This is a genomic window from Neorhizobium alkalisoli (assembly GCF_002968635.1).
GTDB lineage: Bacteria > Pseudomonadota > Alphaproteobacteria > Rhizobiales > Rhizobiaceae > Neorhizobium > Neorhizobium alkalisoli.
The window spans coordinates 1-57,671 of the sequence record NZ_PVBN01000006.1; the positions used below are offsets into that span (position 1 = coordinate 1).

Sequence of the window (57,671 nt, forward strand, 5' to 3'; positions counted from 1 at the left end):
TCAGATGTGTATAAGTGACAGAGCTTGTAATACTGGCCACCGTTCGGACGGCAATTCCTGACCTTCGCCTCGAGCAGGTTCGGCGTGCCGAAGAAAGCGGCGACCTGCCGGTTCTCCGGCCGCCGATAAATGTCCTCCGGTGCGCCGACCTGCAGTATCTTGCCGCCATGCATGACGACGACCCGATCGGAAAGAGCCATGGCCTCCGACTGATCGTGGGTCACGTAGAGAGCCGTAATCTTGAGCCGCTGCTGAAGTTGGCGGAATTCGTCGCCCATCTGCGTGCGCAGCCGCGCATCGAGGTTCGACAGCGGCTCGTCGAGCAGCAGCACCTCCGGTTCGAAAACCAGCGCGCGGGCGATCGCCACGCGCTGCTGCTGACCGCCGGACAGCGCCGGCGACGGACGTTCGGCATATTGTTCCATCTCGACGAGGCGCAACGCGTTCATCACCCGGTCCTGGATCTCCTTGTCGGTCCGGCGGCGGATACGCAAGGGATAGGCGACATTGTCGAACACCGTCATATGCGGCCAGATCGCATAGGACTGGAAAACCATGCCGAGCCTGCGCCGTTCGGAGGGGACGAAATAGCCCTTGTCCGCATCCGAAACCACATTGTCTCCGATGCTGATGCGCCCGCCGGTGTTCTTCTCCAGTCCCGCCACCATGCGCAGCGTCGTCGTCTTGCCGCAGCCGGACGGTCCGAGCAACGTGACGAATTCGCCGCTTTTGACCTTCAGGTTCACCTGATCCACGGCCGTGATTGCACCATACATGCGGGTCACGTTCTCGAGTGTTACCGAAGCCATACTCTCTCTTCCTTTCGGTGCGGACATTTGCAGCCGCCAACTAAAACCGGCGCGCCCGGGAGCCAGGTCCTGGATTTTTAAAGCTTGCTGATGCGCGCCTTGATGAATCGAAGCTGCACCCAGCGGAACAGAATGACGAGCAGCATCATCATCAGGCCGATAACGCTCACCTGTTCGGCGTTGCCGTTCGCCCAGAGCTTGAGAAGCACAACGGCCAACGTTTCGGATCCCACCGAATAGAGCAGGATCGACGCGGAAAGTTCTCGCATGATGCCGAAGAACGTCAGCACCCAGCCGACCGCAAACGCCGGCCATGCCAGCGCGACCATGATGCGCCACATGGTCTGGAACCAGCTCGCGCCATGGACCCGCGAACATTCCTCGAGATCATAGGAAAGCTGGTGGTAGGCGCCGGTCATCACGCGCACGGCAACCGGCGTGCCGAGCGCCAGATAGGCGAGCAGCAGCGCCCAGACGGTCCCGTAGATCGGGATCGGCCCCGGGAGCATGGCGAAAGCCCAGAGGAAACCCACGCCGAGCACCATGCCGGGCATCATCCACGGCAGCCAGGCCATGCCGTCGATCAGGCTGCGGCCACGCCAGCGGGTACGGACCGAGACATAGGCGACCACCGCACCGAGCGCCATCGTCGCGGTGGCGCCGAGCAGCCCGAGCATCATCGTGTTGCGCACCGCCCGCCAGAATTCGGAATTGGAAAAGACCGCCCTGTAATGCTCCAGCGTCAGCATCTCGTAGGTGTAGAAACCGAAGAAGCGGAAGAAGGAGCCGAGCAGGAGCTGACCGACCGGCAGGACCACGGTGATGACGAAGAAGAGCACGCAGAAGCCGAAGGTCACCCAGCGCCAGGGGCCGAGCTCCATCACGTTCGGCCGAAAGCCCTTGCCGGTAACGGTCTGGAAACTCTTGCCGCGCAGCAGCGCCCATTGCCAGATGACCAGCAGGAACATCAGCCCCATGATCGCGAAGGACAGCGCCGTCGCATATTGATAGTCGGGCGTCGCGCGGTGGTTGATCGACTCGTAGATGTCGGTGGTGATCACCTTGATGCCGGCCGGAAGGCCGAAGAACAACGGCGACTCGAAAGATTCGATGCCGCGAATGAAGCTCAGCATGAAAGAGCTTGTCAGGACCGGCAGCATCAGGAGCAGCGTGATCTTGCGGAAGGTCGTCCACCGCGAGGCGCCGCACATGCGGCTCGATTCCTCCAGCGAGGGGTCCATGGCCCGGAAGGCATCGACGGTGAAGAGGAAGAGGAACGGGATCGAATACTGGCACATATGCCAGACCACGCCCCCATAGGAATAGACGTTGACGAGCGGATCCTGCGAGCCGCTGATCGAGCGCCAGACGAGGTTGATGACACCGACCTGCGGATTGCCGAGCATGCCCCAGGCCATGGCCGTCAGGATCGGCGGAATGAAGAAGGGCAGCGTGATCAGCACTTCCAGGGTGCCACGGAAGGGCGTGTCGGTGCGGGCGATGATCCAGGCCAGAAACACCGCGATCGTCAGAGACGGAACGGTCTTCGCAAGCGAGATGCCCACCGTGTTGACCAGAACGAGAAGGTTCTGGGTCGTCATGATGGCGCGATAGCCGTTGAGGTTGAACTCGCCGGCAAGGCCGGGCGGGGTCGAATGGAGGCTGCCGTAAAGCAGCATGGCCAGGGGATAGATCGTCAGGAATCCCAGTATGGCGATCAGCGCCAGCATACCGATCAATCGCCCGATCGAACCGCCCGAAAAAGCGCGGGTAACGGCGTTACCGCCGAGTGTGGGTGCGGTTTCGGCAATATCGTCGAGGGAGCGATTATGGATTATGGTCATGCGGTCCTCGCGGCTCCGATGGCATTGGATATCGAGTCGTTACCGGGCATGCCGGCAACGACGCGACAGCTTCACTTGAAGACGTCTTTTGCCTTGGCGAGCATCTCGTTCTGTCGGCGCGAGTCGCTCGTGCCGTAGAGCTTGGCCTCCGAGATTGCCTTGATGTCTGCGGGCAATCCCTCGGTCACGCCCTCGATCACCGGTCCATTGCCGAGGCTCGCATAGATCTTCTGCGCAGTCGGGCTCTGGAGGAAATCGAGATAGAGCTTGGCCGCATTCGGATGCGGCGCCTTCTTCAGAAGCACGTTGCCGTAAAGCACGTAGCCGACGCCCTCTTCCGGTATGACGAACTTGACCGGCAAACCCTTCAAATCGGACATGTCCGTCAAAATGACGGGCATATAGATCGAATATTCGCCGCGCGCGGTGCGGCGCTGCGATTCCCGCTGGTCGCGGGTAAAGACGAGCTTCTGGCCGGCGACCTTCCTGACATAGTCCTCACCGATCCGGTCATAAGTGGAGAAGAACCAGAGATAACCGGCCCCGATTGCGCGCGGGTCGTCGGCGAGTATCTTGCCCTGCCATTTCGGATCGGCAAGATCCTTCCAGCTCTTCGGTTCATCGGCCGGCTTGACGAGCCCGGTATTGACCATGATGCCATAGGGGATGGTCATGACCGACGCCATCGGCACCTGCAGCTTGAACTGCGGCTTGATCTTCTGGGAATTCGGCGTCACCGGAAGCGGATCGACGGACTTGTCCTCCGCATCGTAAAGCCGCGTCTGCCCTTCGCTCGTGAACATCACGTCCGCAGCAAACCGACCTGCTGCCTGCTCGACGCGTACGCGCTCACGGATTTCGCTGGCGCGTGCCTCGAGAACCTCCACTGAAATTCCATATTCCTCGGTGAAGGCTTCGGCGATCTTCTTGGTGCTCGGCTGCCCGACAAGTGCGGTGTAAAGGACGAGTGTCCCCTCTTTCTTACCCGCCTCGACCACCTTCTCCCACTCGGCATCCTGTGCCTGCACCGGCTGCCATACCGCCGTTGCGATAGCGATGCCGCCCGCAGCGGTCAGAAAAAACCGTCTCGACCATTGCCTGATGGTCGCTGCCGTCATGGATTTGTTGCTCGTCACGTGTCTCTCCTCCCTGGAACTGACGACTGAGCGCAATCGCAGGGCCATGCCCCGCTTTCGACACCGAATTATCTGCGGCTCGATCGCCGCCCTCTCCTTCTCCGCTTCGGTGGCACCGTTTTCCCGACCGGCACCGCCGGATTCTCCCGACGTTCATCTATCTTGAAAGATGATCCTTACCGGTTCCTATATCCTCGCGATATGAGGCCCGTTTTGCGTGTGACAAGAACCCTGATATGCGCCGTACGACACGGCGCGACGAGGTTTGTCCCACAAGGATCAGGTTCGCCAAACAAACTCCTGCTCTTCGAGCTCCACCTGTAACCTTGCCGGTTCGAAAGCGCGCAGACTTCGCAGGCAAAACTCCTTCGCCTGTTAGATTGACCTTTTCCCTCGCAGTGGAAAAGCATCATTTTTTTACATTCACTTTTCTCGAAAGCAGAAAGATGAATTGTGTTAGGGTCGCCCAGGATTTGACCATAGCGCTAGGTTGGGAGGCCTAAAGCATTGGACACACTCATCAACATCCGTACCTTTCTCGCGGTCGCCCGCTCCGGAAGCTTCTCTGCGGCCGGCCGTCATCTGGGTGTCGCACCCTCGGTGGTCACCAAACGGATCAGCCGTCTGGAGGACCAGATGCGGGTAAAACTGTTTATCCGGTCGACGCGCCAACTCATCCTGACCGAGGTCGGAGAACGCTACCTGCCGCGCTACCAGTCATTGGTAAAGGAAATCGACGATGCCATCGGCGGTGCAGCCGCGGTCGCCCAGCGGATAGAGGGGCATCTGCGCATCAAGGCCCCGACGACGGTGACGATTGCCTTTCTGGCGCGGATCCTGAGCGATTTTCAGCAGGAGAACCCCAACGTGACGATGGATGTCGCGCTGGTGGACCGCTCGGTCAACCCGGCCGAGGAGGGATACGATATTGCGCTTGGCGCACTTCCGGCCTCCTACTCCAACGTGGTCGACGAACCGCTCTGTCCCTATCCCCGCAAACTCTGTGCTGCTCCATCCTATCTGGAGAGCCGCGGCGTCCCGAAACACCCGCGCGATCTCGTCGATCACATCTGCCTCACCTTTCATGCCACCGGGTCCACCTGGTCGTTCCTCAGTCCCGGCGGTCCGATCGACGTGGAGGTCCGCTCCGCCTTCAGCGCCAACGACACCCAGGTGCTGCATGACTTGGCCTTGCGCGGTCGCGGCATAGCCATGGTGGCGACCTATGTCGCGGAAGACTCGTTTCGAACGGGCAAACTGATCGAACTGCTGCCGGAATATCCGGTCGCCGAACTCTGGTTGAAGGCGCTGATCCCGCAAACCCAGGCCCGCAAGCCCACCGTGAGAGCCGTCATGGAATGGCTTCGGATTCATATGCACACGGCGCTCGTTCTCGGCCAAAAATCCGCATAAGCACGGTTATCTTTGCCTTCAGAGAAAAGGCAAACCCCGTTCAGCTTTCTCGATTCGAGAAAACCGCTACGACGAAAAAGCGTATTCTCTCGGGCTCCCCAGCCCCTTACCCTTTCGCATCGAGGATACGCATCGCAAATGCGGGGGTGCCTTGCGCCTTTGAGTGCATCACCCGGGAATGGAAGCCGGCAACGTCTGGGAAGAGGATGTGTCGGCCGGCGAAAACAGGGAGGCTTGTGTAGTGGACACTGCTGTCACCAGGCAGCGCCCGGTGCTTTCGCAATTGGGCGCAATCGACTGTGACGTTCACCCCGATGCGCCGGACCGCTCCGACCTGTTGCCCTATTTCGACGAGTATTGGAAAGAAATCGTCACCACCCGCGACGTCGATCGGCTTGAGCTCACCAATTTCCCCACTCGGGCTAAACCGTTCTTCCGGGAGGACTGGAAGGCGGCGGAAGGCAAGGGTGTTGAAAAGTTACGCCGCAATCTGCTCGATCCGTTCGGTCTCAAATACGCGATCCTGAACTGCGTCACCGGCGTGCATGCGATCTACGATCCCTATCTGGCAGCCGCGATCTGCCGCGCCACCAACGATTGGCTGAAGGCAGAATGGCTGGACCGGGATCCAAGGCTGCGCGCCTCTCTGGTTCTCCCGATGCAAAATCCGGAAGCCGCCGTGGAAGAGATCGAGCGCTTCGCGGACGACCGGCGTTTTGTCCAGATCCTGACCCTTTGTATGGGCGAAATGCCCCTTGGTCGCCGCTATTACTGGCCGATCTACGAGGCCGCCCAGCGCCATGGTTTCTCGCTCGGCATTCATGCAGGCAGCGCCTATCGCCATGCCCCTAGTCAGAGCGGGTTCCTTTCGTATCTGGCCGAAGATTACGTGCACCAGGTTCAGGGTTTTGCGGCCCAGGTCGGTAGCTTCGTCGCGGAAGGCGTGCTCGGCAAATTCCCCGACATGAAGATCGTACTGATCGAATCCGGCGTTTCGTGGCTCCCCGGCCAGATGTGGCGGATGAGCAAGGACTGGCGCGGCGCGCGCATTGAAGTGCCCTGGGTCAAGGAGCCCCCGTCGGCACTGGTTCGGCGCCAGATCCGCATGACGACGCAGCCCTTCGACGCGCCGCGCGACCCGGCTGAGCTGGAGCGCATCATCGAGCATCTCGACGCGGACGACATGCTGCTTTTTTCCACCGACTATCCACATGCGCAATTTGAGGGTGGCGCCGCGATCCCGGACGGGTTCCCCGAACGCCTTATCGATCGTCTGGTGCGGGAGAACGCGCTCGCCACCTACCCACGACTGGAGGGCCGGCCGTGAACCAAGCTGTTCTCGAAAAGGAAAAAAACGCCGAAGCCAAACTCGGTATCATTGACTGCGACATCCATCCGGCCTTCGGCACCCCGAACGAGCTTGCGAAATTCCTGCCGCAGCGCTGGCGCAACCACCTGGCGGACTACGGCCAGCGGAGCGCCAATCCGCTGGTCGGCACCCTGCCCTACCCGCGCATGACGCCCGGCAATGGCATGCGCCGAGACGCCTGGCCGCCGAATGGCGGGCCGCCGGCCTCGGATCTCGCCTATCTGCAGGAACAGCTCCTCGATCCGCTCGGCATCGAATACGGGATCCTTCAGCCGCTCGCCGCCGGGTCCTCCACACTCAATCAGGACTTGGGCGCCGCCATGTGCGCGGCGGTGAACGACTGGCAGCTCGACAAATGGACGGGTCCGGAACCGCGTCTCAAAGCTTCCATTTCCGTTGCCCAGGAAGACGCAGCCGCGGCGATCACCGAGATCGAGGCGCGCATCGGCGACAGGAGCTTCGTCCAGATCGCCATCCCGCCACGTACCATCGAGCCGGCCGGCCGGCGGCGCTATTGGCCGATCTACGAAGCCGCCGAACATTACGACATGCCGATCGGCATGCATTCTGCTGCCTTCGGCTGGCACACCAACAGTGGCGCCGGCTGGCTGAATTTCTATATCGAGGAACACTACGCCTTTTCGCACAGTCTCCAGAGCGTCGTAACCAGCATGGTTTTCGAAGGCGTCTTCGACCGTTATCCCAAGTTGAAGCTGATTGTCGTCGAAGGCGGTTTTGCCTGGGCGGCGCCGTTGATGTGGCGGCTCGACAAGCAGTGGGAGCGGATGCGTTCCGAAGTTCCGCATGTGAAGCGGCCACCGTCCGAATATATCCGCGAAAACGTCTGGTTCACCACCCAGCCGATCGAGGAGCCGGAAAACAATCGTCACCTGCTCGATACGTTGCGATGGGTGGGAACCGACCGCCTGATGTTTTCGACGGACTATCCCCACTGGGATTTCGATGACCCGCGCTACGCCTTCAAGGTGCCGCTGTCGCCGACGGAGCGCCAGCAGATCTTTCGCGAAAACGCAAAACAGGTCTACCGCCTGCCTTGATACGGGAGTGCCCTCATGAATGAGATGATCCGATCATTGGAGAACAAGCCGGGGCTTTCGACCGTCGGCGGCATAGACTGCGACCTTCACCCGGCATCGCCGTCAACGAAGACGCTGCTTCCCTATCTCGAGGAATACTGGCGCGAGACTTTCGTCATGCGCGGCGTCGATCGTTTGAGCCTCGCGATGACCTCCTCGCCGCCGCGCGCGCCGATCAACGTACGCTCCGACTGGAAGGCCGAGAGCGGCTTTGCCGGCGATACGCTTGACGCGGTTCGCGCCCAGGCGCTTGATCCGTTCGGCACGCGGCTGGCGATCTGCAATGTCCTGCACGGCTCGATGATCATGCATTCGGACGATATGGCCGCAGCCCTCTGCGGCGCCGTCAACGAATGGCTGGCCAGGGAATGGCTCGACCGGGAACCGCGGCTGCGGGGTTCGATCATTGTTTCCGCCCAGAATGCGGACCTCGCGGTCGCCGAGATCGAAAAACGCGCCGCAGACCACCGTTTCGTGCAGGTCCTGATCCTCGCCCAGAACGACGAACCGCTCGGTCGCCGGCGCTATTGGCCGATCTACGAGGCAGCCGCCCGCAACAAGCTGCCGCTCTGTGTCCATGCCGGCGGCAGCAACCGCCAAGCGCCCACCGCCACCGGCTGGCCGAGCTATTTCGTCGAGACCTATGTGGCGCAGGCATCGATTTTCGAAAGCCAGCTGTTGAGCCTTGTCGCCGAAGGCGTCTTTCACAAGGTGCCGGACCTCAAGGTGGTCTTCGCCGAAAGCGGCTTCACATGGCTGCCGTCCTTCTTCTGGCGGGCCGACAAGACCTGGCGCGGCGTGCGCGCCGAAACGCCATGGCTGACGGAACAGCCGAGCGATATCGTCAAGCGTCATGTGCGCTTCACGATCCATCCCGTCGACGCGCCGCCGGACCGGGACGCACTCGCCCGCACGCTCGAACACATCGATTGCGACGACATCCTGCTCTTCTCGACCGATTATCCGCATGCGCAATTCGATGGCTTGAACGCGCTCCCGGCGGCCTTCGGCGAGACGCTTGCGAAAAAGATCCTGATCGACAACCCGCTTGCCACCTATCCGCGGATCGCCGCGGATTTTAAGGAGGAGGTCGCGAAATGACGGAAACCCGCACACTGGATCGCCCGGTCGAGACGAAGACCAAATACAATCTGATCGACTGCGACATTCATCCGGCGATGAAAACGCCGGCCGAGATTCAACCCTACCTCTCGCAGCGCTGGAAGGACCATCTCGCGACCTATGGCGGCCATACGCGCCAGGGATTGTCGGAAACGCTTTCCCATCCGCGCATGGTGCCGGAAGTCTCGCGCGTCGATAGCTGGCCGCCATCGGGCGGCCCGCCGGGTTCCGACCTGCCCTTCCTGCGTGAACAGCATCTCGACAACCTCGGCATCGACCTTGGCGTCCTCGTGCCGCTGCGCTTCAACGCCAGCGGCCAGCGCCACCCGGACTTCGCCAGTGCGATCGCCACAGCCATCAATGATTGGCAGATCGGCAAGTTTTTGGATCCGGAACCGCGCCTGCGCGGCTCGATCATCGCCACGCAGGAAGATCCGGCCAGCGCCGTCGCCGAGATCGACCGCCGTGCCTCGGACAAACGCTTCGTGCAGGTCCTGCTGCCCCCGCGCTCCATCGAGCCGTTGGGAAAACGCCGCCACTGGCCGATCTTCGAGGCCGCCGTCAGCCATGGCCTGCCGCTGTCGCTGCATGTCGGCGGCGTCGGCGGGCATCAGGCGACCGGGGCCGGCTGGCCTTCCTATTATCTCGAGGAGCATCACAGCCAGGTGCAGACCATGCAGGCGGTGATCGCAAGCCTCATCTTCGAGGGCGTTTTCGAGCATTTCCCGGAACTGAAGGTTTCCTTCGTCGAAGGCGGCTTCTCCTGGGTACCATCGTTTGGCTGGCGCATGGACAAGGCCTGGCAAACGATGCGCGACGAGGTCCCGCATGTGAAGCGCCCCCCGTCTGAATATCTGCGCCGGAACATCTGGTTCACCACCCAGCCGATGGAGGAGCCGAACCCGGCGAAAAACCTCACCGATACACTGAACTGGATCGGGACCGACCGGCTAATGTTCTCGACCGACTATCCCCATTGGGATTTCGACGATCCCCGCCACGCCTTCAAGGTGCCGCTCAGCGCGGCCGAAAAGGCGGCGATCTTCGCCGGAAATGCTGTCAACTTCTATGGATTGAACTGAGAATGGCTCGTCACGTCGTCGCCAGGGTCGATGAACTCGATATCGGCAAATCCAAACTGGTGAAGGTCGCCGGCCGCGACATCGCCCTCTTCAACGTCAAGGGCGAGTTCTTCGCCATCGCCAATCGTTGCCCGCACGAGGGCGCCGATCTCTGCCGCGGCCAGGTCGTGGGCCTCGCCGAATCCGACGAACCCGGCCAATACCGCATGACGCGGCACGGCGAACTGGTGCGCTGCCCCTGGCACGGCTGGGAATTCGACATCCGCACGGGAAAATCCTGGTGCGACCCGGCCCGCACCCGCGTCAAGAGTTTCGACGTCTCCGTCACGAAAGGCGGAGCGCTCGCGGAAGGTCCCTACCAGGCGGAAACTTTTCCGGTCTCCATCGATGAGGACTACGTCGTGGTGGAGATCTGAACCCACATAAAAACCAAGATGGCGAATATTCCAGGGAGGAGAAAAATGTCGCTTATCCGTAAATTGGCAGCCTTTGCGGTTGCCGCGGTCGTTGCAGGTCCGGTTTTCGCGCAGGATGCGGAGTGGGACAAGGTGGTGGAGGCCGCCAAGAAGGAAGGCACCGTCACCGTCTACAATTCGCAGCTCGGCGCGCCGAACTTCGTCGCCGTAACGGAGTCCTTTCAGAAGAAACATGGCATCAAGGTCGAGTCGCTCGACGTACGCGCCAGCGAACTGACCGAGCGTCTCCGCTCCGAGCAGGCGGCCGGACGCTATCTGGCCGACATCCAGATGCACTCCGCCAATTCGATCGAAACGGGAAAGACGCAAGGCATTCTGGTCGAACCTCTCGGCAAGATACCGAACGTCGCCAATATCCGCGACGACATGAAAAAAGAGGTCACGGCCGATCATGTGCCGGGTTTCCTGCAGGCTTACGGTATCCTGGTCAATACCGGCCTCGTGAAGCCGGAGGACGAACCGAAGAGCTGGAAGGACCTTGCCGACCCGAAGTGGAAGGGCAAGATCCTGTCCGACGACATGCGTCCGCTCGGTTCAGGCGGAACCATGTTCGTGGTCTTCAACAAGACCTACGGGCAGGCCTTCAACGAGAAGCTCGCCGAGAACAAGCCGGTCTTCAGCCGCGACCTGCGCAACGACGCGCGTCGCGTCGCCCGCGGCGAATATCCGGTCTACATCCCGCAGATGTTCGCCTTCGCCAATGACCTCAAAGGGTTGCCGATCAAGGTGATCGTGCCCGAGGAAGGTGTCCCCTATGTCTCAATCCACTTCGCGATCATGAAGAACGCGCCGCATCCGAACGCTGCAAAACTCTTCATCGATCACTTCCTCGACATGGAGCAGCAAGTCACCTACGCCAAGGCCTGGATGTTGCCGGTCGCCAAGGGCGTCGAGGATCAGCTCGATCCGGAATCCAAACGCTTTGCCAGCGCCAAGCTGCTCGGAACGCGCGAAATGAACGAATACGGGCCGCTGATGGAGCTCGCGAAAAAGATCTATCCGTAGGGGTCTTCGCCGAGATCGGCGGCCGCAACGCCGCCGAGCGAGCAAAACCGCACGCGCGTGGTGCTGAAAGCCGGCGAACTGTTCCGCGAATACGGTTTTGACGGCATCGGCATTGCCGACCTGATGAAGGCGGCCGGCCTGACGCATGGAGGATTTTACGGACAGTTCAAATCCAAGGTGGATCTGGCGGCCGAGGCGTCGCGACAGGCGCTTGCGCTCAACGCCGCCACCTGGCGGGAGACGATCAACCGCACCCGCGAAAAGGCGTTGAAGGCGATCGCCGTCATGTATCTTTCCCGGCCGAACCTGATCTTCAAGGCCAAGGGCTGCACCTTCGCCTCGCTCTGCGGCGATGCCTCCCGCCAAGGCGAAGGAGTGCAATCCGTCTTCGCCGAGGGCATCGAAAACCACCTGCAGCTACTGCAGGAGATCGTCGTCGGCAATGGCGACGAGGATCGCCGCCGCAAGTCGATCGTCATCCTGTCTCAAATGATCGGAGGGCTGACGCTCGCCCGTGCGGTGGGCAGCGTTCCGCTCGCAGAGGAAATCCTCGCCGCCCTTCGCGACGAACTGGAAACTCGGCACTAAGCCCTTATGGCGCAACGGAAATGCGTCTTACGCCTACCCGCATCCAAGAATTTGTTCCCGAACGCCCCGCAAAGAAATTTCGTGCCTGTGCGGCCGGTCATTTCGCTGCCAATATGCTGCGAAGGACCGCACCGAGGAGAGAGCCATGACGATCGCCAACCTATCCCGACGCACCCTTTTGCAGGCAGGCGCTGCCCTGCTCGCTTCGACCGCCTTGCCGACGCTGGCGCGCGCTCAAGATGCTCCTGCGGGCGGGCGGCTGATCGTCGCGGCGGATTCCGAACCGAAAAACCTCAACCCGGCAATCGTCGCTTCGAACGGCGTCTTCTTCATCGCGAGCAAAGTTGTCGAACCGCTTGCGGAAGCCGCCTTCGAGGGTAAGGACGGGCTTTCTCCGCGCCTTGCGACCTCCTGGGAAGGATCGGCGGACGGCAAGTCGGTAACGTTCAAGCTGCGCGAAGGCGTGAAATGGCATGACGGCAAGCCGTTCACCTCCGCCGATGTCGCCTATTCGGCGCTCAACATCTGGAAGCCGCTGCAAAATCTCGGCCGCCTCGTCTTCGCCAATCTCGAAGCGGTCGTTACGCCGGACGCGACGACGGCGGTTTTCCGCTTCTCCAAGCCCACGCCCTTCCAGCTCATCCGCAATGCTCTGCCCGTGGTCAGCAGCGTCGTGCCGAAACATCTCTACGAAGGCACCGATATCGCCACCAATCCTGCCAATGTGAAGCTCGTCGGCACCGGCCCGTTCAAGTTCACGGAATACAAGCCCGGCGAATATTATCGCCTGACGAAGAATGCCGACTACTGGAACAAGGGCGAACCGAAGCTGGACGAAGTGATCTTCCGCGTGCTGCCGGATCGCGCCGGCGCCGGCGCCGCCCTCGAGGCGGAAGAAATCCAGCTCGCCGCCTTCTCGGCCGTGCCGCTCACCGACCTTGCCCGCATTTCCAAGGTGCCGGGCATCAAGGTCATCTCCAAGGGTTACGAGGGCATGACCTACCAGCTCGTGGTGGAGATCAATCACCGCAGCAAGGAACTTGCCGATCTCAAGGTGCGCCAGGCGATCGCGCACGCGATCGACAAGAAATTCGTCGTCGACACCATCTTCCTCGGCTATGCCGCAGCCTCGACCGGGCCGGTGCCGAAGAACGCCCCGGAGTTCTACGACTCCGGCGTGCCGGCCTATGATTTCGACGTCGCCAAGGCCAATGCACTGCTCGATGAAGCCGGTTATCCGAAGGGCGCCGACGGCAACCGCTTTTCGCTCAAGCTGCGCCCGGCCCCCTATTTCAACGAGACGAAACAATTCGGCGCCTATCTCCGCCAGGCGCTCGCCGCGATCGGCATCGACGCTCAGCTCGTCAACGCGGATTCCGCCGCTCACCAGAAAGCGGTTTATACGGACCACGATTTCGATCTCGCTGTCGCTCCTCCGGTCTTCCGCGGCGACCCGGCGATCTCGACGACAATTCTCGTGAAATCCGGCACCCCGGCCGGCGTGCCCTTCTCCAATCAGGGCGGCTACGCCAACAAGGAGCTGGACGACATCATCTCCAAAGCGGCAGAGACGGTCGACGCCAAGGCCCGCACCGATCTCTACAAGCAGTTCCAGAAATTGGTCGCCACCGACCTCCCGCTGATCAACGTGGCCGAATGGGGCTTCATCACCGTGGCGCGCGACAGCGTGCTGAACGTCTCGAACAATCCCCGCTGGGCAGTCTCCAACTGGGCGGATACGGCACTGCAATCGTGATAGGCTCGGGGTCCGAAAACCGAGTCTCAAGGCCTTCCGCAGCGTGAACCGTGCCCTTCGATTGATCAGGCGTCGCGCGATCAGCAGCATTCCGGTGCTGCTGATCGTCATCGTCTTGACTTTCCTGCTGCTCGAATCCGCCTCCGGCGACGCCGTGGACGCCTATCTGCTGTCGATCGGCGGCGGGGATGCGACGGTGGCGCAATCGCTGCGCCAGGCCTATGGCCTCGACCAGTCCATGCTCGCACGCCTCTTGCTTTACGTCTCCTCGCTGGCACGGCTTGATCTCGGCTGGTCCGTCGCCTTCGATCGGCCGGTGCTCGACCTCATCATTGAACGCCTGCCGAACACGCTGCTCCTGATGGGAAGCGCCACCGCGCTTTCCTTCGGGCTCGGTTCGGCGCTCGGCATCGTCGCCGGCGCAAGGCCGGAAAGTGCCGGCGACAGAGTGCTTTCCACCATTTCCCTGATTCTCTACGCCATCCCGAGCTTCTGGCTCGGCCTGGTGCTCAGCATCGTCTTTGCCGTAGAGCTTCGCTGGCTGCCGACCTCCGGCATAGAGACGATCGCCTCCGGCAAGGCCGGCTTTGCCCGCGCTGCCGACATCGCCACCCATCTCGCGCTGCCGGTCGGGGCACTGGCGCTGATCTACATGGCGCTTTTCCTGCGGGTGATGCGTGCCGGAATGGCCGAGGTCTGGGCACTGGATTTCGTGCTCTTCGCCCGCTCCAAGGGCCTTTCCCGCAGCCGCATCGTACTGCGCCACGTCGCCCGCAACGCGCTCCTGCCGCTCGTCACCATGCTCGGCCTGCAATCGGCAGCGATGCTCGGCGGCAGCGTCGTCATCGAGAGCATCTTTGCGATCCCCGGCTTCGGACGGCTGGCTCAGGAGGCGGTGGGCGGCCGCGACGCGCCGCTCCTGATGGGCATCATCCTCGTCAGCGCCGTGCTCGTCATCTGCATCAACCTCATGATCGACATCTTCTATGCCGCGCTCGATCCACGCGTCGGCGCCCAGGAGGCGGATGCATGAGGCGGATTCAAAATCTCATGAAAACGTCGGAAGGCGCGATCGGGTTTGGCATTTTAGCCACGCTGATGCTCGTCGCGCTGTTCGCACCAATTCTGTCGCCCGGTGATCCTCTGCGTATTGCAGGTAGCCCGTTGCTGGCGCCCTTCATCGATCCCGCCTTCCCGCTCGGCACGGATCGGCTCGGCCGGGATGTACTGGCCGGCATCATACACGGAACCCGCACTTCACTTGTGGTCGGCATTGCGGCGGCGATTGCGGCCATCGCCATCGGGCTCTGCGTCGGCCTGACGGCCGGCTTTGCCGGCGGCGCCGTCGATGAGGCGCTGATGCGCGTTGTCGATGCCTTCCAGATCGTGCCGAGCTTCCTTCTGGCGCTTGCCTTCGTCAGCGTCATCGGCGCCTCCGTTCCCGTCGTGGTGCTGGCAATCGCGTTGGGCGCTTGGGCGGACCCGGCGCGGCTGACAAGGGCGCAGGTGCTTTCCTTTAGGGAAAGGGACTACGTCGCCGCCGCCCGGGTTATCGGCATGCACCCGGTCGAAATCGCCTGGAAGGAAATCCTGCCGAACGCCCTGCCGCCGGTGCTGGCGCTGTCGGCAATCATCGTCGCCGCCGCGATCCTCACGGAAGCGGCGCTCTCCTTCCTGGGCCTCGGCGATCCCAATATCGTCACCTGGGGTTCGATGATCGCCGAAGGCCGCAACGTTCTGCGCTCGTCGCCGTCGCTCTCGATCTTTCCCGGCATCGCTCTGGTGGTAACGGTGATCGGCGTCTATCTCCTGAGTGAGGGGCTGACCAAAGCGCTCGCCGGGCGCAGGAGCGAGGCATGAGCGCGCTTTGCGAGATCAGAGGTCTTTCGGTCACCTATCAAGGTCATCCCGTGCCGGCTCTGACAAATGTCGACATCGATATCCACCCCGGCGAGCGGCTGGCGATCATCGGAGAAAGCGGGTCCGGCAAGAGTACGCTTGCACGAACGATCGCCGGGCTTCTGCCGGCTGGTGCGAGGGTGCGCGGAGAGATGCGCTGGTCCATCGGCCAGGCGCCGCTTCCCGGCCGGGACATGGGATTTGTCTTCCAGGACCCTTCCGCGAGCCTCAACCCGGTGCTGACGATCGGCGAACAGGTAGCCGAAGGTGCGCGCCGCAACCTCGGACTGACATGGAAGGCCGCCCATGAGCGGGCTCTCGATATGCTGGAGCGGGTCCGCATTCCCGATCCGGCAAAGGTACTGAAGGCGTTTCCGCATCAGCTTTCCGGGGGACAAAGGCAACGCGTGGCGATCGCCGCCGCCCTCGCGACCGGACCCGGCATTCTGATCGCGGACGAAGCGACCAGCGCGCTCGATATGATCGTTCAGGCCGAAATCGTCTCGCTGCTCGACGAATTGGTGCGCGAAGCCGGAATGACGCTTGTTTTCATCACCCACGACGTTGCACTCGCCTCCGGCTTTGCAGACCGGGTGGCAATCTTCCGGAACGGCGAACTGGTCGAGGCCGGACCGGTCGGCGCCGTCCTTACCGCACCGGAGAATGGCTATACCAGGACGCTGCTTGCCAGCCATCGCGACCTCTCCACGCCACCGCTCATCCGTGAGGCAGCGACATGATGCTGCTCGATATCGCAAACCTTTCCAGACGTTTTTCCTCCGGCGGCCGCGACGTTGCGGCGCTGAGCGATGTTTCGCTGACGCTCGCCTCCGGGGAAACCCTTGGTCTCGCAGGCGCTTCGGGAAGCGGAAAGTCGACGCTCGCCCGCATCCTCCTGCGGCTGATCCCGGCCGATGGCGGCACGATCCATTTTGAAGAGAACGACTGGCTGAAGCTTTCGGGTGCAGAGCTGCGCCGTCGTCGCGCAAAAATGCAGATGGTGTTTCAGGATATACTTGGCGCCTTCAATCCGCGCGCTACCGTCGCCTCGGTGCTCGATGATCCATTGCGGATCCACGAGATCGTTCCGAAGGCCGAGCGGCCAAAAGAGATAGCCGCCCTGCTCGAACGGGTCGGCTTGCCCGCAAGTTACGCCACCCGTTCGATCCGCGAGGTTTCCGGTGGGCAGCGGCAGCGGATCGCGATAGCCCGAGCGATTGCCACGCGGCCATCCCTGATCGTGCTCGACGAGGCGGTCTCGGCGCTCGATGTCTCCATCCGGGGAAAGATCCTCGAACTGCTTGTCGAACTGCAGCAGGAGCGAGGCATCGCCTATCTCTTCGTCTCGCACGATCTTGCGGTGCTGCGCGCCGTCTCTCACCGAATCGCGGTCATGGAAGCCGGGCGGCTGGTGGAAATCGGCGCCGCTTCTCAAGTGATCGAAAATCCGCGATCGTCGGCGGCGCGGGCACTGATCGCCGCCGTGCCGCGTCTCGTCACCGGACTGCCAGAAAGACACCATTATGACGTTTGAATCCTGGAACCCGCTCAACGATCCGCCGGCCTTCCCGGCCGCACGATATGCCTCGGTCGCCGATCGGCTGAAAAACGTCCTGAAGACGCGGGGAGATGTGCTGCTCATCCAGGCGGAGGCCGTGGTGGCACTGGAGGCGGTGGCCGCCAGTGTCGCGCGGCCGGGCATAAAGGTCCTCAACATCGTTACGAGCCTTTACGGCGGCTGGTTCGGCAGCTGGCTGAGACGCGCTGGTGCCGAGGTGATCGAACTCAGGGCCGAACCGGCGCGCCCGATCGATGCGGAAGCCGTCGAGGCCAGCCTCAAGGCGCATCCGGAGATAGCGGTCCTTGCGCTCGTCCATGCGGAATCGGCAAGCGGCATCCGCAATCCGCTCGAGGAAATCATGCTGCTCGCCCGCGCCCGCGGTATAGCGACGATCGTAGATGCGGTTGCATCTGTCGGCGGCCATGCCTTAAACGTCGACGAACTCGGTATCGACATCACCGTTATCGGCCCGCAGAAATCGCTGGCGGGCCCGGCCGGCATTTCCGCCCTTTCGGTCAGCCCCGCCGCCTGGAAACTGATCTCGCAGCCAGGTGGGCCGACGACCTCGATCCTCTCGCTTCTCGATCAGAAGGCATGGCTGGATGCCGGCCGCGGCGCCCTGCCCGGAACCACGGCGCCGATCGAATTCTTCGCGCTGGAAGCGGCGCTGGATCGCGTCGAAGCCGAAGGGGTGGACAACATCGTCGCCCGCCATGCCCGAGCCGCAAGGGCAACCCGGGCAGGTCTGATCGCGCTCGGGGCCACCCCCTGGATTGATCAGGTGAAAGGCTCCAACCTCGTCACGACGGTAAAGTTGCCGGATGGCGCCCACTTGGAAACTGCGCTTGCCGCTGCCGCACCGCTTGGTATGGAGCTATCGGCCGGTGTCGGTCCCGGCGCCGAGCGGCTGGTGCGGCTGAACCACACGGGCCGCCGCGCCCGCTTCGATATCGTGCTCGGCGATGTCCTGGCCTATGGCATGGCCTTGCGCAAGCTTGGGTTCAAAGCGGATATCGCTGCGGCCGCGGCCGCGATCTCGTTTCACCATACCGACTGATCAGAAACCCTTTTCGTTCAGCCAGTTCCGGATGCTTTCCTCATCCGCACGCTCGAGTGCATGACCGGATTCAATCTGCCTTGACGTAACGTCAGCCTTGGCTGCGATGAGCCGGTTTTCTAGTTCTGCGGCATAGGAAGCGTAGAGATCCTGGGCCGCGCTGACGGAAAGCACTTGCGTACCGGAGAGATCGACCACCGGCCGCTCTTCCAGCACGTTCATCGGCCGAAGCAGCACCACCTTTTGAACCACGCCTGGATGAAGCTGCATGAGCGCACCCAGCATGTTCGCGCCGTTGGAATAACCTATGAATGCGGTCCGCGCCGGATCGACGCCGTAGGCCGGCCCGATGTCCTCGGCAAAGGCTGCGAACGCTTCGGCCTCGGAGAGAATGTCCTTCTGGTCGAATGTCATCATGCTCAGGCGCCGGAAGAAGCGGGCTATGCCCTCCTCGGTCGCCCGGCCCCGCACGCCGATCAATACGGCATTCGGCGCGACCTTCCGTCCGAGCGGCAAAAGGTCGGTCTCGCTGCCGCCGCTGCCATGCAACAGCACCAGCGTCGAACCGTCGGGCTCATCCGGCATGTGGATCCGGTGTACGAACGACAGGTCGCGATAGGTGATCCGTTCCTCTCCCGGCAGGCCGAACTGTGGAAGCATGACCCGAAGGTCGTCGTGGTCGACCTTGAAATGTGCCGGAATGAAAAGCTTCGTCCCGAGGCTCTCCACCGGCTCGTCGATGGCAAAACCGGGGCCGTCAGCCGCAAGTTCGATCAGCGTCCCGGATGGTTCCCGCACATAGAGCGAATAGAAATAGTGCCGGTCGTGCACGTTCATCTCGCCGCTGTTTTCCGCTTCCAGCGTCGAATGCACCGCCTCCACCTGTGCCCGGTCGGGCGCCCGGAAAGCGATATGGTCGATCGTTCCGGTCCCCGGAGCGGCGGTCCAGAAGCCGCCGGCGTCACGGACATCGACGATGTCCTGCGCATCCGAGACGAGCCGCTGGATATTGCCCTCCTTCGGGCCGAGCGCAAGCCCCATGTGACGCGTGAGGAAATCTGCGGTCGCCTCGGGCTTCTCCGAGAGGATCGTCGCGCCACGCAGCTTGCGGATCGCATCCGCCTCGGCAATGCCGCCGCCGGCCCACCAGATCCAGGGCGAGGTTTCCTCGACCCCGACCAGCTTCACGATAATGCCGTCCGGGTCTGTGAGCCGCAGGACGGGTTCACCGAATTCCTGTGTCGGGCCGCTGAGTTTGACATTGTACTGCAGCGCCCGCGTCAGCCAGAAACCGATCGCGTCCGGCGCGATCGAAAAGCTGATTTCGCTCGGAGCCCCATGGCCCACTCGACCGAGCGATCCATCCTCCCAGGAGAGAAACGTCACCAGCGAGCCCGGAGAAGCACCACCGTCACCGTAAAACAGGTGGAGCTGCTGCGCATCCTCGAACCCTGCCGTCCGCTTTACGAGCCTCAGCCCGAGGAAACCCACATAGAAGTCCACATTCGCCTGGCCCTTTCGGGTTATGGCTGTGACGTGATGAAGGCCGCTGGTCACGTGAGTTCTCCTATCGTCGAGCCGACCGAGGTCTTCCGAAGGCGGTAACGGTCCAGCTTGCTCATATCCAGATTCTCGGGTTTGGTAAAAGACGGCCGGGGCAAAGCGACTTGCCTGCCCTCAACCGACCCGACCTTTTCGCCCATGAAACGGGTTTCTTCAAGTTCTCAGCCGTTCCGACCACTCCGTTTTGGACTTGCAAGATTTTCCGCTCAAAACACCTGCATTTTGTCAATTGAGTTGACTGGCAATTACGGTTGTGCACGCTAGGTCATCTAGCGAGTCTCATCTCATAGTGGTCTTCCCGGATATGCTATCCGGCCCAGTGATTCATTTGGAATAAAACCGTGAGCAGCGAAGCAAAACTTCGCGCCGCGAAGCCGTCGGCTTCGTTGGCGTTCGTGAATGCGACAGGCTGGGGCAAAGGCCTCTCGATTCTCACCCGCATCACCGTCATGGCCTTCCGCCATCCCTGGCAATCCAGCTTTGCGATCGGCGCGACACTCGTCGCATCGACCTTTCAGTTGATGATCCCGCAGTTGCTTGGCCAGGCGGTGGATCACACACAGGTCGTGCTCACCGGCGGCGATGCCGGTCGGGCCGCCCAGGACGCGCTTCTGACAACCGCACTGCTTCTGCTCGGCGCGAGCGTATTGCGCGGCATCTTCACGCTCGTGCAAAATTACTACAGTGAATCCGTCGGGCACCACATGGGCTACCGGCTGAGGCTCGCGTGTTACGAGAAGATCCAGCGCCTGTCCTTCAGCTTCCACGACAGCATGCATTCCGGCGACCTGATCACCGTCGGGCTTCTCGACCTCGAAGGTGTGCGCATGTATTTCTCGACGGCTCTGGTGCGCATGGTACTGCTCACCATGCTGATCGGCATCGGCGCCTACCTGTTGCTCTCCACCGATGTCGTCCTCGGCCTTCTCGCCCTGAGCTTCGTTCCTTTCGTCGGCTGGCGATCATCCGTCACCCAGCTTAGGTTGCGCGCCACCTGGCTGGAATTGCAGGAGCGGCTTTCGGTGCTGACCCGCGTGATGGAGGAAAATCTCGGCGGTATTCGCGTCGTCCGGGCGTTCGCCGCGCAGGAGCATGAACTCGACAAGTTCGAGACGGCGTCGCAGAGCGCCGTCACCCTGGCGCATCAACGCGTCGGCATTCGGGTCGCAAACACCAGCGCCATGACCTTCTCGTTCTTCCTTGCCATGGTGCTCGTGCTCTGGCTGGGCGGCAGCAAGGTTATGGCCGGAGAGATGACGGTCGGCACGCTCACCTCGTTCCTGACCTTCATGACGATCATGCAGATGCCGGTGCGCCAGCTCGGCTTGATGGTCAACGCCTTTGCCCGTGCTTCCACCTGCGGAGCGCGGCTCTTCGAACTGCTGGATCTGGACATTGCGATCAAGGACGAAAAGGACGCCAGGGAACTCGCCGTCCCTCACGGCACGCTGCGCTTCGAGCATGTGGATTTCGCCTATCCCAGCGCGGAACAACACCGGGTTCTGACGGACATCTCGTTTGAAGCAAAACGTGGCGAAACGATCGGCATCGTCGGACCTCCCGGCAGCGGCAAGTCGACCCTGGCGCATCTGATCCCGCGCTTCTATGACGTGACCGGTGGACGCATCACCATCGATGGGCAGGACATCCGCGGAGCGACGTTGCAGTCCCTTCGCCGCAAGGTCGTCGTCGTCCAGCAGGACTCCTTCCTGTTTACCACCACCATCGAAAACAACATCGCCTATGGCGATCCCTGGGCAAAGGAAGGCCGCATCGAGCGTGCCAGCGAAAGTGCCCAGCTCCATAATTATGTGCTCGGCCTACCCACCGGATATGACACTGTCGTCGGTGAACGCGGCGTCTCTCTCTCCGGCGGGCAGCGCCAGCGCCTGTCGATCGCCCGCACCCTGATGCTGCGTCCCGCTGTGATGGTCCTGGACGACTCGACCGCTGCGATCGATGCCGGCACCGAACAGCGCATCCGCAGCGCCATGCGGAGATACGCCACGGACCGCGTGACGATCATCGTCGCACACCGTCTGAGTTCGCTGATGCATGCCGACCGGATCCTCTTCATGGAGGAAGGCCGGATCGTCGAAAGCGGCACGCACGAAGAGCTGCTCGCATTGGGCGGCCGCTACAAGGCGCTTTACGATCTGCAGATTCGCCCCGACGACGATGTGCTTACCGCTTGATGACGGCCTGAGGAGGAGCCTGTAATGGCCGATGAACTGGAAACCGAACGCGCCGACGTGCGCGACGACGGCAGGCGCCCGCCCCGGGCGGTGGTCGGTTCGCACCGGATCGAAGAGGAAATCTTCGGCAAGGTCTTCGACGGCGATATCGTCAAGCGTATATGGGCCTTCGTGCGGCCCTACCGGGGAAAAATCTACTGGGCCGTCGTCGCCGTTCTGGTCTTCACCGCAATGCAGCTGGTGATCCCTCTGATCATCCGCTACGCGATCGACCATGGCATGCAGCCCGGAAGCGCCGATCACGGCGTGCTCACCTGGGCGATCATCGCCTTTCTCGGAGCGATCGTCATCAATTTCGGCGCGAGCTACGCGCAGGAAACGCTTGTGGGAAATGTCGCCGAGGATGTGCTGTTCGACATCCGCAAGGCGATGTTCAGCCATCTGCAGCGCGTCTCCCTTTCATGGATGGACAAGACCGAAGTCGGCCGGTTGATGTCGCGGCTGCAGGGCGACGTCAATTCCATGCAGGAATTCCTGGAAACCTCGGTGCTGTCGGTGGGCGATATCGCCCTTCTCTTCGGCATCGTCTTCGTGATGCTCTATCTCGATTTCAAACTGGGCCTGCTGACGCTTTCCGCCTTGCCTGTGCTCTTCGTCGTCCGCATCTTCTGGCTGCCCAGAGCGCGCAAGTCCTTCATGGCCGCGCACGAGACCAATTCCGTCGCGAACGGCGCTCTTGCCGAAGCGATCCATGGCGTCCGCGCGGTCCAGAGCATGGACCGGGAACGGACCAACTTCATGCTCTACGACGACAAGGCACAGGCAAACCTCAGGACACATCTGACGGCCGCAAAATACGCGCAGGTCATGGTGCCGATCGTCGATACGCTCACCGGCCTTGCGATGGCGCTGGTTATCGTCGTGGGAGGCGCACGCGTCCTCAACCAGGCACTCGACGTCGGCGTGATGGTTGCGTTCCTTTTCTACATCCAGCGTTTCTTCGATCCAATTCGCTCGCTGACGCTGCAATATTCGGTGATGCAGCGCGCCATGGCGTCGGGCCAAAGGCTCACCGAAGTGCTGGACGTGCCGGTAGACATCAAAGACGCACCAAATGCGAAGGCCCTGTCGCCGGACATGGATGGTTCGGTCGAATTCCGCGATGTCGTCTTCGGTTACAATCCAAGGCATCCGGTGCTGAAACATGTGAGCTTCAAGGTCAATCCGGGAGAAACGGTCGCGCTTGTGGGGCCGACGGGCTCCGGCAAATCGAGCTGCATGTCGCTCATTCATCGCTTCTACGATGTCCAGCAGGGCCAGGTTCTGGTTGGCGGACACGACGTGCGGGAACTGACGCAGGATTCTTTGGGCCGACAGATCGCCATGGTGCTGCAGGAGCCCTTCCTGTTCACCGGCACCGTCTTCGACAACATCCGCTATCACAAGACCGAAGCGACGCGGGAGCAGGTGATCGAAGCCGCCAAGGCCGTCGGCGCCCACGACTTCATCATGCGCATGCCGGGCGGTTACGATGCCGAACTCGGCCAGCGCGGCGGTAACCTCTCGCTCGGCCAGCGGCAGTTGATCAGTTTCGCCCGCGCGCTTGTGGCGGATGCCAAGATCCTGGTGCTCGACGAGGCGACCGCCAATATCGACAGCTACACGGAAATGCTGATCCAGAAGGCGCTGGTGAAATTGCTCGAAGGTCGCACCGGCCTGGTCATTGCTCACCGCCTCGCGACCATCCGCGAGGCAGATCGGATCATCGTGCTGCAAAACGGCGAGTTGATCGAAAGCGGCAACCACGGGGAACTGATGCGGAACCGTAAGCTCTATGCCAAGCTCTACAACCTCAACTACGCGTCGTTCGACGATATCCCCGAAGAGATAATCGAGGAAGCCGTCACGGAATCGGCGACCTGACCCGCTCCGGCGTGTCTCCCTTTCAACATTCTCCAACGCAAAATCGCCCGGAAGCGGCAGCCGCTTCCGGGCGATCTTTTGTTTGCAGATGCCTGTTTGTTCAGACGATCAACGGCGCTGGTTGTAAACGTCCACGCAGACGGCGCCGAGAAGCACCAGCCCCTTGATGACCTGCTGATAGTCGATGCCGATGCCGAGGATCGACATGCCGTTGTTCATCACGCCCATCAGGAATGCGCCGATGACCGCACCCGTAACCTTGCCGACGCCGCCATAGGCCGAGGCACCGCCGATGAAGCACGCCGCGATGACGTCGAGTTCGAAGCCGGAGCCGGCCTTCGGCGTCGCGCTGTTGAGGCGGGCAGCGACGACGAGCCCTCCAAGAGCCGCCAGAACGCCCATATTGACGAAGGTCCAGAAGACGAGGCGCGTGGTCTTGATGCCGGAAAGCTCGGCCGCGCGGGCATTACCGCCGACAGCGTAGATCTGTCGCCCGATAATGGTGCGGTTGGTGAAGAAACCGTAGGCCGCAATCAGCGCCGCCATGATGATCAGCACGTTCGGCATGCCGCGGTGCGAAGAGATCAGATAGGCGACGTAGGCGATGGCGCCGAAGACAACGATGTTCTTGCCGACGAAGAAGCCGAACGGTTCCGTCTCGACGTCGTGGGACAAGCGGCGCGCGCGGCTCTTGTAGTTCTGCCATATCAGCAGGACCGCGAGCAGCAGGCCAAGAATGAAGGACGTCAGATAAAGGCCGTTCGCCGACGAGATCAGCTCCGGAATGAAGCCGGAGGACAATCTCTGGAAGGTCGGATCGAACGGTCCGATCGAACGGCCACTCAACACGGCGATCATCAGGCCACGGAAGACCAGCATGCCGGCCAGCGTGACGATAAAGGACGGAATCTTGAAATAGGCGACCCAGAAGCCCTGGATCGCACCGATCAGGCCACCCAGCACGAGGCAGATGATGCTCGCCGTGACGAAGTCGAAGCTGTACTGCACCATCAACATCGCCGCGACCGCGCCGACGAAGCCGGCAACGGAACCGACCGACAGGTCGATATGGCCGGTGACAATCACCATCAGCATGCCGAGCGCCATGATGACGATATAGCTGTTCTGCAGGATGATGTTGGTAAGGTTCAGCGGCTTCAGGAGTACACCGTCGGTGGCGATCTGGAAGAAGACCACGATCACGACGAGCGAAATCAGCATGCCGTAATCGCGCAGGTTATCCTTCCAGAAACCGGTCGCCGCCTTGGGAGCGGCAATTGCTTCCTGCGGAGTGCTCATTCTTGTCTCCCTTTGCGACGCATGATAGCGCGCATGATATTTTCCTGCGTTGCCTGTTCGCCGGCCACTTCGCCGACAAATTCACCTTCGTGCATCACCATGATCCTATCACAGATACCGATCAATTCAGGCATCTCTGATGAAATCACGACGACTGCCTTACCGGCATCCGCAAGTTCGTTGATGATGGTGTAGATTTCGTATTTTGCGCCGACATCGATACCGCGCGTCGGCTCGTCCAGGATCAGGATGTCCGGATCGGTGAACAGCCATTTCGACAGCACGACCTTCTGCTGGTTTCCGCCGGAAAGCTTCCCGGTTTCCTGATAGACGTTGTGGCTGCGAATCCGCATGCGACCGCGGAATTCCTGGGCCACTTTCATCTCGCTGATATCGTCGATCACGCCACGCGACGAGACCCCGCCGAGATGGGCGAGCGAGATGTTCTTGCGGATGTCTTCGGCCAGGATCAGCCCGAGATGCTTGCGGTCCTCGGTTACATAGGCAAGTCCGGACTTGATCGCGCGGTGGACATCGGAGACGTCTGCCTCCTCACCCTTGACGCGAACGGTGCCGGAGATATCGCGCCCCCAGGACTTTCCGAAGATGCTCATCGCGAACTCGGTGCGGCCGGCGCCCATCAGGCCGGAGATGCCGACGATCTCGCCGGCCCTCACCTTCATGGAAACGCCCTTGACGACCTTGCGCTCGGGATGTTGCGGATGGTGGGCCGACCAGTTCTCGACCTCGAAAATGATGTTCCCGATCTTGGGGTCGCGCTTCGGGTAGCGGCTCTCCAGATCGCGGTCGACCATCCGCCGGATGATTTCGTCTTCCTCGACCACACCCTCATGGCAATCAAGTGTGCCGACGGTGCGGCCGTCGCGAAGGACGGTGATGCGGTCTGCGACCGCGGAAATTTCGTTGAGCTTGTGGGAGATCAGGATCGAAGTGATCCCGTGATCCCTGAATTCCTTCAGCAGCTCCAGAAGGGCGGCGCTGTCGGTTTCGTTCAGACTTGCCGTCGGCTCATCGAGGATAAGCAGCCGGACGTCCTTCGAGAGAGCCTTGGCGATCTCGACAAGCTGTTGCTTTCCAACGCCGATATCGGTGATCAGCACCTCGGGCGCCTCGCTGAGACCCACCTTTGCCAGAAGCTCGAGCGTACGCTTGCGACGCACATCGCGGTCGATCACACCGAAACGCGACGGTGCATTGGCGAGAAAAATGTTCTCGGCAATCGACATCAGCGGGATGAGCGCGAGTTCCTGATGGATGATGATGATGCCAAGCTTTTCGGAATCATTGATGTCGCGGAAGTGCCGTTCTTCCCCATCATAGAGGATCGAACCTTCATAGGAGCCATGCGGATAGACCCCCGACAGCACCTTCATCAACGTTGACTTGCCGGCACCGTTTTCGCCGACGAGCGCATGAATCTCGCCTTCCTTGACGGTGAAACTGACATCGGAAAGCGCCTTGACGGCGCCAAAGCTCTTCGAAATGCCCCGCATCTCGAGGATCGGCGGCTTTTCGGGAAGAGAGACGGGATCGAGCATGATCACTCCGCGATTAGAAAGCCCGCGCAGCGGATTGCTCCGCTGCGCGGGTCGATGACATTACTTGACCTGGGCTTCGGTGTAGTAGCCGCTGCCGATCAGGACTTCTTTCCAGTTCGTCTTGTCGACGATAACAGGCTTCAGCAGGTAGGACGGAACGACCTTTTTGCCGTTGTCGTAGGTCTTCGTGTCGTTCACCTGGGGTTCCTTGCCGCTCATGGCTGCATCCACCATATCGACAGTCACCTTAGCAAGTTCGCGGGTGTCCTTGAAGATCGTGGAATACTGCTCGCCGGCGAGGATCGACTTGACGGACGGTACTTCCGCATCCTGACCGCTGACAATCGGCATCGGCATGTCGCCGCTGCCATAACCAACGCCCTTCAGCGAAGACAGGATGCCGATGGAGATGCCGTCATAGGGAGACAGAACGCCGTTCAGCTTCTTGTCGGAATAGGTGGAGGAAAGGATCGCGTCCATGCGGGACTGTGCAGTCGCGCCGTCCCAACGAAGGGTCGCAACCTGATCCATGCCGGCCTGACCGCTGCCGACGATCAGCGTACCCTTGTCGATCAGCGGCTGAAGCACGCTCATCGCACCGTTGTAGAAGAAGTAGGCGTTGTTGTCGTCCGGGGAACCGCCGAAGAGTTCGATGTAGAACGGACCCTTTTCGGTGTCAGCCTTCAGGCCCTTCACGAGCGACGTTGCCTGCTGCACGCCGACCTGGAAGTTGTCGAAGGTGGCGTAGTAGTCGACATTCGGCGTATCGCGGATCAGGCGGTCGTAGGCGATGACCTTGATCTTCTGGTCAGCGGCCTGCTGCAGCACGTCGGAGAGCGTCGTGCCGTCGATCGAGGCCACGACGAGAACCTTCGCACCCTTGGTGATCATGTTCTCGATCTGCGAGAGCTGGTTCGGAACGTCGTCTTCCGCATACTGCAGGTCGACCTTGTAGCCGCGCTCCTTGAGCACCTTCACCATGTTGTCGCCGTCGGCGATCCAGCGCGCCGAAGACTTGGTCGGCATGGCAACGCCGACGAGACCCTTTTCCTGGGCTGCGGCAGGTGCCGCAAAGGCCAGGCCCGCCAGCATGGCAGCCGTGGTCATATACTTCAAAATGCTCATGTAGTACTCCTCCTTGAGGTCGGCTCTCCTTGAGCCGCCGTAGCTAAGGTTAGGGCGGCCCCCCGCCGCCCCTGGGGATCGTTACCGATCAGTGGTTATCGCGCGGCAGCCCGGCTGTCTGGGCGATCCGCTGGTATTTGATGGCCGGTTCCAGAACCGCGCCGGTTTCCATCTGACCCACGATGCCGCGCTGGATTTCCTGCCAGGGGGTCTGATGCTTCGGATATTCGTAGCCGCCGTTTGCTTCCAAAGCCTTACGGCGTTCGGTTAATTCTTCGTCAGAGATCAGGATGTCGGCCGTGCCCCGTCCGAGATCGATTCGCACGCGGTCGCCGGTACGCAACAGAGCCAGGCCGCCCCCGGCCGCCGCCTCAGGCGACGCGTTGAGGATGGACGGGCTGCCTGATGTACCCGACTGGCGTCCATCGCCGATGCACGCCAGCGACGTGATGCCCCTTTTCAACAGGTAGTCGGGCGCACGCATGTTCACCACTTCCGCAGCCCCTGGATAACCGATCGGGCCGGCGCCGCGCATGAAGAGGACGGTGTGCTCGTCGATCTCCAGCGACGGATCGTCGATCCGGTGATGATAATCCTCCGGTCCGTCGAACACCACGGCGCGGCCCTCGAAAGCTTCCGGGTCATTCGGGTTCGACAGATAACGCTCACGGAATTCCGGCGAGATGACGCTGGTCTTCATGATGGCGGAGGAGAAGAGGTTGCCGCGCAGCACCCGGAAACCGGCCCGCGCCTTGAGCGGCTCTTCGTAACGGCGAATAACCTTGGCATCCTCGATAATGGCGCCGCGGCAGTTCTCGCCGATCGTCTTGCCGTTCACGGTCATAGCGTCCTCGTTGATGAGGCCCTGTTCCATGAGCTGATTGACGACGGCCGGCACGCCGCCCGCATGATAGTAATCCTCGCCGAGATATTCGCCGGCCGGCTGGAGGTTGACCAGCAGCGGCACCTCTTCACCATAAGTCTGCCAGTCGTCGACGGTAAGATCGACGCCGATGTGGCGCGCCAGCGCATTCAGATGGATCGGAGCATTGGTGGAACCGCCGATCGCCGAGTTGACGCGGATCGCGTTGATGAAGGCTTCCTTGGTCAGGATGTCGGAAGGCTTCAGGTCCTCCTTGACCATCTCGACGATGCGAAGACCGGTGAGGTAGGAAACTTCCTGACGGTCGCGATAGGGTGCCGGGATTGCGGCCGAACCCGGCAACTGCATGCCGAGCGCCTCGGCAAGTGAATTCATCGTCGTTGCCGTGCCCATGGTGTTGCAGTAACCCGTCGACGGGGCAGACGACGCGACGAGCTTGACGAAGCCCGCATAATCGATCTCGCCCTTCGCGAGCAGCTCGCGCGCTTTCCAGACGATCGTGCCGGAACCGGTCCGTTCGCCGCGGAACCACCCGTTCAGCATGGGGCCGACCGACAAGGCGATCGCCGGGATGTTGACGGTGGCAGCGGCCATGAGACAGGCCGGAGTCGTCTTGTCGCAACCGATGGTGAGAACGACGCCGTCCAGCGGGTAGCCGTAGAGCACCTCGACGAGGCCGAGATAGGCGAGGTTACGGTCGAGACCTGCGGTCGGACGCTTGCCGGTCTCCTGGATCGGGTGGACCGGGAACTCGATCGCGATGCCGCCGGCTTCCCGGATGCCTTCGCGCAGGCGATGAGCGAGTTCGAGATGATGGCGATTGCATGGAGAAAGATCAGACCCGGTCTGCGCGATGCCGATGATCGGCCGATCCGACTGGAGTTCTGCCTGGCTGAGACCGAAATTCATGTAACGCTCGAGATAAAGCGCCGTCATGTCGACATTCGCCGGGTTGTCGAACCAGGCGCGCGAGCGGAGCTTCTTCACTTCCTGCCGGCGCCGATCGGTTTCGGCGATTTCATTGGATGGAGCGTTTTCCGAATTGCTCATAATCAGTCCTCGAATGCATCTGTTTGAATGCGCCGGCCCAGCATGAAGGCATCGGCGACATGCACCAGCGGCGAAAAGTCGGCATCACTCCGGCCGGCAGCCACCAATGCTACGAAATCACGATAGAGGTTACGGTACTCGCGATCCTCCTCGAGAATCGCGTTTTGACCATCGACAAAAAGCCGGCTGCCGCCATGTGTCAAAACGACCGGACCCTCATCGGTCTCGACTCGAATATCCCATGTTTGCGGACCTGTCTGCCGCCAATCGAATTCCGCCGACACTGGAAGCCCCCTATCGGTCTCGAAGGCGAGACTTGCGGCAATCGGCGCCGCACGGTTGGCCGGGAAGGTCAGTTCGGAATTGGTGAGATGGAATTTTTCAGGCATAATTTGAGTGACGATCGACAGCGCATTGATGCCTGGATCGAATACGCCCAGACCGCCCGGCTCCCAGATCCAGGCCTGCCCCGGATGCCAGTGACGAACGTCTTCCTTCCACTCGACAGCCACGCTGCGGATTTTTCGCTTGGCGAGCAGCGCACGCGCCGGCTCGACTGCAGCCGCCGCGCGGGAATGCCAAGTCGAAAACAGGGTCAGCCCCTTCGCCTTGGCGAGCGCTTCCAACGCATAGACCTCGGAAAGCGTCGCACCCGGCGGCTTTTCGAGCATCACGTGCTTGCCTGCGTCAAGCGCCGCCTTGGCCTGCTCGAAACGGCCCTGGGGCGGAGTACAGAGCGAAACGGCGTCAATTTCCATGCCGGACGCAAGCAGATCGCCGATTTCGTGGAAACAGGCGACGCCATCGAGTTGGGCATTGCGGCTCGCGACAGCCACCAACTCGATGCCCTCGGTTGCCTTGATCGCACCGAGATGCTGATCCCTTGCGATCTTTCCGAGACCGACTATGGCGAGACGAATGGAAGCCATGGCACCCTCAGAGCTTTTTGATCGTGACCGCCTTGTTGGCGGCAACCGTCAGCCGGTTGACGAGCGGCAGCTTGAAAGGCGCCGCAGCGATCTCGAAGACATCGCCTGGCTCGGTCTTTACGCCCTCGGAGAAGGAAAGGGTAGCCGTGCCGAAGAAATGCACATGAAGATCACCCGGCTCGCGGAACAGCTCGTATTTGAAGTTGTGATGTTCCAGATTGGCGATCGTATGCGACATGTTCGCCTCCCCGGAAAGGAAGGGCTTTTCGAAGATCACCTGATCGCCGCGGCGCACCCGCGACGTTCCCTCCACATGATCGGGCAGATCGCCGACCAATAACTCGGCGCCAAGCGAAGCCTGGCGAAGTTTCGAATGGGCAAGCCAGAGATAGTTGCCTTTTTCGGTCACGTGGTCGGAAAACTCGTTGGCGAGGCAGAAGCCAATGCGGAAGGGCGTGCCGTCCGGGCCGATCAGGTAGATACCGGCAAGTTCCGGCTCTTCACCGCCATCAAGGGCAAAGGCAGGCGATGCAAGATCGTCACCGGTTGCGCGCAGCTGCGTGCCATTACCCTTGTAGAACCATTCCGGCTGCGCGCCGATCTGCCCGGGAGCAGGCTTGCCACCCTCGACGCCCATCAGGAACATGCGCATGGAATCAGTCGGCTTTTCCGACGACTGAGCCGCCTTGTGCATCTTGTCGCGACCGTCCGCGGAACCGAGATGTGTGAGCCCCGTCCCCGCCACCACGAAATGGCCGGGGTCTGGATGCGTGATCGGCAGGGCAAGACGCCCCTCGTCCGCAGCCCTTTGAACATCCACGATATCGCCCAGGCCCGCCGCATCGATGCGCTGCGCCAAAGTCTGGCCGGCGGCGATCGCCTGCTGGGCAAGCTCATAAGTCGAAGAAACGCCCTGCACGACGCGGGCTGCCCCTTCTCCATCCCATGCGACGACCTGCAGCTTACCGCTGCCATCTTTAACCTGAAGAATGCGCAACATCGATTCCGTTACCCAATGATTTCATAACCTGCATGGCGTCTCCTGCCACCATGCGCCCTCCCATCAGAACCTTCAGGTCCGATGCGGCCATAAATACGACTATTGGATTGATCGCACGCTTGTCAAGAACGATCCGGAAGCATTCTAAACACGCCGGAAATTTTTCTAAGAAGTGATTATCCAGTAAAATCAATAATTTAAAAATAGAGAACAAGCGTTCGACCTGAAGTTTGGGGCAACTTCACTCAAAATGCCTCTTGAAAAAGTAATATTATATGCTCATCCTCCGCTCGTCAGTTTGCTTCATCTCTGGGAGGATTAAAGATGAAAAGGGCACTCGCGGCGGTTACCGTCGCATTCGGTCTGACTCTCGCTTCAGGCGTATCCGCACAATCACTCACCGTTGGCTTCTCGCAGATCGGCTCCGAATCGGGCTGGCGTGCGGCTGAAACCACCGTTACCAAACAGGAAGCACAAAAACGTGGCGTGAATCTGAAATTTGCCGATGCACAGCAGAAGCAGGAAAACCAGATCAAGGCCATCCGCGGCTTCATCGCCCAGGGCGTTGACGCCATCTTCATCGCACCGGTCGTGGCAACCGGCTGGGACGCTGTCCTGAAGGAAGCCAAGGAAGAGAAAATCCCGGTCATCCTGCTCGATCGTGAAATCGATGCTCCGAAGGACCTCTACCTGACCGCGGTAACGTCCGACACCGTCTTCGAAGGCAAGGTCGCCGGCGAGTGGCTGGTCAAGGAAGTCGGCTCCAAGGATTGCAAGGTCGTCGAATTGCAGGGAACAACCGGCTCTTCGCCCGCCATCAACCGCAAGAAGGGTTTTGAGCAGGCGATCACCGGCCACGCCAACATCAAGATTGCCCGCTCGCAGACCGGCGACTTTACCCGCACCAAGGGTAAGGAAGTCATGGAGAGCTTCATCAAGGCCGAAGGCGGCGGCAAGGGTATCTGCGCCGTCTACGCCCACAATGACGACATGGCAGTCGGCGCCATCCAGGCGATCAAGGAAGCCGGCCTGAAACCGGGCACCGACATCAAGGTCCTTTCGATCGATGCCGTGCCGGATATCTTCCAGGCCATGGCCAAGGGCGAAGCCAACGCGACGGTGGAATTGACTCCGAACATGGCCGGTCCCGCCTTCGATGCGCTCGAAGCCTATCTGAAGAACAAGAAAGAGCCGCCGAAGTGGATCCAGACGGAATCCAAGCTCTATACGGCCAAGGATGACCCGATGAAGGTCTATGAGTCCAAGAAGGGTCTCGGCTACTAAGTCCTCCCGCCGCCCGGCCTGCTCTTCATTCTGGGCCGGGCGCTAACTGAAACCGGAGCGGAGCCCCCATACCGCTCCGGTTCTTTGATACGTGCGGGAATATCGGCATGTCAGACTCCTATTCTCTTCTGGAAGCCCGCGGCATAGGCAAAGCCTTCCTCGGCATCACGGCGCTCGACGGCGTCGACTTCTCTCTGGAGCGGGGCGAAATCCACGCGCTGCTCGGCGAAAACGGCGCCGGCAAATCAACGCTGATCAAGATCTTGACCGGGGTTTACAGCCGCGACCGCGGAACGATGCACCTCGACGGTAGCGACGTGACGCCGGCAAGCGTGGCCGAGGCTCAGGCGCTCGGCATCGGCACGGTTTACCAGGAAGTCAATCTGCTGGAAAACCTGACGGTGGCCGAAAACCTCTTTCTTGGACGCCAGCCGCACCGCTTCGGCCTGATCGACCGCCGCGAGATGCGCCAGCGCTCGAAGACGCTGCTTGCACGCTATGGCCTCGATATCGATGTCGACGCCCTGCTCTCCTCCTATTCCGTCGCCGTTCGCCAGATCGTCGCGATCGCTCGCGCCGTCGATCTGTCCGGCAAGGTCCTGGTTCTCGACGAGCCGACCGCCAGCCTCGATTCCCATGAGGTCGAGATGCTGTTTTCGGTGCTGCGCCGGCTTCGCGAAGAAGGTCTCGGCATCATCATCATCACCCATTTCCTGAACCAGGTTTATGCGATTGCCGACCGCGTCACCGTTTTGCGCAACGGACGCCTGGTAGGCACCCGCAAACTTTCGGAACTGCCGCAACTGGAGCTCATTTCGATGATGCTCGGCCGCGAATTGCAGCACATCACCCGCGAACATCAGGCGCAGGAAGAAACGGTTGCGGCAACCGCCGAGGCTCCCATCCGCTTTGCTGGCTATGGCAAGCGCGGCAGCGTGGCGCCCTTCGACCTCGATATCCGCCCCGGTGAAGTGGTCGGCATTGCCGGGCTTCTCGGCTCGGGCCGGACCGAGACCGCGTTCTTGCTCTTCGGCATCGACCGCGCCGACAGCGGCACTGCGACGATAGACAACCAGCCGGTTTCCCTCAGCTCACCCGAGGCGGCGATCGTCAACGGCTTCGGCTTCTGCCCTGAGGAGCGCAAGACGGATGGCATCATCGGCGACTTCTCGGTTGCCGACAACATCGCCCTCGCACTACAGGCCCGGCAGGGCTGGGCAAAGCCGATCTCTTCGCGCGAAAAGCAGGCCCTCGCCGAGAGTTTCATCAAATCCCTCGACATCCGTCCCCCGGATCCCGAACGGCCGATCAAATTCCTCTCCGGCGGCAATCAGCAGAAGGCGATACTCGCCCGCTGGCTGGCGACCGAGCCACGCCTCCTGATCCTCGACGAACCGACGCGCGGCATCGATATCGGCGCGCATGCGGAAATCCTTAAGATGATCGAGCGCCTGTGTTCCGAAGGCATGTCCCTGGTGGTAATATCGTCCGAACTTGAGGAACTGACTGCGGTCGCCCATCGGGTCATCGTGCTCTCGGACCGCCGGCATGTCGCGGAACTGTCAGGCGATGCCTTGACCGCCGACAATATCATGCAGGCGATCGCCACGTCAGCCCGCACGGAGGCCGCGTGATGAACCGCCTTACCCGCCGCTTGCGCCGCCTCGCTCCGCAGATCGCCGCGCTGGCGATCATCCTCGCGCTGATCACTGCGATCGCCCCTGGCTTCCTTACGGTCTCCTTCCAGAACGGCCGCCTCTACGGCAGCTTGATCGACATTCTGGTGCGCGCTGCCCCGGTGGCACTGCTGACGATCGGCATGACACTGGTCATCGCAACCCGGGGCATCGACCTTTCGATCGGCGCGGTGATCGCCATTTGCGGCGCCGTTGCCGCAACCCTCATCAGCAAGGGCTACCCGCTGCCGGTGGTGATCCTGACGTCGCTCGGCGTCGGCCTTGTCTGCGGTCTGTGGAACGGCGTCCTCGTCGCGCTCCTCGACATACAGCCGATCATTGCCACCCTGATCCTGATGGTGGCCGGGCGCGGCATCGCACAGCTCATTACCGAGGGCGTCATCCTCACCTTCAACGATGACGGCTTCTCGGCTCTCGGTTCCGGCTCTCTGGGCGGCGTACCAATCCCGATCCTGATCTGGATCCTGGCGGCACTTTTGATCGGCGTGCTCGTCCGACGTTCGGCTCTCGGTCTTCTGATCGAGGCGACCGGCATCAACCGACGCGCCGCGACACTTGCAGGCGTCCGCGCTCGCTTCCTGCTGTTCTTCGTCTATGCCGTTTCCGGTATCTGCGCAGCCGTAGCCGGCCTGATCGTCACCGCCGACATCCGTGGCGCCGACGCCAACAATGCCGGTCTCTGGCTGGAGCTGGACGCAATCCTGGCTGTGGTCATCGGCGGAACCTCGCTGAATGGCGGGCGCTTCTCGATCCTGGCCTCGCTGATCGGCGCTTTGATCATCCAATCCATCAATACCGGCATCCTGGTCTCGGGATTCCCGCCGGAATTCAACCTCATCATCAAGGCGGGCATCATCATCGTGGTGCTGACACTTCAATCTCCAGCGATCATGAACCTGCTCGGCTTCATGAAAACGGCGAAGACCCGGCCTGAAACCGCAACCAGCAAAGCGGAAGGAGCAGCGCGATGATCCATAGCCGCAACCTGCCCTTCGTCACCACGCTCGGCATCTTCGTCATTGCCTACGCGCTCTGCATCCTGCAGTTCCCGAACATGCTGTCCACCCGAGTGATCGGCAATCTCCTGACCGACAATGCATTCTTAGGCATTGCGGCTGTCGGCATGACATTCGTGATCCTTTCGGGCGGCATAGACCTGTCCATCGGTTCGGTCATCGCGTTCACCAGCGTCTTCGTCGCCGTGATGGTCGGATCCCTCGGCGTCCATCCGCTTGCCGCCTTTGCCGCAGTGCTGGTGATCTCGACGCTGTTCGGCAGCCTGATGGGAGCGATGATCCGCTATCTCGGCATCCCGCCGTTCGTGGTCACGCTTGCAGGAATGTTTCTCGCGCGTGGCGCGGCTTATCTCATCTCCACCCAATCCGTGCCGATCTCGCACGAGATGATCGACACGATCCAGAGCTTCTACTTCCGAATTCCGGGCGGAGGCAGGCTGACAGCGCTCGCAATGCTGATGCTGCTGGTCTTCATCATCGGAGCCTTCGTTGCTGGGCGCACCCGCTTTGGTGCCAATGTCTACGCGATCGGCGGCAGCGAACAGTCCGCGGAACTGATGGGTGTCCCCGTGGGGCCGACGACCATCGGCATATATGCGCTCTCCGGTTTCCTGTCCGGTCTCTCCGGGATTGCCTATACGCTCTACACATCTTCGGGCTATTCGCTGGCGACCGTCGGCGTCGAGCTGGACGCGATCGCGGCCGTGGTCATCGGCGGCACGTTGTTGACAGGCGGCGTCGGCCTCGTCGCAGGAACGTTCGTCGGCATTCTCATTCAAGGCCTTATCCAGACATACATCGTCTTCGATGGTACGCTGTCTTCCTGGTGGACCAAGATCGTCATTGGCATCCTGCTCTTCATATTCATTGTGTTGCAGCGCGGAATCATCTGGTATTCGAATAGGCGATTGGCCGAGGGACGGCTTAGGGAGGTTTGATTGGGTCTTCTGGAAACGACGATCAGTGGACGAAAGCGCCGCAGCAACCACGCGCATGTGGTGGCGGAGCTGGGTCGCGGGATCGTATCCGGGAAGATACCGGAAGGGTCGCTGCTTCCCGGTGATGCCGAACTTTCGGCTCGTTTCGGCGTGTCCCGCACGGTGCTTCGGGAAGCCATGAAGACGCTTGCCGCCAAACGGCTTGTCGAAGCGAAAGCAAAGGTCGGGACCCGCGTCCTCGACAAGGCGAGCTGGAACTTCTTCGATCCCGACGTTCTTGGCTGGCGTTTCGAGTCCGGGCTGGACTACGAGTTCATCGAGCACCTGGCGGAAATGCGAATGGCTCTCGAACCCGCGGCGGCGGCGGCGGCTTCCTTGCGGGCCTCCAGCGACGACATCATCGCGCTCTATGCCATTGCCGCCAAATTTGATGATCTCTCCCACACTCCGGAAACAATCGCCAATGTGGATCTCGAGTTCCATCTTGCCATCGCCCGGATGTCCGGCAATCCGTTCATGCGGTCGGCGAGCGCTCTGATAGAGGCGGCACTGGCGATATCATTCCAGCTATCCTCTCCGGCAGCCTCTCCCGAGATGATCGACGAAGTGGCCAACAATCACTTGAAGATCGCTCATGCGATCGCATCGCGTGATCCCCAGAAAGCCATCGCCGCCATGCGTCACGTCATCGATGTCGGCAAGAGTCGTATCCGCAACTCCTTCGAGGTGCCGCTACCGGCCTAATCTATGCCCGGAGCGAAATCATCAAATTGGCGAGCAATGCGGTGCGCGGCGCAATGCTGCTCAAGAAGATATGCTCGTCGAATGTATGGGCACCGGCACCATCCGCACCCAGACCATCGAGCGTCGGCACACCGAGGGCGGCGGTGAAATTGCCGTCCGATCCGCCACCGGTTGCCATGCCTTCAAGCTTGATACCGAGGCCGAGGGCTATGGCGGCCGCGACATCGAACAATCTTCGGCCCTCTTCCGATTGCGCAAAAGGCGGCCGGTTCATCTGGCCGAGGATCTCGAACGTGATGTCGGGATCGACCGGCACCATCGCTTCGATCTTGCCCGTCACTTCCTTGCCGATGACCTCGTTGGGCACGCGCACATCGACCTGCAGCCGGCATTCGGCAGGAACGGTATTGCGTCCTGTGCCGCCCTCAATGGTGCCGACGGTTACGGTTATGCCCCGTTCCATGTCATTGAGCGCCTCCAGTTCGAGCACCAGCCGGGCGGCGGCGCGAATCGCGCTGCGGCCCGCCTGCGGCCTTACCCCCGCATGAGCCGCGCGACCGTGGACGGTAACGTCATACATGGCGACGCCCTTGCGGGCGACGACGATCTTGCCGCCATCGCGCGCGGGTTCCACGACAAGCGCATATCCGGCCTTCCGCGCAGCATCCTCCATGAAGGCCCGCGAAGAAAGGCTGCCCGTTTCTTCATCCGGCACGAAGATCAGGTCGATCGGCATATGGCTTGACTGTTTGACGGCAAACTTCATGGCTTCGAACGCCATCAGGGCACCGGACTTCATGTCATAGATGCCGGGACCGTAAAGTTTGTCGCCCTCCTGGCGCAGTGGCAGTTGCTTAGCGATGACGCCTTCCGCATGCACCGTATCCAGATGGGCAAGGACGAGCAGGGTCTTTTCATTGCTGCCGGCCGGGCGAGGAGAACGGACCGCCAGGATATCGCCGAAGCCGAGCGTACCCGGCAGCCGCTCGATCTCGAAGCCCGCCTGTCGGCCCAGTGCCTCGACACGATCGGCAAGACGGTTGACGGCCTCTGCACTAGATGTCGGCGTTTCTATCTCGACCCAGCGCTTCAGTTCCTCGATCAGCGCAAGGTCGTCAATGTCTCTGGCGGAAATGGCAAGCGTCATGGAAAAACTACCTGGAGGAAGATTGCGGGCGACGAGAGGCCGCAAAAGCGCGGCCCGCCCACTATAATAAGCCATCCAGGGATCGCCAGACTTAAATCCTGGTCTGCCTGTCGAAGAAGAAACAGCGACCGGCCCGTAGGACACCGGCAGATTTCAGGATCCGCCGGCATAGGCAATCAAGCGGTCATGGTCTCGAAATGTTGTATCATGCGGCTGACATCCGGCTCCCGGCCGGTGAAGAGCCGGAAGGCACCTACAGCTTGAAAGACGGCCATACCGCCGCCGTTGAGAACCTGGCATCCGCGCGCTCTGGCCTTCGTCAGAAGCTCCGTTTCCAGCGGAAAATAGACGATCTCCGCCACCCAGTGATGCGGCTTCAAAAGGTCGGGCGGCAGCGGCACACCCGGATATTTCGCCATGCCGGTCGGCGTCGCGTGAACCAATCCCGACGCCGACTCCATGGCCGAAGCAATGTCGTTCGAAGCCGAAATCATGGCATCCGGGAAAAGTGCCGACATGCTTTCTGCCAGCTGCTCCGCTCTCTCCGGCTCGCGGTCGACAACCGTCAGCTTCTTCAGGCCGAGGGACAGAATGGCGTAAGCAGTGGCGACGCCAGCGCCACCGGCACCGAGCTGAACCGCCGCCTGCAGATCCGCACCGGGCAAACCGCGCTTGAAACTTTCGGCAAAGCCCCACCAGTCGGTGTTATGGCCAAAGCGCTTTCCGTCCTTCAGCACAACCGTATTGACCGCCCCCAGCGCCCTCGCCTCATCGGAGAGTTCATCGAGATAAGGAATGACGAGCTGCTTGCACGGATGGGTGATATTGAGACCGCTCAGACCTCTTGCTTCAGCATCGCCCAGCAGGTCCGGCAGGCTGTCCGGCGTCCGGCCGATCTGGTTCAGATCGATGAGCTCGTAGTCGTAGCGAATGCCCTGTGCAGCACCTTCCTTCATGTGCATGGCGGGCGTCAGCGAGGCCTGGATGCCGGCGCCGATCAGCCCGGCCTTCAACGGTTTCAGCAATGTTTCGGCCATCATTTTCGTGCCTCGTATGCGTGGGTGGATCGGCCCGCCCCTTCAGGACGGGCCGATGGAAGGGTCACTTCTTGCGTGCGGCGTCGAGTTCCTTGAAGAGCAACGAGACGGTATCGGCACCGATGTCGGCGCTGAACTTGTCGATCAGCGGCTTCACGGCATCGCGAAGCTTCTGGGTTTCGGCCGCGCTGAGTTCGTCGACCTGCATGCCCTTCTCCTTGATCTCGGCCACGGCCTTCGCATCCGCGTCACGCGAAACCTTGCGCTGGAAGTCGCGCGCCTCGGTCGCCGCCGACTGGAGCACTGCCTTCTCCTCGTCGTTCAGCTTGTCCCAGAACTTCTTGCTGATCAGCACGATCTGCGGATTGTACTGGTGACGCGAGAGCGTCATGTACTTCTGGACTTCGTAGAACTTGGCGTTGATGATGTTGGCGGCCGGATTTTCCTGACCGTCCACCGTGCCGGTTTCAAGCGCCGTATAGAGTTCGGTATAAGGCAGCGGCACGGCGTTGGCGCCGAGGCTGTTGAACATCTCGATCGGGATCGGCGACTGCAGAGTGCGGATCTTCAGGCCCTTGATGTCCTCCAGCTTTGTCACGGGGCGGCGTTCGTTGGTCAGGTTACGGAAGCCGAGTTCCCAATAGGCAAGTCCGACGAGACCGGTCGCCGGCAGCTTGTCGGCGAGGCTCTTGCCGAACGCGCCGTCCATCACCTTGTCCGCTTCCTCGCCGCTGTTGAAGAGGAACGGCAGATCGACGGCACCGAAGGCCTTGACATTGCTCGCCAGAATGCCGGCGTTCAGCACCAGCATTTCCACCACGCCGCCCTGCAGCGCCGAGACGGTCTGGACGTCGCCGCCGAGAACGCCGCCCGGGAACAGCTTCACGTCGATCTTGCCGCCGCTCTTTGCCTTGACGATTTCGGCGAATTTCTCCATCCCGGTGACCTGCGGATGGCCCTTGTTGTTGGCGGCTGCGAACTTAAGCGTATGCGCGCCGATCTCGGCCGATGCCGTGCCCGCAAACAGCAGTGCCGGCAGGGCAATTCCCAGCGCCAGTTTCATCATCTTGTCGAACATAGTTTCCTCCCAAAGAATGGCCGGGATCTTCGCGGCCGGTTGACATGCACTTGCAAAGGCACCTTTCGGTCTCACCGCGCGAACCAGGCGACCGGCACGGTCACCAGCTGCGGGAAGAGAACGAGAAGGAAAAGGACGATCAGCTCGGCGATCATGAAAGGCATCACACCCTTCATGAGATCTTCCATCGACAGCTTGGACACGCCGCAGATGACGTTGAGCACGGTGCCGACCGGCGGCGTGATGAGGCCGATCGAATTGTTGATGATGAACAGCACGCCGAAGTAAACCGGATCGATGCCCGCCTGCTTGATGATCGGCATCAGTACGGGGGTCATGACCAGGATGGTGGGCGTCATGTCCATCGCCGTGCCGACGACCACGATCAGCACCATGATCGCAATAAGCAGAAGGGTCTGGTTGTCCATCAGAGGTTCGATGAGTGCAACGAGACTGCCCGGCACGTCGGCGACCGTGATGAGCCAGGCGGAGACTGCCGCACAGGCGACCAGGAACATCACCACCGCCGTAATTTTCCCCGCCGCGACGAAGACGGAAAAGAGCTGCGAGGGCGCCAGTTCACGATAGACCACCATCGACACGAAGAGCGAATAGACGGCAGCAACCACGCCGGCTTCCGTCGGAGTAAAGACCCCGAATTTCAGCCCGACAATGATGATGACCGGCAGCATCAGCGCCCAGATGCTTTCAAGGAACGCCTCGATACGGACCTGCCGGCTCTGTCGCGGCGGGAGCTCGAACTGCTCCTTTCTCGCAACGATCAGCCAGGTGATGCAGAGCGCCAGGGCAATCAGCAGACCCGGCACGATACCGGCGAGGAAAAGCTTGGTGATCGAAACGCCGCCGATAACGCCATAGAGAATGAAACCGATCGACGGCGGAATGATCGGGCCGATGACCGAGGCCGAAGCCAGGAGGCCGCCGGTGCGGGCCGGATCATGACCGGACTTGATCATCATCGGAAAGAGCAACGCACCCAGCGCCGCAGCATCCGCCACCGCGGAGCCGGAAAGGCTGGACAGGATGCAGGCGGCAAAGATTGCGACGAAGCCGAGACCGCCGCGAATATGGCCGACCATCGCCATGGCGAGATTGACGATACGCTTCGACAAGCCTCCGGTGTTCATGATCTCGCCGGCAAGCAGGAAAAAGGGCACCGCCATCAGAGGGAAACTGTCGGCGCCGTTGAGCACGTTCTGGGCAACGATCTGCGCGTCGAAGATGTCCATATACATCATCAGCGCGACGCCGCTGAGAATGAGCGCGAACGCGATCGGTACGCCGAGCGCCATGGGGCCGAGAAGTGCGCCGAGGAAAATAGTCAATGTCATGGCGGCTCTCCTCAGACCTTGGTGGCGCCGGCGACGGCGGCTTCCGGGTGGCTGTCGAGGGCGACCTCTTCCTCGCTGTCCCGGACGAGATGAGCGGTCGCAAGGTCGATGCGGCCAGTCGCCACCTGAAAGGCGTCATAGAGAATGATGAGGAAGGTCGGGACACCGAAGGCAAGCCCGGCTCCGTAGAACCAGCCCATCGAAATGCCCGTGGCCGGCATGCTGGCAGGCAGGTTGATAATCGTCTGGGTCCAGCTTCCGCTCACCATCAGCCACGTGGCGCCAAGCATCAGCCCGTGCCCCAGCAGCACAGCTATCTTGGCCAAGGCCGGCGGCAGCCGCCTCAAGAGCGAATCGACCCCGAGATGGCCGTGCTCGCGCATTGCGACAACAGCACCAAGGAAAGTCAGCCAGACGAAGAAAACCCGCGAAAGCTCTTCGGAAGCGGTGATGCCCTGATTGAAGGCGTAACGCAGCACCACATTGCCGAAGACGAGCACGACCATGGCTGCCAGCAGCAGCGCGATGATCACCTTCAAGGCAAAGAAATAGAAATCGATGATTCGTGTCATTCAGTCCTCCCCAAGCTTCCGCCACCTAGCCTGTCGCGGTGACCTCTAAAATGTCACACCCCGCACCTGACAAGAAGCTTAACCAGCGCCGCCTCCTCAGGGCCGCTGGCTTTTGGATAAAATGTACTAACTAGTGAGTATGTCAAGCATGATCTGTTGAAATTGCCGAAGCGGCCCGCTATGACTTTGGAAAAGATGTGAAAATTCGAAGAGGCGGCTTTGGGGATGGCAGCGAAACGCCAAAACACCAGGAAGAACGATCCGCAGCGCACGCAGGAGGATATCCTGGAGGTCGCCACGGAGGAGTTTTCCACCCATGGCCTCGCGGGCGGCCGCGTCGACGCCATCGCGGAAAAGACCCGCACCTCAAAGCGGATGATCTACTATTATTTCGGCAGCAAGGAAGGCCTTTATCTCGCCGTTCTGGAGCGCGCCTATCGCAAGATCCGTACATTGGAAGCCGATCTCCAGCTTTCCAATCTGCCGCCGGAGCAGGCGTTGCGGACGCTGATCTCCACCACGTTCGAGCATGATGAAACCAATCCGGACTTCGTGCGCCTGGTCAGTATCGAGAACATCCACCACGCGGCCCACATGCTGCGTTCGGACGCGATCCGTGACCTGAACGTTTCCATCATCGAGACGATCGCATCGGTTCTCGACCGCGGCATCGCCGGCGGCGTCTTCACGAGAAGAGCCGATCCGATCGACGTGCATATGCTGATAAGCGCCTTCTGCTTTTTCCGCGTCTCGAATCGCTACACGTTCGGCACGATCTTCCGCCGCGATCTATCCGAACCGGAGACGCTGCAGCGCCACAAGGGCATGATCGCCGACGCGGTGATCAGCTACCTTCAATCCGGGACCGCGTGACCCCAGTCGCTCGATTTTTACCGGTCGATCAGGATCTTCGTGATTGCCACCCTCTCCGGAAGAGCGACGAGGAATTCGGGATCGCGGTCGAGGTGATGGACCTTATCCGGATCGCCGCCCGTAAACGCCGCCATCGAGTTGAAATCCCGCCAATAGGAGGTCGTGATGAACTCGGTCTCGGCGCCGAGGTCATCGCGAAAGAGCTGTACCGCAAGGGCCGTTTTCTCGAGCGGCGGAATCCCGACCTCGCGCAGATAAGCCTCATATTCGTCGGCCGCCTCGGCCAGCGTTCGGCCCCGCCAGATGCGTGCGATCGTTGCTTTGGTGTCCATGAACGTTCCTCGGCTTCGTCTGCCGGAGGAAGTAGAACAGCGGCCCGAAGAGACAACATCCTATTCCATATGAAAAATAGGGCTCACCTCATCCGCCCTGGCGAGAGGAAGGCGGCGATCGCCGGCTCGTCGTGCCCCGCCTCGCGCAGAAATCGTTGGGCAAATTGCGCCGCCGCCCCGCGCAAAGCCTCGTTGGATCGGATAAGATGAAAGGCGACGTGATGATCGACCGTTCTCTCCGAAACCCTCACGATCCGGCCGTTGGCGATCGCCGCGTCGGCAAGCGGCGGACGGGCGAGCGCAACGCCTAGTCCGTGCGAACAGGCATCGATCACGAGGTTGTAATCCTCGAAGCGCCGGTCATGACCGCGCGGCACGTAGTTCACCCCTTCGTCCGCCAGCCAGCGTCGCCAGGCTTCGATGTTGGAATCGTGCAGGATCGGCCATTCGAGCAGCGACTTTGCGTCGGGATGGGGGCCTAGGCGTTCCGCCAGCACAGGCGCGGCGATCGGGTAGAGCTTCTCCTGCCAGAGCGGCAGGCTGCGCACCCCGGCCCACGGCCCTTTTCCGCAACGGATCGCAAGATCGATCCCCTCGCTGAAATCGGCTAGGCGATGCTCGAGCACCAGTTCGAGATGAATGTCGTCTCCTTCCAGCCCGGGCAGCCGTGAGAACAGCCAGAGCGACGCGACGGATGGCGTCACCGAAAGCCGCACCACCGTCTTGTTGCGCCGCGGCAGCCATCGCTCGTCCGTATTGCCGAGGAGCGCAAGCGCCTCCTCGGCGCGGGCGAAAAACCGGATCCCCTCCGGCGTCAGCGTCACGCCCCGCGCTTCTCGCAGGAAAAGCCGGACACCCATCCAGCGTTCCAACCGCGATACCTGCCGAGACACGGCCCCGTGCGTCACGCCGCCCTCCTCCGCTGCAGCGGAAAAGGACCCGAGACGCGCGGCGCGGGCAAATGTCTCCAGAGTATCGAGCGGCGGCAAAGCCTGGGAGCTGTGAACCATACGCACATATGATCATCGATCGCGTTGCTTTTCAAGCATAGACCAAGAGCGTAAGTCAGTCTTGACAACGTCAGACGGAGGCAGACATGAGCACTGTTGCGCTGGAATCTCAAACGATGAGTGAAAGACAGGGATTTGACTGGATCGCTTTCGCAGCGATCCTCGTGACTATCATTTTCTGGGCTTCGTCCTTCGCAGCCATCCGTATCGGCCTGGGATCGCTGACCCCCGTCGAACTCGCCGCCGCGCGCTATGTCTCGGCAGCCTTGATCGCAGTCCTTTATCTCGCCGCGGCCAGACCCATGCTTCCGGCAAGACGGGATGTCTTGAGGCTCTCGGTCGCGGCAATCCTGTTCATTGCAGCTTACGCGGTCCTCCTGAATATGGGCGAGCGGACGGTCGCCGCCGGCCCGGCAAGCTTCATAATCAACACGATGCCCGTCTTCACCGCGCTGATCGCGACCTTCGTCCTGGGCGAACGGTTCGGGCGATGGGGTTGGGTCGGCACGGCGGTCTCCTTTGCCGGCGTCGCTCTGATCGCGATTTCGAGCGAAAACGGCTTCGATCTCGACCCGAACGCGATCCTTATTCTCGGTGCCGCCCTCTGCTCGGCAGTGGCAAGCGTTATGCAGAAACCCCTTCTCGGTCGTATGCCGGTGCTCGCCGTCACGGCCTGGCTGATGCTGATCGGTTCCATTCCCCTGCTGCCTGCGGTTCCCTCCACGATACAGGCTCTCGCCGTCGCACCCGCCGACGTGAACTGGAGCGTCGCCTATCTGGTCATCTTTCCGACCGTCATCGGCTACGTCACCTGGGCCATCGCATTGAAGCGCCTCTCCGCCGCCCGGGCCGCGAACTTCCTCTATGGCGTTCCCCCGACCGCCACCCTGATCGGCTTTTTCTGGCTCGGCGAGGTGCCGACCGTCATCGGAGCTGCAGGCGGCATCATGGCGATCCTCGGCGTACTGGTCGTCAATCTGATGCGCAAGAGATGAACCGCTTGCTTAGCGGCGAGAGCTAGTTACGCCGCCTTGTTGAATAGTCACTGGCAGCCGCGCCGGCGGCTACTGGCGGCTATTTGCCGTTCACCAGGTTCAGAATGAGCTGATGGACATTGCCGCCCTCGTTCATCTCCATCTTGTCGAAATCACTGCTGCGCTTGCGTTGCGCCTTGGAAATCTCACCCAGCTTTGCAGTCAGCTCGGTCCTGATCTTTGCGCATTTCGGATCGTTGGCGACGGTGAGGCCGACGCTCGTCCGCTCGATCTCCTTCACCATGTCGACGATCATGACCCCGTGCACGTCTTCGTGCCGGCGCACCCCGGCGATGAACGTATCCCATTTCCTCTTGAGCTCCGGCGACAGAGGCGAAACGGGCTTCGGCACCAGGTAGGTGACGATGAGCTTTGGTTTTGCCGAGACCAGGATACAGGCTCCATTCGGCTGCGGTTCGTATTTCCTCGTCCAGGTGAGCTTGAAGTTGGTATGCGCAATGGCGCGCACCTCCTTCCCAACCTTTGGGCCCCGTTCGCCGATCGACGCATAGAGATCGATCCCGGAATCTCCGGTGACGGGATAGGTCTGCACCTGTTCGACCGGCTGCCATTGAACCTGGGCCGATGCCTCAGCCGATAGGAGTGCAAAAGAGGCTACAGCCCAAAACCCGATACTTTTCGACAACCGATCCCCCGCGCGTGTTTCGGCCAAATCGTAGCGAGAGCCGCCACAAGTTTCAATTTCCATCGCCGTCTATCACCGCGTCTATTCCGATGCACGCAGCAACGATCCTGATCAGAAACACGGCCGACCGACGCCGGCTGGCATGACTATCTGGTCGTCGGCCGTGCCGCGGGAACCAGCACCCGGTGGGTGATCCGCGAATCGAGGTCATAGAGGGCAATCGGCGTTTCCGTGCCTATTCGCGTACCATCCAGGAGGCGGATGAGATCATCGCCGCCGGCGACCGGCTGGCCGTCGATCGCCAGGATAAAATCCCCTTCCTTCAGCCCGGCCCTCTCCGCGGGACTGCCGGGATCGATGCGGCGAATGCGCACCGTCGTCTCCTGGGTCATGCCGGCCTTCAGGGCGATCCGACGCGGCAGCGCTATCGTATCGACGACGATACCGACGAAGGCCCGGCGCACATGCCCGAAACGCAGAATTTCGGAGACCACGAAATTCGCCGTGTTGGAGGCGACGGCGAAAGCGATGCCCTGTGCGCCCTGGATGACGGCCGTGTTGACACCGACGACTTCTCCGGCGGCCGATACGAGCGGTCCTCCGGAATTGCCGGGATTGAGCGCCGCGTCCGTCTGCACAACGTCTTCGATCAGCCGGCCGGTCGACGCCCTCATCGAGCGACCGAGCGCCGAGACGACGCCCGCCGTGACCGACCAGTCGAAGCCGAGTGGATTGCCGATTGCGATTGCGACATGGCCGCGGCGCAGTGTCTTCGAATCGCCAAGTCTGGCCCAGGCTTGGACGTCCATGTCGGCACGAACGAGTGCGATATCGGTGTCCGCATCGCGGCCGAGCACGCTCGCCTGCCCCACCGCGCCGTCGGCACTGCGGATGCGTACCGCTTTCGCGTCTCCGACGACATGGTGGTTGGTGATGATCAGTCCGTCGGGCGATATGGCAAAGCCGGAACCATGGCCGCTGTCACCAAGTGGTTCGATGCGGCTGACCGCAGGACCGACGCGATCGACCGCGCCGGCGACAGTCTCCGAATAGGCGTCGAGCAGGGCGCCATCCTCGGGAACGGGAGGATTGATGTCGATGAAACCCATGGCAGAACTCCAGACATTCAGCTTCTGAAAATGAAAGAAGCGGAAGAAGAATCGCATGTGGTGGGTGGGAGGTCTCGAAACAAGAATGCGCACCGGTCACCCGAAAAACGACGCAGCTTTCGTTCCGCCATCTGATGCCCATCGGATACACGGGCCGATATCTGCCGATTGTCCCCCGCCCGATCGCCATTAATACTTGACAGACAATATCATATTTGTGACCTCGGGCCATTCATGAGTATCGGGGACAAGTTTATGAGAATCAAAGTGCGTATAGGCCTCCTGTCGGCGGGCGTGGTCATCACCTCCTGTGGCTGGGCTAACGCTCAGGACCCCAATGCCGATACCACGCTCGCACCGATCGTTCTCGAATCGGAAAGCGACGACATCCTCGTTCAGGACGGTTATGTGGCAAAATCCGATCGGATCGGAACCAAGGTCGACACCCCGATCATCAAGATTCCACAAGCCGTTTCGGTCGTTACGCAGGATCAGATCGAAGACCAGAAACCGCGCACGCTCAATGAATCGCTGAGCTACACGGCAGGTGCCAATCCGAATACGTTCGGCTACGATTCCCGATATGACGCTTTTTATCTTCGCGGCTTCCCGGCCTATTATACCGGTCTTTTCCGCGACGGCCTGAAGCAGTTCAACGGTCCCTCCGCCTGGTTCCGTACCGAACCTTACGGATTGGAGGGCATCACGGTACTGAAAGGACCTGCCTCATCGCTCTACGGCGTGAGCGGCCCCGGCGGCATCGTCAATCTCGTCACCAAGCGCCCTAAGGACGAACCCTTCCATGAAGTCGAGACGGTGGTCGGCCAGGACAACCGGTATCAGGCGGCAGTCGATCTGTCAGGACCAGTGGATGAAGAAGACACGCTTCTTTACCGCCTCACGGCGCTCGGCCGGAAGAGCGATACGCATATAGAAGGCTACCCGGACGACACCTTCTATATCGCCCCCGCCTTCACCTGGAAGCCGGACGAGGACACCAAGTTTACCCTGCTCGGCGAATATTCCCGCTCGGTCACCGGCGGCACGGCCTTCTACGACAACCCAACCTATGGGACGGTTTCGCGGACCTACGCCGGCGATCCCGACTGGAACGACTTCACGACCAAGCAGGGCCGCATCGGCTACGAACTGGAGCATCGCCTGAACGACGTCGTCACGCTGCGTCAGAACCTGCGTTATCACGACGTGGATGCAGATCTCCAGTATAGCGGCTTCTATCCGGCCGCCCCCACCCGCTATTGGGGACACTACAAGGAGCACGTGAAGAACTTCAGCATCGACAACATGGCGCAGTTCGAGTTCGACACCGGCCCGGTCAGCCATACTGCCGTAGCCGGCTTCAACTACAGCTGGACGGACTACAGCGCCCGTTCCGCCTCTTCCTTCGTGTCGATCGACGATTTGAAGTCGCAGCCTTTCTTTTTCTCCGGCAGCCAGGAGATGGACCAATACGGCCTCTATCTCCACGATCAGATGGAATGGGACAAGTGGACGTTCTTCGTAACCGGCCGGCAGGACTGGGCGAAGTCGCACAGCGTCACCGCCGCCCTGACGGAGATCGACAATACCGATAGCGCCTTCTCGGGCCGGGTTGGCATATCTTACGAAACCGAATGGGGCGTAATACCCTATGCCAACTATTCGCGGTCGTTCTCACCCAATCTCGGCTTCGTGTATGACGCCTCTGGCGTCAGATCTATTGCCAAACCGACGCTGGCCGATCAGGTCGAAGTGGGCGTGAAGTATGAGATCCCCGATACCAACACCGTTATCACGGCCAATTACTTCGATATCAAGCAGACCGATGGCGTCGTCTACGACGGCACGTTCGACGCCGACGGCAATCAGGTTCAGCGCCAGCTCGACCTGCATTCGCGCGGCATCGAACTCGAAGCAAACGCCTCGTTCGACAACGGCTTCAGCCTGATCGCCTCCTATACCTATATGCGCATGGAGATAGACAAGGGACTGGCAGGCACGGTGGGCAACCAGCTTTCCGCGACACCGAACCACATCGCTTCTCTCTGGGGGCACTATCTCTTTGAAGACGGCCCGCTGGCCGGGCTCGGTCTTGGCGCCGGCGTCCGCTATATCGGCGAAAGCTATGGCGACGACACCAACACGTTCAAGAACGATTCGCGCACTTTGGTGGACGCCGCCATCTCCTATGACTTCGGCTACCAGAACCCGGACCTCAAGGGGCTGACCCTTCAGGTGAATGCCAAGAACCTGTTCGATACACAGAAGGCAATCTGCTCGGCAGGCAACTGCTATTGGGACGAAGGGCGCACGGTCTATGGCAGCCTGCGCTATCGCTTCTGATGGCTGAGACAAAGGTCAGCAATCCGCCCTCGCCGCTGTTCGTGCTTGCGGGGATCGGCGGACTTTACGTGGCGCAAAGCGTCATCGGCGGCATCACCTGGGCCGGCCTTCCCGCAATCATGCGCGCGGAGGGCGTGCCGCTCGACCAGATCGGTTACGTTTCGCTGATCGCACTGCCCTGGGCGCTCAAATTCCTCTGGTCGCCCTGGGTGGAGCGCTACCGGCTGCCGCCAAGAGGTAAGAACCGGTCCGCCGAGATCGTCGCGACAGGCGGTTTGATCTCGATCCTGGGTATGTTGCTGGTCGGGAGCCTGACGCCGAGCGCGGCCTTTCCCTTGCTCGCCTGCCTGACCATCGTGGCCTTTGCCGCCTCGACGGTCGACATTGCCTGTGACGGCTTTGCCGTTCAAACCCTGTCCAAGGCGCAGCATGGCTGGGGTAACGCTGCTCAGGTCGGCGGCGCCTATCTCGGTTCAGCCATAGGCGGAGGCCTCTTCCTCTACCTGGTCGGGATCTTCGGCTGGTCCTGGGCATCCTGGACGATGGCAGCGATCCTGCTCCTCCTCGGCCTGCCCTTCCTCTTCGGCGCTGCGCGGGACCTTCCGGAGGAAACCCGTCAGCACGTTCCATCGCTCGTCGCGCCGCTGAGACGACCGGAACTGCGGCGCGGCCTCCTGGTTTCGGCGATCTTCGTCATAGCGCAGAAAACAGCGCTCGGGATGATCGGGCCTTTCCTTGTCGATTCCGGTTTCGACGTGGCGACGATCGGTCTGTTGAACGGAGTGGGAAGCCTTTTCGTGGGCTTGGCCGCGGCGCTTCTCGGCGGGCTCTGCGTCAGGCTCTGGGGGGTGCGATGGGTGCTGGCACTCTCACTCCTTGTTCAGGCCGCTTTTCTGGCGTTGTTCAGCTTTGCGGGCTTTACGAAACTGCTCCCGGAAAGCCTGCTTATCGTCGCGGCGATCGGCAGTTCGTCCGGCATCATGGCTTTCGGCTTCGTCGCGCTCTACGCCCAGTTCATGCGCTGGTCGGATCCAAGGCAGGCTGGAATCGACTTTACCATCTTTCAGTGCATGGACGCCTTGGTCAGCATCGTCGGCGGAATGCTGGCCGGCCAGGTGGCCAATGCCTTCGGCTACGGCATATTCTTTGCCTCCGCCACGGCGCTTGCTCTCATTGCCGCACCTGTGATTGCGGCATCAGCCAAACCTGAAAACGCGTTGGCTTCTCAAGGCTGAAGCGGCAACTGCGCCGCCTCTTCCATCCATCTCCCAGCAGCATCAGCAACCGCGCTTCTCCGCGCGGCGCGAACGTTGTTGATGACAAGCATCCAAACTTATCATACATGTTATGGAAGTGAGCGTTAGAGTGACGCGCTGTCCAAGTGCCGCATTCGGCGTAGCGGAAACGATGAGGAAGCATATGAGCGTGGAGACGAATTCGGATACGGGCAAAAAATCAGGAACGCTCGTGTCCCAGCTTGACGAAACGCTCCGGCGAGCAATTGCCAGCGGCCAGTTTCCGCCAGGCTCGAAACTACCGAGCGAAGCGCAGCTGACGGCGGCCCACGGTGTCAGCCGCACCGTTGTGCGAGAGGCGATAGCAGCACTTCGTGCCGACCGGCTGGTCGAGGCGCGGCAAGGCGCCGGCGTCTTCGTGCTGGAGACCTCCGCGCCAAACCGCCCGACGATGCTCTCGCTTTCGAATACCGATCTTGCTCGGGTGTCGTCGATGATCGAACTGCTCGAGCTCAGAACCGCGGTGGAAGTGGAGGCCGCGGGGCTCGCAGCGCTCCGGCGGTCGCCGGCGCAGGAAGAAGTCATCCTCGAGCGACATGACGCTGTCCGCGCCTGCCTGGAAGCCGCAAAGCCGACAAGCGAGGCGGATTTCGCACTGCATCTCGCCATCGCCGAGGCGACAAATAATCCCCGTTTCCGTGAATTTCTCACGATGATCGGACGCAATCTCATCCCACGCGCGGCTCTGCGACCGGACGACTCCGAGGCCGATCAGGCGGCTTATATCAAACTGCTGGACGACGAACATAATGCCATTGTGGCGGCCATTTCCAATGGCGACGAGGAAGGTGCCCGCGAGGCCATGCGACGGCATCTGCGCGGTGCTCAACTGCGTTACCGGACCCTCTTGAGAGAGATGCGGGAATCTGTAAGATAACTTGTTGACACATGTACCTCCAACCTGTACGACAATTTTCGTCCGGAGGACACGCTTACAGAGGAATCCAAAATCATGACGCCTGAAGAAATCAAGGCTACGCTTGGGGCTGGCCTACTGTCCTTTCCCGTCACCCACTTCGACAAGGAAGGCCAGTTTCAGCCGGAAAGTTATCGTCGCCATATCGAATGGCTGTCTGGCTTCGATGCGCCGGTTCTCTTTGCGGCCGGCGGCACCGGCGAGTTCTTCTCGCTCTCTCCGAATGAAATTCCCGGCATCGTCGCGGCCGCCAAGGAAGCCTCCGGCAAGACTGCGATCGTCTCGGGCTGCGGCTTCGGCACCCATGTCGGCGTCGAACTCGCCCGCGCTGTCGAAAAGGCCGGCGCCGACGGCCTTCTGCTGCTGCCGCATTACCTCATCGACGCACCACAGGAAGGGCTTTATCAGCACGTGAAGCGCATCTGCCAGTCCGTCGGCATCGGCGTCATGGTCTACAACCGTGACAATTCGGTACTGCAGGTCGACACGCTGAAACGTCTCTGTGACGAGTGCCCGAACCTCATCGCCTTCAAGGATGGTACCGGCGACATCGGACTGGTCCGTCAGATTACCGCCAGCATGGGCGATCGGCTGATGTATCTCGGCGGCATGCCGACTGCCGAACTCTTTGCGGAAGCCTATCTCGGGGCCGGATTCACGACCTATTCCTCCGCCGTCTTCAACTTCGTGCCGGGGCTGGCAGTCGAATTCTACAAGGCGCTGCGGGCAGGCAATCGCACCCGTTGCGAGGAGATCCTGCGGGACTTCTTCTATCCTTTCATGGCGCTGCGCAGCCGCCGCAAGGGCTATGCGGTTTCGGCGATCAAGGCAGGCGTTCGCCTCCAGGGTTTCGATGCCGGCAAGGTACGTCCGCCGCTCGACGATCTGACGGCGGAAGAAGAAGAAATGCTTCTGCAGCTCATTGGCTCCCACAAGCGGTAACGCCATGAAAATCGCGTCGGTTCGCACTCACCTTCTCGAACACAAGCTCGATGTGGCCTTCGAGAGCGCTTCCATGCGCTTCGATCGCCGTGCACATGTTCTGGTCGAGATCGAGTGCGACGACGGCACGATCGGCTGGGGAGAGTGCCTCGGCCCTGCCCGGCCGAATGCCGCGGTCGTCGCAGCCTATGCAAATTGGCTGATCGGCGAAAATCCGCTGGAATCGGAAAAGATCTGGGCGCGGCTCTACAATGCGCTGCGCGACCAGGGCCAGCGCGGTCTTGCCGTCACGGCTCTTTCCGGCATCGACATCGCGCTCTGGGACATCAAGGGCAAGCATTTCGGCGCGCCGGTCTCGATCCTGCTCGGCGGCCGTTTCCGGGAGTCGGTCAAGGCTTATGCGACCGGCAGCTTCAAACGGGACGGCGTCGACCGCGTCGAGGACAATGCGACGGATGTCGCGCGCTATTGGGATGAGGGCTTCCACGCCAGCAAGATCAAGATCGGCTTCGGCGTCGAGGAAGATCTCCGGGTCATCCGCGCCGTGCGCGACGCCGTTGGCCCCGACATGCGGCTGATGGTGGATGCCAACCACGGTTATGACGCCATCGAGGCGATCCGATTCGGCCAGGCAGCCGCAGAACTCAACATCGACTGGTTCGAGGAGCCTGTGGTGCCCGAACAGCTCGCGGCTTATCGCGAGGTCCGTGCCCGCCAACCGATCCCGGTTGCCGGCGGCGAGACCTGGCACAGCCGCTGGGGCATGCGCGAGCCGGTGGAAACCCGCGCCGTCGATATCCTGCAGCCCGATCTGGCTGGCGTTGGCGGCTTCACCGAAGCAAAGCGCGTCGCCGACCTCGCCGCATTGCACGGCATCCGCGTCGTGCCGCATGTCTGGGGCACCGCTGTGCATATTGCAGCCGCATTGCAATTCATGGCGGCGATGATCCCGAGCCCCGTCCGGGTCAACCCGATCGAGCCGATCCTCGAATTCGACCGCACCCACAACCCGTTCCGACAGGCGGTGATCAAAACGCCGATCGAACACGAGCGCGGCGTGGTGAGTATCCCGAACGGTCCCGGCCTCGGGATCGAAATCAACCGCGATGCGCTCGCCGAATTCCGCATGGGAGATATCTGATGCTCGTCCGCCCCCTTTCCGGCAATCCTCCCAAGACTAAGCTGCCTAAGGGCGCGGTCGATACGCAGATGCATGCTTATCTGCCGGGCTTTCCCTCCCTGCCCGGCGGTCCCGGCCTTCCGGCGGGAGATTTGCCGACACCCGCGCAGTATCTCGAATTCATGCGCTGGCTCGGCATCGATCGGGTCATCGTCACACAGGGCAATGCCCAGCAGCGCGACAATTCCAACCTCAATGCATGCCTTGCCGAATTCGGACCGATCGCCCGCGGCGTCTGCGTCATCGACTCAACCACATCGGACGCCGAACTGGAGCGCCTTTCCGCAGCCGGCAATGTCGGCGCGCGGATCATGGACCTGCCCGGCGGCGCGGTGAACCTCGGCGAACTCGAAGCCGTCGACGCCAAGGCGACCTCCCGGGGCTGGATGCTCGCCGTCCAGTTCGACGGCAGCAACATTCTCGACCACGAAGCGCGACTGGCGAAGTTGAAATCCCGCTGGGTGCTCGATCATCACGGCAAGTTCTTCGCAGGCGTCACGCCCGACAGTCCGCAGGTCGACGCCGTCAAGCGGCTGATCGACGGCGGCAGGTGCTGGTTCAAATTCGCCGGCGTCTACGAGTCGTCGAAATCGGGCGGCCCCGACTATGCCGACGTCGCCGCCGTGGCGCGGGTGATCGCAGCCTATGCGCCCGAACGCATCATCTGGGGCACCAACTGGCCCCACAACCTTGCCCGCGAACAGGCCGATTATCCGGATGACGTGGCGCTGACGGATACGGTGCTGGGCTGGCTTCCAGACACGGCACGCGAGCTGGCGCTCGTGAAAAACCCAGAAGAACTTTACGGCCTGCCCGCCCAATAAACGGCAAGGGAGGCCGCAGAAGACTGATACCCAACGACCGGCGCGTGGAGGCGCCGGCGATCAACTGAGGAGGAAAACATGAAACTCACCAAGATGCTCGGCCTCGCATTAGGCCTGGCGCTGGCGGCAACCACCGCCCACGCACAGGAAGTGACGCTGCGCTCCGCCGACATCCATCCGGACGGCTATCCGACCGTGGAAGCGGTCAAATATATGGGTGAATTACTGTCCAAGAGCACCAATGGCCGCATCAAGATCCAGGTCATGAACAACTCGGTGCTCGGCAGCGAGAAAGACACGATCGAACAGACCCGTTTCGGCGTCATCGACATGAACCGTGTGAACGCCGCCCCGTTCAACAACCTTGTGCCGCAAACGACCGTACTCGGCCTGCCCTTCCTGTTCCGTTCGACGGAACACATGCACAAGGTGGTTGACGGCCCGATCGGCGAGGAAATCCTCAAGGCCTTCGAACCGCACGGCCTGGTCGGCCTCGCCTATTACGACTCCGGCGCCCGCTCCTTCTACACGACCAAGAAGCCGATCCAGAAGCTCGCCGACCTGAAAGGCATGAAGATTCGCGTCCAGCAGTCCGATCTCTGGATCGCCATGATGCAGGCCTTCGGCGCCAATCCGACCCCGATGCCGATGGGCGAAGTCTATTCGTCGCTGGAAACCGGCGTGGTCGACGGCGCGGAGAACAACTGGCCGTCCTACGAGTCGGCCCGCCACTACGAAGTCGCTAAAAACTATACGTTGACCCAGCACTCGCTGAACCCGGAAATCCTGGTCATGTCCAAGCTCTCCTGGGACAAGCTCTCGCCGGAGGACCAGAAGGCCGTCCGCCAGGCCGCCAAGGAATCGACGACAAAAATGCGCGAACTCTGGGCTGCCCGCGAAAAGTCGTCGGAAGCAAAGGTCCGCGCCGGCGGCTCCAATGTCATCGAGGTCAACAAGGAAGAGTTCGCGGCTGCGATGAAGCCGGTCTACGACAAGTTCGTGACCGACCCGAAGCAGAAGGCTCTTCTGGAACAGATCCAGGCAGTCAAGTAACGCAAAAACAAGAACCGGCCCTCGTTCGCGAGGGCCGGTTTTTTTATTTCCGGCACGGGGGAACTGGCCGGGTATTGGAGGACAAGGACATGTTGGTTTTCATGCGGACTATCCGGCCCATATTGGCCGGCATCAGCCGCCTATCGCTTTATATTGCTGGTGTCGGCCTCATCGCCATGACGCTCATCGTCGGTTGGCAGGTATTCGGACGTTACGTCCTGAACGACTCGCCAAGCTGGTCGGAAACACTTTCACTCTATCTCATGTCCTGGTTCATCATGCTGGGCGCCGCGGTCGGCGTACGTGAAAGCGTACATCTGGGTCTGGATATCGTGCGCTACATGATGCCGCCGGCCATTCAGAAAGCCATGGACCTGTTGAGCCTCGGCCTGATCGTTCTGTTCGGCATCGGCATGGCCTACTATGCGACCCTGCTCGCCATCGGCACCTGGACTGCAACCATTCCCGTTCTCGGCTGGCCGGGCGGCACAGACTTCTTCCCGATGATCGTCGGCGGCGCGATGATCTCGATCTTCGCCCTTGAACGTTTCGTCGATGTTGCGATCGGCGAGGAAGTCGCGGCTGACATCGTCGCGGCGGAGGTGATCTGATGGCCTATACGATCCTTTTCGGCTCCTTCACGCTACTGATGCTGATCGGCATGCCGATTGCCTTCTGCCTCGGCATCGCCGCCTTCGCTACCGTCCTCTACATCGGCCTGCCGCCGATCGTCGTCTTCCAGCAACTGAACTCCGGCATGAACGTCTTCGCCATGATGGCGATCCCGTTCTTCATCTTCGCCGGCGACCTTATGGTGCGCGGCGGCATCGCCCATCGGCTCATTCGCTTTGCGGCCGGTCTTGTGGGCCACCTGAAAGGCGGCCTCGGCCAGGTGAACATCGTCGCGTCGACACTGTTCGGCGGCATCTCCGGCTCGGCCGTCGCCGACGCGTCGGCGGTCGGCGGCCTGATGATCCCGCAAATGGCGAAGCGGGGTTATGACAAGGACTATGCGGTCAACGTCACCGTCAATGCCGCCATCATTGCGCTGATGGTTCCGCCGTCGCACAACATGATCCTCTATTCGATCGCGGCCGGCGGCAACGTCTCGGTCGCAGATCTCTTCACCGCCGGCATCATCCCCGGCCTGCTGCTCGCCGCCTCGCTGATGGTCACCGCATGGTGGGTCGCCCGCAAGCGCGGTTATCCCGCCGAACCGTTTCCCGGCTTCGCGCGCGTCGGCTATTATCTGCTCGCCGCGGCTCCCGGCCTGCTGTTGATCGGCATCATCTTCGGCGGCGTCCGCTCCGGCATCTTCACCGCCACCGAAAGTTCCTGCATCGCCGTCCTTTATGCCTTCCTCGTCGCGATGCTGGTCTATCGCGAACTGAACTGGGACGGTTTCGTCGAGGCCGTTATGGGCGCGGTGCGCACCACCGCTATGGTCTTGCTCGTGATCGGCACGGCGGCGGCCTTCAGTTGGTTGATGGCCTTCCTGCAGGTACAGAC

The 57,671-nt window shown here is 61.3% G+C and carries 51 protein-coding genes (1 of these 51 running past the window's edge); 32 read left to right on the forward strand and 19 right to left on the reverse strand.

Annotation, left to right across the window (positions count from 1 at the left end):
- From C5L13_RS14280 to C5L13_RS14290, 3 genes are all read right to left on the reverse strand, one after another.
- A partial coding sequence (locus C5L13_RS14280; RefSeq protein WP_105384301.1) for an ABC transporter ATP-binding protein occupies positions 1-809 on the reverse strand: 809 nt, incomplete at its 3' end.
- Between the two features lie 77 nt (positions 810-886).
- Complete coding sequence (locus C5L13_RS14285) at positions 887-2,653, reverse strand: ABC transporter permease (RefSeq protein WP_245571268.1); 1,767 nt, start codon at positions 2,651-2,653, stop codon at positions 887-889.
- Positions 2,654-2,724: 71 nt separating this feature from the next.
- A complete protein-coding gene (locus C5L13_RS14290) occupies positions 2,725-3,789 on the reverse strand; it encodes an ABC transporter substrate-binding protein (protein WP_158693450.1) in 1,065 nt (354 codons plus the stop codon).
- Between the two features lie 507 nt (positions 3,790-4,296).
- On the opposite strand from C5L13_RS14290, the gene C5L13_RS14295 reads away from it, so the two are divergent.
- The 14 genes from C5L13_RS14295 to C5L13_RS14360 all read left to right on the forward strand — a co-directional run bounded on the left by C5L13_RS14295 (position 4,297) and on the right by C5L13_RS14360 (position 18,214).
- Positions 4,297-5,202 carry a LysR family transcriptional regulator gene (locus C5L13_RS14295; RefSeq protein WP_105383968.1) on the forward strand — a complete coding sequence of 302 codons (906 nt, stop codon included), beginning with the start codon at positions 4,297-4,299 and terminating at the stop codon, positions 5,200-5,202.
- 241 nt (positions 5,203-5,443) lie between these two features.
- Positions 5,444-6,529, forward strand: a complete 1,086-nt coding sequence (locus C5L13_RS14300; protein WP_105384303.1) for an amidohydrolase family protein — start codon at positions 5,444-5,446, stop codon at positions 6,527-6,529.
- Positions 6,526-7,629: an amidohydrolase family protein gene (locus C5L13_RS14305; RefSeq protein WP_105383969.1), complete on the forward strand. Its 1,104-nt coding sequence runs from the start codon at positions 6,526-6,528 to the stop codon at positions 7,627-7,629. Before C5L13_RS14300 ends, C5L13_RS14305 begins: the two co-directional genes overlap by 4 nt.
- 15 nt (positions 7,630-7,644) lie before the next feature.
- Positions 7,645-8,769, forward strand: coding sequence for an amidohydrolase family protein (locus tag C5L13_RS14310; protein WP_105383970.1), 1,125 nt, complete (start codon positions 7,645-7,647; stop codon positions 8,767-8,769).
- The gene (locus tag C5L13_RS14315; RefSeq protein WP_105383971.1) at positions 8,766-9,872 is read left to right on the forward strand and encodes an amidohydrolase family protein; all 1,107 of its coding nucleotides are present in this window, start codon (positions 8,766-8,768) and stop codon (positions 9,870-9,872) included. Before C5L13_RS14310 ends, C5L13_RS14315 begins: the two co-directional genes overlap by 4 nt.
- A 2-nt stretch (positions 9,873-9,874) precedes the next feature.
- On the forward strand, positions 9,875-10,288 hold the full coding sequence (locus C5L13_RS14320) for a Rieske (2Fe-2S) protein (RefSeq protein ID WP_105383972.1): 414 nt from the start codon (positions 9,875-9,877) through the stop codon (positions 10,286-10,288).
- A gap of 45 nt (positions 10,289-10,333) precedes the next feature.
- Positions 10,334-11,353, forward strand: coding sequence for an ABC transporter substrate-binding protein (locus C5L13_RS14325; RefSeq protein WP_105383973.1), 1,020 nt, complete (start codon positions 10,334-10,336; stop codon positions 11,351-11,353).
- A 57-nt stretch (positions 11,354-11,410) separates the two neighbouring features.
- Positions 11,411-11,941: a TetR/AcrR family transcriptional regulator gene (locus C5L13_RS14330; RefSeq protein ID WP_105383974.1), complete on the forward strand. Its 531-nt coding sequence runs from the start codon at positions 11,411-11,413 to the stop codon at positions 11,939-11,941.
- Positions 11,942-12,086: 145 nt separating this feature from the next.
- On the forward strand, positions 12,087-13,697 hold the full coding sequence (locus C5L13_RS14335; protein ID WP_105383975.1) for an ABC transporter substrate-binding protein: 1,611 nt from the start codon (positions 12,087-12,089) through the stop codon (positions 13,695-13,697).
- Between the two features lie 43 nt (positions 13,698-13,740).
- Positions 13,741-14,730, forward strand: a complete 990-nt coding sequence (locus C5L13_RS14340) for an ABC transporter permease (RefSeq protein ID WP_105383976.1) — start codon at positions 13,741-13,743, stop codon at positions 14,728-14,730.
- Positions 14,727-15,557, forward strand: coding sequence for an ABC transporter permease (locus tag C5L13_RS14345; RefSeq protein ID WP_105383977.1), 831 nt, complete (start codon positions 14,727-14,729; stop codon positions 15,555-15,557). Before C5L13_RS14340 ends, C5L13_RS14345 begins: the two co-directional genes overlap by 4 nt.
- Positions 15,554-16,336 (forward strand): ABC transporter ATP-binding protein, encoded by a 783-nt coding sequence (locus tag C5L13_RS14350; protein ID WP_105383978.1) that lies wholly within the window; start codon positions 15,554-15,556, stop codon positions 16,334-16,336. Before C5L13_RS14345 ends, C5L13_RS14350 begins: the two co-directional genes overlap by 4 nt.
- The gene (locus C5L13_RS14355; protein ID WP_105383979.1) at positions 16,333-17,130 is read left to right on the forward strand and encodes an ATP-binding cassette domain-containing protein; all 798 of its coding nucleotides are present in this window, start codon (positions 16,333-16,335) and stop codon (positions 17,128-17,130) included. The genes C5L13_RS14350 and C5L13_RS14355 overlap by 4 nt, the downstream gene beginning before the upstream one ends.
- Positions 17,120-18,214 (forward strand): pyridoxal-phosphate-dependent aminotransferase family protein, encoded by a 1,095-nt coding sequence (locus C5L13_RS14360; protein WP_105383980.1) that lies wholly within the window; start codon positions 17,120-17,122, stop codon positions 18,212-18,214. The genes C5L13_RS14355 and C5L13_RS14360 overlap by 11 nt, the downstream gene beginning before the upstream one ends.
- Here the strand turns inward: C5L13_RS14360 and C5L13_RS14365 are convergent, their stop codons facing one another.
- Positions 18,215-19,771 carry a VOC family protein gene (locus C5L13_RS14365; RefSeq protein WP_105383981.1) on the reverse strand — a complete coding sequence of 519 codons (1,557 nt, stop codon included), beginning with the start codon at positions 19,769-19,771 and terminating at the stop codon, positions 18,215-18,217.
- 347 nt (positions 19,772-20,118) lie between these two features.
- On the opposite strand from C5L13_RS14365, the gene C5L13_RS14370 reads away from it, so the two are divergent.
- Both C5L13_RS14370 and C5L13_RS14375 read left to right on the forward strand, forming a co-directional pair.
- Entirely contained in the window at positions 20,119-21,972 is a 1,854-nt protein-coding gene (locus C5L13_RS14370; protein WP_205836838.1) for an ABC transporter ATP-binding protein, read from the forward strand.
- A gap of 24 nt (positions 21,973-21,996) precedes the next feature.
- Positions 21,997-23,895: an ABC transporter ATP-binding protein gene (locus C5L13_RS14375; protein WP_105383982.1), complete on the forward strand. Its 1,899-nt coding sequence runs from the start codon at positions 21,997-21,999 to the stop codon at positions 23,893-23,895.
- A gap of 108 nt (positions 23,896-24,003) precedes the next feature.
- Here the strand turns inward: C5L13_RS14375 and mmsB are convergent, their stop codons facing one another.
- The 6 genes from mmsB to araD1 all read right to left on the reverse strand — a co-directional run bounded on the left by mmsB (position 24,004) and on the right by araD1 (position 31,740).
- Positions 24,004-25,194 (reverse strand): multiple monosaccharide ABC transporter permease, encoded by a 1,191-nt coding sequence (gene mmsB, locus C5L13_RS14380; protein ID WP_105383983.1) that lies wholly within the window; start codon positions 25,192-25,194, stop codon positions 24,004-24,006.
- Positions 25,191-26,753, reverse strand: coding sequence for a multiple monosaccharide ABC transporter ATP-binding protein (mmsA, locus tag C5L13_RS14385; RefSeq protein WP_105383984.1), 1,563 nt, complete (start codon positions 26,751-26,753; stop codon positions 25,191-25,193). Before mmsA ends, mmsB begins: the two co-directional genes overlap by 4 nt.
- 60 nt (positions 26,754-26,813) lie before the next feature.
- Complete coding sequence (chvE, locus tag C5L13_RS14390; protein WP_407070432.1) at positions 26,814-27,860, reverse strand: multiple monosaccharide ABC transporter substrate-binding protein; 1,047 nt, start codon at positions 27,858-27,860, stop codon at positions 26,814-26,816.
- A gap of 106 nt (positions 27,861-27,966) precedes the next feature.
- A complete protein-coding gene (locus C5L13_RS14395) occupies positions 27,967-29,811 on the reverse strand; it encodes an IlvD/Edd family dehydratase (RefSeq protein ID WP_105383986.1) in 1,845 nt (614 codons plus the stop codon).
- Positions 29,812-29,813: 2 nt separating this feature from the next.
- The gene (locus tag C5L13_RS14400; protein ID WP_105383987.1) at positions 29,814-30,740 is read right to left on the reverse strand and encodes a Gfo/Idh/MocA family protein; all 927 of its coding nucleotides are present in this window, start codon (positions 30,738-30,740) and stop codon (positions 29,814-29,816) included.
- 7 nt (positions 30,741-30,747) lie between these two features.
- Positions 30,748-31,740 carry an AraD1 family protein gene (gene araD1 / locus C5L13_RS14405; RefSeq protein WP_105383988.1) on the reverse strand — a complete coding sequence of 331 codons (993 nt, stop codon included), beginning with the start codon at positions 31,738-31,740 and terminating at the stop codon, positions 30,748-30,750.
- Between the two features lie 324 nt (positions 31,741-32,064).
- Between araD1 and ytfQ the strand changes: the two genes are divergently transcribed.
- The 5 genes from ytfQ (at position 32,065) to C5L13_RS14430 (ending at position 37,419) form a co-directional block, all read left to right on the forward strand.
- Positions 32,065-33,024 carry a galactofuranose ABC transporter, galactofuranose-binding protein YtfQ gene (gene ytfQ / locus C5L13_RS14410; RefSeq protein ID WP_105383989.1) on the forward strand — a complete coding sequence of 320 codons (960 nt, stop codon included), beginning with the start codon at positions 32,065-32,067 and terminating at the stop codon, positions 33,022-33,024.
- A 107-nt stretch (positions 33,025-33,131) separates the two neighbouring features.
- Positions 33,132-34,658 (forward strand): galactofuranose ABC transporter, ATP-binding protein YtfR, encoded by a 1,527-nt coding sequence (gene ytfR, locus C5L13_RS14415; RefSeq protein ID WP_105383990.1) that lies wholly within the window; start codon positions 33,132-33,134, stop codon positions 34,656-34,658.
- Positions 34,658-35,692: an ABC transporter permease gene (locus tag C5L13_RS14420; RefSeq protein ID WP_170117274.1), complete on the forward strand. Its 1,035-nt coding sequence runs from the start codon at positions 34,658-34,660 to the stop codon at positions 35,690-35,692. The genes ytfR and C5L13_RS14420 overlap by 1 nt, the downstream gene beginning before the upstream one ends.
- Positions 35,689-36,675, forward strand: a complete 987-nt coding sequence (yjfF, locus tag C5L13_RS14425) for a galactofuranose ABC transporter, permease protein YjfF (protein ID WP_105383992.1) — start codon at positions 35,689-35,691, stop codon at positions 36,673-36,675. Before C5L13_RS14420 ends, yjfF begins: the two co-directional genes overlap by 4 nt.
- Entirely contained in the window at positions 36,676-37,419 is a 744-nt protein-coding gene (locus C5L13_RS14430) for a FadR/GntR family transcriptional regulator (protein ID WP_105383993.1), read from the forward strand.
- Between the two features lies 1 nt (position 37,420).
- Here C5L13_RS14430 and C5L13_RS14435 read toward each other — a convergent pair whose 3' ends face one another.
- The 5 genes from C5L13_RS14435 to C5L13_RS14455 all read right to left on the reverse strand — a co-directional run bounded on the left by C5L13_RS14435 (position 37,421) and on the right by C5L13_RS14455 (position 42,605).
- The gene (locus tag C5L13_RS14435; protein ID WP_105384305.1) at positions 37,421-38,566 is read right to left on the reverse strand and encodes a M20 family metallopeptidase; all 1,146 of its coding nucleotides are present in this window, start codon (positions 38,564-38,566) and stop codon (positions 37,421-37,423) included.
- 176 nt (positions 38,567-38,742) lie between these two features.
- Complete coding sequence (locus tag C5L13_RS14440) at positions 38,743-39,603, reverse strand: shikimate dehydrogenase (RefSeq protein WP_105383994.1); 861 nt, start codon at positions 39,601-39,603, stop codon at positions 38,743-38,745.
- A gap of 64 nt (positions 39,604-39,667) precedes the next feature.
- Positions 39,668-40,681, reverse strand: a complete 1,014-nt coding sequence (locus C5L13_RS14445; protein ID WP_105383995.1) for a TRAP transporter substrate-binding protein — start codon at positions 40,679-40,681, stop codon at positions 39,668-39,670.
- Between the two features lie 71 nt (positions 40,682-40,752).
- Entirely contained in the window at positions 40,753-42,033 is a 1,281-nt protein-coding gene (locus C5L13_RS14450) for a TRAP transporter large permease (protein WP_105383996.1), read from the reverse strand.
- Between the two features lie 11 nt (positions 42,034-42,044).
- On the reverse strand, positions 42,045-42,605 hold the full coding sequence (locus C5L13_RS14455) for a TRAP transporter small permease (protein ID WP_105383997.1): 561 nt from the start codon (positions 42,603-42,605) through the stop codon (positions 42,045-42,047).
- A gap of 225 nt (positions 42,606-42,830) precedes the next feature.
- Here C5L13_RS14455 and C5L13_RS14460 point away from each other — a divergent pair, with 225 nt between their 5' ends.
- Positions 42,831-43,478, forward strand: a complete 648-nt coding sequence (locus tag C5L13_RS14460) for a TetR family transcriptional regulator (RefSeq protein WP_105383998.1) — start codon at positions 42,831-42,833, stop codon at positions 43,476-43,478.
- Between the two features lie 17 nt (positions 43,479-43,495).
- Here the strand turns inward: C5L13_RS14460 and C5L13_RS14465 are convergent, their stop codons facing one another.
- Both C5L13_RS14465 and C5L13_RS14470 read right to left on the reverse strand, forming a co-directional pair.
- The gene (locus C5L13_RS14465; RefSeq protein WP_105383999.1) at positions 43,496-43,810 is read right to left on the reverse strand and encodes a hypothetical protein; all 315 of its coding nucleotides are present in this window, start codon (positions 43,808-43,810) and stop codon (positions 43,496-43,498) included.
- Positions 43,811-43,893: 83 nt separating this feature from the next.
- Positions 43,894-44,820, reverse strand: a complete 927-nt coding sequence (locus C5L13_RS14470) for a LysR family transcriptional regulator (RefSeq protein WP_105384000.1) — start codon at positions 44,818-44,820, stop codon at positions 43,894-43,896.
- 86 nt (positions 44,821-44,906) lie between these two features.
- Here C5L13_RS14470 and C5L13_RS14475 point away from each other — a divergent pair, with 86 nt between their 5' ends.
- Positions 44,907-45,815 (forward strand): DMT family transporter, encoded by a 909-nt coding sequence (locus C5L13_RS14475; RefSeq protein WP_105384001.1) that lies wholly within the window; start codon positions 44,907-44,909, stop codon positions 45,813-45,815.
- Between the two features lie 79 nt (positions 45,816-45,894).
- Here the strand turns inward: C5L13_RS14475 and C5L13_RS14480 are convergent, their stop codons facing one another.
- Both C5L13_RS14480 and C5L13_RS14485 read right to left on the reverse strand, forming a co-directional pair.
- Positions 45,895-46,500 carry a DUF922 domain-containing Zn-dependent protease gene (locus tag C5L13_RS14480; RefSeq protein WP_407070428.1) on the reverse strand — a complete coding sequence of 202 codons (606 nt, stop codon included), beginning with the start codon at positions 46,498-46,500 and terminating at the stop codon, positions 45,895-45,897.
- A 146-nt stretch (positions 46,501-46,646) separates the two neighbouring features.
- Entirely contained in the window at positions 46,647-47,609 is a 963-nt protein-coding gene (locus C5L13_RS14485) for a S1C family serine protease (protein WP_105384306.1), read from the reverse strand.
- A 255-nt stretch (positions 47,610-47,864) separates the two neighbouring features.
- Here C5L13_RS14485 and C5L13_RS14490 point away from each other — a divergent pair, with 255 nt between their 5' ends.
- From C5L13_RS14490 to C5L13_RS14530, 9 genes are all read left to right on the forward strand, one after another.
- Entirely contained in the window at positions 47,865-49,952 is a 2,088-nt protein-coding gene (locus C5L13_RS14490) for a TonB-dependent siderophore receptor (RefSeq protein ID WP_105384003.1), read from the forward strand.
- Entirely contained in the window at positions 49,952-51,187 is a 1,236-nt protein-coding gene (locus tag C5L13_RS14495; protein ID WP_105384004.1) for an MFS transporter, read from the forward strand. Before C5L13_RS14490 ends, C5L13_RS14495 begins: the two co-directional genes overlap by 1 nt.
- 184 nt (positions 51,188-51,371) lie before the next feature.
- Complete coding sequence (locus tag C5L13_RS14500; RefSeq protein ID WP_105384005.1) at positions 51,372-52,124, forward strand: FadR/GntR family transcriptional regulator; 753 nt, start codon at positions 51,372-51,374, stop codon at positions 52,122-52,124.
- A gap of 75 nt (positions 52,125-52,199) precedes the next feature.
- Entirely contained in the window at positions 52,200-53,105 is a 906-nt protein-coding gene (gene kdgD, locus C5L13_RS14505) for a 5-dehydro-4-deoxyglucarate dehydratase (protein ID WP_105384006.1), read from the forward strand.
- A gap of 4 nt (positions 53,106-53,109) precedes the next feature.
- The gene (locus C5L13_RS14510; RefSeq protein WP_105384307.1) at positions 53,110-54,246 is read left to right on the forward strand and encodes a mandelate racemase/muconate lactonizing enzyme family protein; all 1,137 of its coding nucleotides are present in this window, start codon (positions 53,110-53,112) and stop codon (positions 54,244-54,246) included.
- Positions 54,246-55,109 carry an amidohydrolase family protein gene (locus C5L13_RS14515; protein WP_105384007.1) on the forward strand — a complete coding sequence of 288 codons (864 nt, stop codon included), beginning with the start codon at positions 54,246-54,248 and terminating at the stop codon, positions 55,107-55,109. Before C5L13_RS14510 ends, C5L13_RS14515 begins: the two co-directional genes overlap by 1 nt.
- 78 nt (positions 55,110-55,187) lie before the next feature.
- Entirely contained in the window at positions 55,188-56,162 is a 975-nt protein-coding gene (locus tag C5L13_RS14520; protein ID WP_105384008.1) for a TRAP transporter substrate-binding protein, read from the forward strand.
- Between the two features lie 89 nt (positions 56,163-56,251).
- Positions 56,252-56,773 carry a TRAP transporter small permease gene (locus C5L13_RS14525; RefSeq protein WP_105384009.1) on the forward strand — a complete coding sequence of 174 codons (522 nt, stop codon included), beginning with the start codon at positions 56,252-56,254 and terminating at the stop codon, positions 56,771-56,773.
- Positions 56,773-57,671, forward strand: the 5' portion of a protein-coding gene (locus C5L13_RS14530; protein WP_105384010.1) for a TRAP transporter large permease. Its footprint extends 382 nt past the window's final position; only the first 899 of its 1,281 coding nucleotides appear in the window; the start codon lies at positions 56,773-56,775; its stop codon lies off the right edge, out of view. The genes C5L13_RS14525 and C5L13_RS14530 overlap by 1 nt, the downstream gene beginning before the upstream one ends.

Excerpts from the sequence above, each read along its gene's own strand:
- C5L13_RS14335 (WP_105383975.1), top strand. The coding sequence starts at position 12,087 with ATGACGATCGCCAACCTATCCCGACGCACCCTTTTGCAGGCAGGCGCT.
- C5L13_RS14420 (WP_170117274.1), top strand. The coding sequence starts at position 34,658 with ATGAACCGCCTTACCCGCCGCTTGCGCCGCCTCGCTCCGCAGATCGCC.
- C5L13_RS14495 (WP_105384004.1), top strand. The coding sequence starts at position 49,952 with ATGGCTGAGACAAAGGTCAGCAATCCGCCCTCGCCGCTGTTCGTGCTT.
- C5L13_RS14440 (WP_105383994.1), bottom strand. The coding sequence starts at position 39,603 with ATGGCCGAAACATTGCTGAAACCGTTGAAGGCCGGGCTGATCGGCGCC.
- C5L13_RS14500 (WP_105384005.1), top strand. The coding sequence starts at position 51,372 with ATGAGCGTGGAGACGAATTCGGATACGGGCAAAAAATCAGGAACGCTC.
- C5L13_RS14395 (WP_105383986.1), bottom strand. The coding sequence starts at position 29,811 with ATGAGCAATTCGGAAAACGCTCCATCCAATGAAATCGCCGAAACCGAT.
- C5L13_RS14455 (WP_105383997.1), bottom strand. The coding sequence starts at position 42,605 with ATGACACGAATCATCGATTTCTATTTCTTTGCCTTGAAGGTGATCATC.
- C5L13_RS14375 (WP_105383982.1), top strand. The coding sequence starts at position 21,997 with ATGGCCGATGAACTGGAAACCGAACGCGCCGACGTGCGCGACGACGGC.
- ytfR (WP_105383990.1), top strand. The coding sequence starts at position 33,132 with ATGTCAGACTCCTATTCTCTTCTGGAAGCCCGCGGCATAGGCAAAGCC.
- chvE (WP_407070432.1), bottom strand. The coding sequence starts at position 27,860 with ATGACCACGGCTGCCATGCTGGCGGGCCTGGCCTTTGCGGCACCTGCC.
- C5L13_RS14460 (WP_105383998.1), top strand. The coding sequence starts at position 42,831 with ATGGCAGCGAAACGCCAAAACACCAGGAAGAACGATCCGCAGCGCACG.
- C5L13_RS14320 (WP_105383972.1), top strand. The coding sequence starts at position 9,875 with ATGGCTCGTCACGTCGTCGCCAGGGTCGATGAACTCGATATCGGCAAA.
- C5L13_RS14435 (WP_105384305.1), bottom strand. The coding sequence starts at position 38,566 with ATGACGCTTGCCATTTCCGCCAGAGACATTGACGACCTTGCGCTGATC.
- araD1 (WP_105383988.1), bottom strand. The coding sequence starts at position 31,740 with ATGTTGCGCATTCTTCAGGTTAAAGATGGCAGCGGTAAGCTGCAGGTC.
- C5L13_RS14355 (WP_105383979.1), top strand. The coding sequence starts at position 16,333 with ATGATGCTGCTCGATATCGCAAACCTTTCCAGACGTTTTTCCTCCGGC.
- mmsA (WP_105383984.1), bottom strand. The coding sequence starts at position 26,753 with ATGCTCGATCCCGTCTCTCTTCCCGAAAAGCCGCCGATCCTCGAGATG.
- C5L13_RS14350 (WP_105383978.1), top strand. The coding sequence starts at position 15,554 with ATGAGCGCGCTTTGCGAGATCAGAGGTCTTTCGGTCACCTATCAAGGT.
- C5L13_RS14490 (WP_105384003.1), top strand. The coding sequence starts at position 47,865 with ATGAGAATCAAAGTGCGTATAGGCCTCCTGTCGGCGGGCGTGGTCATC.
- C5L13_RS14310 (WP_105383970.1), top strand. The coding sequence starts at position 7,645 with ATGAATGAGATGATCCGATCATTGGAGAACAAGCCGGGGCTTTCGACC.
- yjfF (WP_105383992.1), top strand. The coding sequence starts at position 35,689 with ATGATCCATAGCCGCAACCTGCCCTTCGTCACCACGCTCGGCATCTTC.
- C5L13_RS14315 (WP_105383971.1), top strand. The coding sequence starts at position 8,766 with ATGACGGAAACCCGCACACTGGATCGCCCGGTCGAGACGAAGACCAAA.
- C5L13_RS14445 (WP_105383995.1), bottom strand. The coding sequence starts at position 40,681 with ATGTTCGACAAGATGATGAAACTGGCGCTGGGAATTGCCCTGCCGGCA.
- C5L13_RS14325 (WP_105383973.1), top strand. The coding sequence starts at position 10,334 with ATGTCGCTTATCCGTAAATTGGCAGCCTTTGCGGTTGCCGCGGTCGTT.
- mmsB (WP_105383983.1), bottom strand. The coding sequence starts at position 25,194 with ATGAGCACTCCGCAGGAAGCAATTGCCGCTCCCAAGGCGGCGACCGGT.
- C5L13_RS14400 (WP_105383987.1), bottom strand. The coding sequence starts at position 30,740 with ATGGCTTCCATTCGTCTCGCCATAGTCGGTCTCGGAAAGATCGCAAGG.
- C5L13_RS14475 (WP_105384001.1), top strand. The coding sequence starts at position 44,907 with ATGAGCACTGTTGCGCTGGAATCTCAAACGATGAGTGAAAGACAGGGA.
- C5L13_RS14515 (WP_105384007.1), top strand. The coding sequence starts at position 54,246 with ATGCTCGTCCGCCCCCTTTCCGGCAATCCTCCCAAGACTAAGCTGCCT.
- C5L13_RS14470 (WP_105384000.1), bottom strand. The coding sequence starts at position 44,820 with ATGGTTCACAGCTCCCAGGCTTTGCCGCCGCTCGATACTCTGGAGACA.
- C5L13_RS14485 (WP_105384306.1), bottom strand. The coding sequence starts at position 47,609 with ATGGGTTTCATCGACATCAATCCTCCCGTTCCCGAGGATGGCGCCCTG.
- C5L13_RS14465 (WP_105383999.1), bottom strand. The coding sequence starts at position 43,810 with ATGGACACCAAAGCAACGATCGCACGCATCTGGCGGGGCCGAACGCTG.
- C5L13_RS14525 (WP_105384009.1), top strand. The coding sequence starts at position 56,252 with ATGTTGGTTTTCATGCGGACTATCCGGCCCATATTGGCCGGCATCAGC.
- C5L13_RS14450 (WP_105383996.1), bottom strand. The coding sequence starts at position 42,033 with ATGACATTGACTATTTTCCTCGGCGCACTTCTCGGCCCCATGGCGCTC.
- kdgD (WP_105384006.1), top strand. The coding sequence starts at position 52,200 with ATGACGCCTGAAGAAATCAAGGCTACGCTTGGGGCTGGCCTACTGTCC.
- C5L13_RS14510 (WP_105384307.1), top strand. The coding sequence starts at position 53,110 with ATGAAAATCGCGTCGGTTCGCACTCACCTTCTCGAACACAAGCTCGAT.
- C5L13_RS14285 (WP_245571268.1), bottom strand. The coding sequence starts at position 2,653 with ATGACCATAATCCATAATCGCTCCCTCGACGATATTGCCGAAACCGCA.
- C5L13_RS14345 (WP_105383977.1), top strand. The coding sequence starts at position 14,727 with ATGAGGCGGATTCAAAATCTCATGAAAACGTCGGAAGGCGCGATCGGG.
- C5L13_RS14520 (WP_105384008.1), top strand. The coding sequence starts at position 55,188 with ATGAAACTCACCAAGATGCTCGGCCTCGCATTAGGCCTGGCGCTGGCG.
- ytfQ (WP_105383989.1), top strand. The coding sequence starts at position 32,065 with ATGAAAAGGGCACTCGCGGCGGTTACCGTCGCATTCGGTCTGACTCTC.
- C5L13_RS14360 (WP_105383980.1), top strand. The coding sequence starts at position 17,120 with ATGACGTTTGAATCCTGGAACCCGCTCAACGATCCGCCGGCCTTCCCG.